Below are 41729 nucleotides of genomic sequence, written 5' to 3'. Positions count from 1 at the left end.
GATGTTTACCTTTGCAAGTGTGGTCGTTGTTGTTGTAGTGCTTGTTGTTGTCGTCGTGGTCTTGCTTGTGGTTGTCGTTGTTGACGTTGATGTTGTTGTGGTAGTTGTAGTTGTGGTGGTTGTAGTTGTAGTAGTGGTTGTTGTTGTAGTTGTAGTAGATGTTGTAGATGTAGTAGTTGTTGTTGTGCTTGTTGTAGTTGTAGTAGTTGTGGTTGTAGTTGTTGTAGTAGTCGTGGTCGATGTTGTTGTGGTTGTTGTTGATTCAGCATCACATACACGAATCTTACCATTAGCCTTATCAACTACATAATAACCCTTATCAGATGAAGAATCTACATCTTCCTTGAGATCTTCACCGTTTGCATCAACGATCTTGCTGTTGCTGATCGTAAAGTTGAGCTCGGAAGTGATAATATCATATACCTTTCCGCCGGTCTCAAATTTCTTGCCTGTCTCTCTGAGTGTATATTCACCATTTTTGAGAGCCTTTACTATCTTAGCAGTCTCGCCTGATGTCCACTGGATACCAATAACGTTTCCTTCACCGTCTGTTACCTCGGAGAAGTCACTGTCAGCCTTATTTGCTTCAAAAATTGATGTCCAGTCAATGCCTGCATTTGTTATTGCAAGCAGAGCACCGCTTATTTCATTTTCACCTGTAATATCATTCTTACTGATAGTGAATTCGTTCGGCGCATCTTCGATGATGATACGTGTTCCGTCTTCAGACACAGAGGTCTTACCGGTTGTAACAGCCCCTACAGTCTTGACCTTTCCGTTTTCAAGTACAAATGTGAACTTGGAAACTACATCGTATCCGTCAGGTGAAACCTTTTCGATAAGCGAATATTTACCATTCTTCAGATATTCAAAGTTTGCTGAATTTCCGTCGAACTCTGTTTCGCTTACGCTGCCGAGAGCCTCGCCGCCGTTGATCTTTACGCCTTCGAGAGTAGCGCCTTCATCTTCACATACAAGGGTAAACTTAGCTTTTCCTGCTTCCTCAGGGAGTTCCTCTCCGCCGAGTGCCTTCTTGTCAATAGTTATAGTTGACTTTGTATCGAATACTTCAAGAACTGTTCCGTCATCTGAAACCTTTGCGTCGCCGTCTGTTTTTACTGTAACGTTCTTCACGATACCGTTCTCGATATCAAATGTGAACTTTGTTACTGTTGTAAATCCGTCAGGTGCTGCTGTTTCTTCGAGACTGTACTTACCGTCCTTCAAGCCCTCGAACTTGGTGCCGTTTCCTTCAAACTCTACAGACTTTACATCGCCGAGTGCTTCACCGTCGTTAATTTTAACGCCTTCAAGTGTCTTGCCCTCGTCCTCTGCTGTGAGTACGAACTTTGCACCGCCTGCCTCAGCTGGGATCTCTTCTCCGCCGAGTGCCTTCTTATTAACATAGAGTATCGGAGCATCCTCAACTGTGAGCGTCTTACCATCTGCTGAAACTGATGTCTTACCATTTGTAACATTCTGAACGTTCTTTACAAGACCGTCCTCAACTTCAAACTCAAACTCAGTCACTACAGAATAGCCCAAAGGAGCTGTATCCTCCACCAGTGAGTACTTACCATTCTTCAGACCTGTGATCTTTGCGCTGTTGCCATCGAACTTGACTGATGTCTCGCCGTCTTCGACCTTGATAGCATCTTCGCCCTCACCAATAACTACACCTGAGAGATCAAGTCCCTCAGTCTTTGCGTTGAGTGTGAACTCAGCCTTGCCTGCTTCCTCGGGGATAGGCTTAGCGCCGAGTGCCTTTTTGTCGATAGTGATGATAGGAGCGTCCTCGATAACGAGTGTCTTTCCATCATCTTCTGTGTAAGTCTTGCCGTTTGTAACAGCGTCAACTCTTGTAACAGCACTATTCTCGATAGTAAATGTGAATTCGCTTACCACATCGTATCCGATAGGAGCTGTATCCTCGATAAGTTTGTATTCACCATTTTTCAGTCCGATCAATGTTGCCGTATTGCCGTCAAATGTTACGCTGTCTGTATTTTCCTCTACAACCTTGCCGTTTATGACAATGCCATTGAGATCAGCTCCCTCGTCGAGTGCAACGAGAGTGAACTTAGCTTTACCCGCTTCCTCCGGGATCTCCTTTGCACCGAGAGCCTTCTTGTCGATAACGACTGTGCCCTTCTTTACATTAAGGAGATGAGTGTAAGGTCTTGTGCCGATCATTTTGTCGCCGTTCATCAGGACAATAACACCGTCCTTGATTATCACGGTTCTCGGCTCAGCCTTTTCGTAGATGCTTGGTGCCTTTACTTCTTCAAAGAGGTACTCACCGTCCATGAGGCCCTTGAGTGTCTTAGGATTCTCGTCGTTGGAGTTCCATGTTACGGACTCGCCAACTTTAAGTGTATCTGCACCTTCGATAACAGTTGCCGTCTTGTCAGAAGCCTTCTTGAATGTCAGCTTCATCTCAGCTCCTTCAGTTGTGTCTTTAGGAGTTGTATCTTCTTCAGCATCAAAGAACTTGTAGAAGTCCAGCTCAGAAACATCGTCCTTAATGACGATCTCATTGCCGTTCTTCACTACAGCGCCTGTTGTGTCAGCACTGGTTAATGTTACCTTGCCGTTCTCAACTACAAATACAAATTCGGATTCGACCTTTGTATAGCCGTTAGGAGAAGCGGTCTCCCTGAGAATGTATTCACCGTCAGCAAGGCTTGAGATATCAGCAATGCCGCCTGTAAAGGTAATGTATCTCTTATCTGATGAAAGAATAGCTGTGTTGTCTTTGAGATCCTTCTTATCGTCGGAGCTCTTTGGCTTTACTGCAACGTCGATCTGTGTGATCTCAGCGCTGCCTTTGTCGCAGCGGATAGTATATTCGGTACCGTCATCAAGAGTGATAACGTAGATACCCTCAAACATACCGCTTACAACAAGCTTGTCAGCAGCAGTACCATTATAAGTGTAAACGTTCTGCTCAACAAAATTGTTTACACTCTTGCCGTTTACTGTAATGTTGTTCATTGTTCTGCCGCGTAATGTAAACGACTGTTCACCGTTAAGTGTTATCTCTACTGCCTTATCGTTGTTGTCCTCCATATCAAAGCCTTCATCTACGAAAGCCTTGATCCTGCTCTTTGCCTTGTCCTTTTCAGCAACGACAGAAACATTGTCGAGTTTCTTTCCGTCCGCTCTTGAAAGCTCAAACTCAGCGCCCTCAACGATATTTCCGCCTATATCAGCCTTGCTGATCTTTACCTTCTGAACGTCATCATAAAGTGTTACTACATTGTCTGTAGTACCTTCATCTCCGCCGGATTCAAGGAAGAGTTTTCCGTTCTCGCCATAGCCGACTGTGAATGTCTTAGGCTCTGCAGGAAGCATTCCGAATGGTGTCGAAACTTCTTCGAGAGTATATATACCCCAGGGAAGTCCTGCGAATACTACTGTGCCGCCTGTGGTATAGAACTCAAATGCAGCTTTTTTATTATCGGAAATATTTTCAATATTGTTGATATTAAGTTTGTATGGTGCAAGAGAAGCTTTCATCTTGCCCGGCTGAATGCCGCTTCCGTTCTCTTTGTAGTACAATTCGTTCTTTGCACGTACAAGAGACATATCAACAGGCATTCCGTCGCTTATACCTGTAAGTCTGAGCTTAGCACCAACAACAGGTACCTCAACTGAATCTGCTATCTTAGTAGCCTTGCGTATAGATACTGCAAAGAGCTCATCAATAGCTGTTACAACAGCACCTTCCGATTCCGACTTATCAGCAGTAACAACATAATTCGGATTATCCGAAGTGATCTTACCGTCCTTGATAATGAGCTCTGTAGTGCTTATGGGCTGATGTCCCTCAGGTGAGTATACCTCAACGAGTTCATACTTACCGTTCGGAAGTCCTGAGAGTACGAGATCTTCATCAATTGTTTTCCAGCTGATCTCTTTCTTACTTATATCAGGACAGCCTTTGTTATAATCTCTGTCATCGAGATTTGATGTAACGCCTGAAAGGTCTGCGCCTTCTGTCTCGGGTTCAACGAGTTTGAGTTCAAGATTTGCACCGATCGCTCTTTCATCAGCGCTCTCAGTATCATAATACTCGCCGGTTGTTCCCTCGATCATTGCTGTAGTGTCATTGATCTTTCTGAATGTAACATCGTTCTTTACTTCAACGACTTCGTTCTTGAAGCTGAGAACATTTGCGCCGCTTGAGCTGTCAAGTGTGATAGCCTTGTAATCTTCGGGATCTGTCTCGCCCTCGATCTCAAGCTTTACGCTGTCAACGGTCATCTCTCCGTCATACTTTGCAAAGAGAAGATTATTGATATTGACAGGCTTTGTAAAAGTTACTGTCATTATCTTAGTAGTGCTGTCATAGATAGCGCTGCATATTTCATCAATGTAAGCGCCGCCGCTTACAGCACCGCCGACCGCGGCTGCATCGTTCACTTTGTACTCAAAGTTTGTGGGAGCGCCTGACATTGACAATATTATCTTTGTGACCTTCTCGTAGCCGACAGTACCGTCGAATGCGCCATAAGAAGTAAGATAATTTCCGTTTTCGTCCTCGATGGTGAATCTCTGATTGCTGCCGTCAAGGTCAATAGCATTTGCTTCTTTAAAAGCAGGTCTGCCCAGTGAAGGAACAAGCTCGTCGCTTACAGTGAAGTACTGCTTAACGGCTTCCATGTCCTTGCTGCAATTTGCTGGTGCAGATTTTTCTACTATATAATAAGTACCGGGAGCAAAAGATTTGCTCAGTGCAACCGAACCTGTCTTGTCAGGTTTGATGTTGTCAATGTAAGGAGTTGTATCTCCGTCCTTGAATATCTGGAGTACAGCACCGTTTATAAAGTTGCTGTTCTGATCTACCTTTGCAACACGGAGCTTGCACTCGTTCTTTCTGTTTACGATGTTGAATGTTCTTCCTGCAACACTGTCAACATCTATCTTTGTCCATGAGCCTGTATCTTCCTTCTCGTTTCCGAGACGATAGCCGCCCATTGCAGAGATTATCTCAAACGGGATATCTTTAATAGCTTCGCCATGACCTACTGTCTGCTCATAGAATACAGTCTTTCCGAGAGAGAAGCCCTTGATGATAACGATATCGCTTGCGGAGATATCATAATCGGAAGGAGCTTTTGTCTCGATGATCCTGTAGACCTTTATGCTGTCTGAGGAAGTTATTGCATTTGGAAGAGCTGCGTCGATATCGTTTGCACTGAAACTTGTCTTAACTGTTTCAGCAGCACTCCACTTCCATGAAGGGATACTGTCAGCAGTTTCGCCGTCCTTCGGCATAGAGCCTTTAAGATCAAGCTTGCCGCCGTTGTATGTGTAGCTTTCCTCTACAAGTCCAACAGAAGCGCCTCTGAGAGGATTGCCCTCAGCGTCTACCTTGCTGACTGTGAAAGCCTTTTCGTCGATGAACTCGAACTCAGCTTTAAGACTTCTGCTGATATCGAGTACAGTGCTTGCTGCTTCGCCTTTGTACTTGACGATGTAGTTTGCGAGAGTTGACTTTACTGCGCTGACAATGCTTGTATCAGCAGGCTCGTCAACGTATTCTACGGAAGAAACCTTTCTTGTAAAGTTATCGTTCAACTTTACTTCGATGTTCTTTCCTTCGTATACGAAAGTGCCGTCGGCATTTCTTTGAAGCGGAGGATTGAAAATTGACCATGCGCCGTAATAAAGATTTGAACCGACGAACGAGAACTGACTCGGATCGAGCTTTTCGCCGAGCTTTGTAACGCTCTTTATCGTACCGTCGCTCTCATCAATGACGATGTCATATCTGCTGCCGTCGATAGTATAATAACCGCCGACAGGTCTTACAGGCTTTCCGTTATACATTATAGTATATACTTTTTCGCCTGAATCAATTTTGATGAATTCAAAATCATTTGCAAAAGACTCATCAGAAACAGCCGAACCGTTCTTGTAAGCCTTTATAACATTTCCTTCGAGGTCAACATCGAAAGTAAACTGATCGCTGCCTACACTATAAGTGTTATCAGCTACAGCAAGTGAAGATATCTTCTTGCTTTCAACTACCTCTGAGAAAGAGCTGTCCTTATACAGATTTACGACTGCATTCTCACAGTATTCAATATTCTTGCTGTTGTCAACAGGGTCTGTATAAGTCTTTTTCCCGCCCTCTTTGATCTCGATAAAATACTCTTTATCAGAGAGTGCATATCCATTAGGAGTTGTTATCTCTTTTAATATGTATTTTCCGGATCTGATATTCATTGTATCAGCACCGAGACCGCTTGACTTCACCTCGAATTCGGGAGTTGTACCAACAACGCCGTCAGTCACGGGATAAAGTCCGAATCTTGCACCTGCGAGGAATGCGCCCTCGTCATCGTGCTTGATAAGGTCGAGTACATAGTCCGTATCTGCTTTAAGGAGCGATCTGAACGCATAGAAATGTGCCTCAGCCTTGCCGCCGTCAGCACTTTTTGCGATAACGTTGCCCTCTGCGTTATGACCTATCTGCTTGTAAGATGCCTTTGGAGCAACAACGTGTCCTGCAAGATAATTGCAGATAACGCTCTCTGCATCAGGGCAGTTCCAGAGAAGGTCGATACCGCCGCTGACATTCTGCTGAACGTCGTCGATCATTTTATCGGTGCCTTCACGGGGAATGTGCTGAAGAGCAGTCGTGCTGAAGTCACCGCCATTGAATCTCATGAGCTTTACAGGTATCTCAGGAGATGAAGGATCACCCTCGTCCTCCTTAGGCATACCGCCGCCGAATCCGAGCTTTACATCGGAGACTTCCGAAAAAGTCACGGTAATTCCGCTTGTAGCCAGATCGAGGTAATCGGGCTTGCCGTCAGGAAGCGTCTTTCCGACAAAATTGATACAGGTTATCTTGTCGTAAATATTCTTCGGAATGATGATATTGGTGTTCAGCGATGGATCAAGCAGATTGATATTCAGTGTAGGTCCCCATTTGTTTGAATTATCAAGGTCAGACTCCTGCACCGTCCAAGCGCCTGTGATATTTTTTTGTGAAACCGACCAGTCACCGATCTTGCTGAAAGCATCATCAAAGTCGATATAATCGCCCTGGATCTTCACCCACGGATCGGAAGGATCGAGTCCATCCGCAGCGCTGTTGTAGTAAATATCTCCGTCGTCCTTGATCTTTTCATACAGCTCGCTGCCTTCATAATATTGAGCGTAGCCGTAGCTTGTGGTATTCATCAGTTCCTTGAAGTAGCTGTGAGTAACCGCACCCTGACCGAATCCTGCACCCGGCAAAGATGCTTTTCCGCCGATTGCAAGAGCGCCGACTGTATGGTTCGCAACAGTAAAATCATCTTTTATGAAGTACTGAAAATCCGACAGTATATTCTCGACAGTGTAAGCTTTGCCGTATTTCGGACTTGGCAGCTCATCTGCGGCAGCCGCTTCGAGACTATTGCCGAGTTGAAGCCCGTTCGGAAGTGCGCACGTAACAGTCAGCAGTCCTGAGGTAACGCTGCTTAGCAAGCGTTTCCCCAAAGATTTTTTCATGGTCATCCGTCCTTTCTATAATATATATTTTTACAATTCCCATAATGCCTAATCTTCTGCCTGTACGCAGCATGATATAATTACAGAATTTTGCACCTTAATTATAACATGCCTATATACAAATTGCAATATTTTATTGTTACATAAATAACGAAATATTTCGTTCATATTTGTGCAGTTTGTAGTTGATTCAACAGCAATATACACTGCTGGTAGCAAGTTAGACAAAACTTTCGCATATAGGGTCAACTGATAAAACTAAATAAGTTGACTCTATTAACACTTCACGAATTTACTGCATTGAAGTTATACTACCAGTATATTTAACTGTGCGTACAAAATGATATAAAAAGTATATTTTGTAAATTGTGTACTATTTAATAACTCGCTGTTAATATTTTTCTGTAAATTGAGCACTTTACAAATTTTACAAAAAGTGATATTATAATTATATTGTATTATATCCTTTTTAGGAGTAGTAACAAGGAGGAATAAAATGAAAGCGAAATTCAACGTTCGTTCTATCGTACTGCTCGGTCTTCTGACCGCAGTAGTGGCACTTTTTTCACTCACTCCCATCGGCTCTTTCCCGATAGGTCCGCTTTCCATAACCCTGAATATCATTCCGATAGCCATAGCCGCCATAGCGCTCGGACCATTAGGCGGACTTATCCTCGGACTTGTATTCGGTCTCTTCAGTTTCATGCAGTGCTTCGGCATCGGAGTGCTCAGCGGCATGGGAGCTGCCACCCTTGAGATCAGCCCTTCGCTCACTTTCATTCAGCGTGTCGTTCCAAGAGCGCTCGACGGACTGCTGGTAGGACTTATCTTCTCGGGATTGTCAAGGATAGGCTCCAAAAAGGTCGTATCTATCGCAACAAGCATAGTTTCGGGCATAGTGCTCATCGGACTTTTCCTTTCGGCAATGCTTCTTATCTGCTATGATAAAGAAGGCAAATACAGTATGTCGGCAGGAATGTATAAATTCATAACATCGGGTCTCCCCATTACTCTGACCCTTCTGGGTGTTTTCGCAGCAGGCTTCGTTCTGATGTACATCTTCGTAACGAAGAAAGACTTCTCGCCTACACAGCTCTCATGCGGCGTAGCAGGCTTCTTTGCAGCGATACTCAACACCATATTCTTCATGGGAGCACTTGTGATCCTCTTCAACCACACTTCATTCGGTCTCGACAGCAAATATACCTTCAGGATCGACAGCGGCATCATCGCTAATATATCCGAGGACAAGACCCATGAGGTAACTGTAACAAGCGATCACAAGGGCGTTATAATCGACAACGCGCTCATCTTTACAGTAGATGATACAGCGGAAGCTCCTTCCGCAATGGCAACTGCCGACACTGTAAAGTACAAGCTTTCAGCAGCAGGCAAAACAAAGCTGAACGGCGCAACATTGAACGGCGAAGCTATCAAAGGCGGAAGCTGCAAATTTGAAACAGCAAATGCTGACATAAGAGGGCTAAGCGACGGAAAATACACAGTCAAGATCTACAAAAAATTCAATTATATCAATAAACTCAGGAACGGAAAGAGCATCCTTTTGTTCATAATTACCGCAGTAGGAATCAATGCACTTTTTGAAATGGTGATCTCAACTTTTTTCTCAGCTGCCATCGGCACCGCTTTGTTCAAGTCAAAACTTATAAAACAATCCGAGAAAAAAGATTCATGATCTCAAAAAGCCTTTTCCCCACGGAGAAGGCTTTGTCACTTGTTTTAAAAATAGCACTTTTGCGCTAATTTTTTATTAAGACAGCAATCGCTTCAACTTGCGAAAGCGACCGCAAAAAATGGTCAATCTTATGCTCTGTTAACATATTACCATAGTAAAGCACATGGGTGCAAAATATTACTATATTCACGTTGTGTGTCACTCATTCTTCTACATTTTTTATCAATGCATTTGTTTATATCTATGTAATACAGAAAATGATATTTTATCTATCACACAGCTCGGACATATCATTTTTAGGGTCAAGAAAACGCAGATATATCATTATTTGACTGCATCGATGAAATACCTTAAAACTTCTAATGTACACTGTTAAATTTATTACGACCTGTATAATTGGACTAATTTATAAAAAATCATATGCCGAATGTGAAAAAAATATCATTTTGCTCAAATTTACTTTAAATGGCAGTTTTCCTATTGACACTGTGCAAAATAGGTGCTAAGATATAGTGTATAATATATAAGGAGCACAATAAATGTATAACAGAGCATTCCTGTTCAACGGCATCGGCTCAAAGCCCGAAAAACTTCTCGTGAATCTGCCGCCTGAACTGAAGGAAAAATACGATGATTACCTCGACGCTGCATTCGGCAGATTAAAACTCAACAAGGATTTCGATAAAAATACAGGCTATGATAAAAAAGTTGCTGAATGGCTTATATCCCTCATCTGCGACAGAGTCATTTTTGAACATTACATCGACAAAGGCATCATTCCCGATATAGGCGCGGGATATAGCTCAGGCATCGTTAGTATAAGCGGTTGCTTCGGTTCGGTGCCTCATGAATTCGCTCATGATATCATCATGATGAACCGCGCAACTATGCGCTGCCTCGACGAACACGGAGAAAAGCTTGATATGGGCGTTGTTATCGGCTTTTCATACGATGACATCAGCGAGCTCTTCGCAGGTCGGTTCTCCCCCGATGAACTCATCATCGGAAGCGGAAATTCAAAGTTTCATGTAATGATAAGCGGCAAGGCTGACGCAGTTCAGAAAGCTCTTGACTTTGCCCTGAGCGAAGGCGCTATCAAAGCATTCGGCTTCGGCACAGGTGTGGCTTATCACCATCCACTAATGAAAAAATATTCACAGGAATACGTTGATTTTTGTGCCTCAACAAGGTACAGTGCTCCCGTATATCCTATCCTGTCTATCTTCGACAGGGAAATAATGACAACGGGTGAGCAGGTGCTCAGAGAGAATCAGCTCAATGTGTACACACCTATACGCTGGGATCTTGCGATCAAAAAGCTTGAAGAGCTTGGTGTGACTGAGTTCTTCGACGTAAGTGCAAACGGAGCTGTCAGCAAGTTCTCGCGCGTCAGCAGAAAATGTAAAATTTACACTCTCGAAGATGTGTGAATTTTCATATAAACAAAGACCCGATCAAGGGAAAGAAAGAATTTGGAGGTTTAATTAAAATGCGGGAAATTACAAATGAAATAAGACAGGAGATCACAGACATGATCTTCGATTACTACGCAGAAGAATGTGAAGTTGAAAGAGACGAGATCACTATGGATACAAATCCACAGGAAGACCTCGGCAGCGATTCTCTTATGTTCGTTGAGCTTATCGAGATGACTGCTGATAAGTATGACCTGGACATCAAGCTCCAGAGCATCGGCAAATATATGCTCAAGGCTCCTATGGACACTATGAGCGATGTTATCGAAATGTTCTGCAAGATCTACCAGTACGGAAACGATATAGTTAATCAGTGAGTGATATAAAATGATAAGAACAAATTTATCTGAGCTTAGTGTCGAGGATAATATAGCTGTACTTACCATTGATAACGGTTCTAAGAATCTGCTTACAGAGCCTGAATTCGCGGATCGTGAGAAGCTCCTTGACTGGCTGGACGCAAATCCGCAGATAGGAGCTCTTATTATTACAGGTAAGGGCAGACATTTCTCCCATGGTGCAGATGTCTCTCGCTTCAATGACGCTGACATGGAAGAACTCTCAAGAAAGCTCGAAAACGCAAGAGCACTTCTTCGTACTATCGAAAAGCTCCCGATAATCACTGCTGCCGCTATAAACGGCGGCTGCTTCGGCGGCGGACTCGAAATAGCACTCAGCTGTCAGTTCAGGATAGCTTCACCGTCATCATTCCTCGGTCTCCCAGAGATCATGCACGGTGTAGTTCCCGGTATGGGCGGCATGGAACGCCTCTACAGACTGCTCGGCAAGGAGAAAGCTCTTAAAATGATACTTTGCGGCGAGATGATCGGCGCAAAAGCTGCCCTTGATATGGGACTTATCACAAAGATCAGCTCAAGCAGGAACTCCTTCGACGAAACAAAGGATTTCGTAAAGGAACTCCTCAGCGGCAAGACTCTTACACAGATACACGCCATAGTTGATACGATAAATCTCGCTTCCGAAGGTGTACTCGATCCTTCAAAGGGCAAATTTGAAGCAGTACTCGAGGAGGCTTCATCAAATGATAAAAAGCTCATACGAACTTACAGTGAGAGGATACGAGCTTGACTCATTCGGCCACGTAAACAATTCCGTCTATCTGCAATACGCAGAAGCGGCTTTGTGGCACTTTTTCAAGGTCAGCGGTATGCTCAGCGTGATACAGAAAGAGGGACTTTTCCCCGTTATCATGGAGAGCTCGCAAAGGTATATGCATGAACTGAAACTGCTGGACGAGGTAAGGATAGATTCGGAACTTACCTGTTCCAGCGGTATAGTAAGCTACAAACATAAAATAATCAACAAGACATCAGGTCTCGTTTCATGCAAAGTAAAGGGCAAGCTCGCATACGTGAACAAGGATCACATAATATGTGATATACCGGAGGCTATGCGCTCTTGCATCGAAGGGAAAAATAATGACAATAAAGAATAACGGTATTGTGACAGAGGTCTGCGGTATAAGTTCGCTGTATCAGCTCACAGAAATAAAAGAACAGCTCGTCGAACCATGCCTGCTGATGATATATACAGACATCAGCACCGTCCTCGGCGATGATGACGCACAGAAGGCTGCTGTAAGGGATCTCCTTGCAAATGCTCCTTTTATGTCAGCAGTCGCTTCAGATGATGAGATAAACAGCGAGATATCTTCCGCTGCCGACCTTGTGCTCAAAGCTTCAGAAGCCGCAGAGTACACCGAAAAGCTCTTCAAGGACAAGACAAAAAAACAGGTCTCCGAGATCACAGCCTGCTTCACAGCAGCAAGAAAAGCATCTGCGGAAGAAGTCCTCACGATCGAATCAAGAGCCTTCTACCGCCTTATGGCAGACAAGAACGGAGGTAACTCCAATGAGTGAAAATAACGGAATGATGCTCGAAGAACAGGACGGTATCCTCGTTCTTTCAATGAATATGGCTGGCAACAACCTCATGACTGCTGACTTTTTCAGAGAGTATGAGGCTGTAATGGCTGACATTGAAAAAAAAGCTGCTGCTGATACATATAAAGGACTTATTATCAAAGGCGCAGGAAGACATTTCAGCGTCGGCGCTGACGTTTCCGCACTTGCAGAGCGTTCGGCAAATGAATCCTACGACGACACAACAGGAAGTCTTCCCGAAGGTCATATAAAACAAAAACATTTCTTTACGTTCCTTCGTGAACTCCCGTTCCCTGTCGTAAGCGTGGTAACAGGCTTCTGCATAGGCTCGGGCAGCGAGATCGCTGTAAACAGCCACTACAGGATAATCGAGAAGAACGCAAGAGTCGGTCAGCCTGAATCTACATTCGGCATACTTCCCGCTCTCGGCGGAGTTGCAAGAACTATCGAGATATGCGGCATTCAGAATGCCTATACTCTCGTAATGTCGGGCGAGCTCATACCCGCTGAGGAAGCTTATTCCCTCGGCTGGGCTGATATATTCACCGACAAGAAGCAGGGACTTCCCGAAGCAAAGGCACTCATCGGATTTATCGCCGATAATTGCGGCAAATTCGAGCCTTCACGCTATAGGGAATACATCGCTTCCTACCTGAAAAGCAAGGAGGCATGACATTGAAGATCGGCATTATAGGCTACGGTAAAATGGGAAAGGATATCTTTTCTCTTTTCTTCGACAAGCTGCCTGACGCGCAGTTCGTGGTAATAGACCTTTTCGGCGCTCAGGAAAATACCGAAGCCGTCCTCAAAACTCTCGGAAAAAGTTTAAAACGCAAAAAGATCTCCGAGGAACAGTACGAATACAAAAAAGAGTCCTTCCTGTTCACAGACGATATGTCTGCGCTCAGTGGCTGTGACATCGTGATAGAAGCTATATTTGAAAATATGGCTGTAAAGAAAGAGACCTTCGCAAAAGCAGCTCAGATTGTCTCTGACAGCTGTCTGCTCCTTACAAATACTTCTTCGCTGGATATCGCCTCAGTATTTGAAGATATCCCCAACAAGGAGCGTTGCTTCGGTCTTCACTTCTTCTATCCGGTCAAGCTCACAGGCTTCGTGGAGCTCAATATACTCCCCGAAACAGCCGAAAGCTGTCAGGATACCGCTGCTCAGCTTGTAAAAGCAGCAGGCAAGACTCCGATAGTTTTCACCGGCGATTACCACATCTATCTCAATCAGATACTCGCCTGCATGGTCTCTCACGCGATATACCTCTGTGAGAAGTTCGGCACTTCTGTGTCTGAACTCAACAAGGCAGTATCAGGGTTATTTACCGTTGCTGCGCCATTCGATATCCTTGACAGTGTTGGTCTCGGACTTATGGCAGGCAGCCCGGAAAACTTCAGAATAAAACGAAATAAAGAACTACTCAGCTATGGTTTTGAAAAAATGAACAACTGGCTGGAAATAGGCTGTCCCAAAGAAACACTGACTTTCCTCGATTTCATGGCAGAACATGAAAAGGAAAACGGCAATCCGTGCGACAATGCCGAACTTTATATGGCGGCATTGATACTCAACGAGATCGTCAACTCATCTTGCGAATACAAGGACGACAAGACTGTATTTATCGAAGCTGTACAGGATACCCTCGGACTTTCCGAATCTCCTGCTTATTACTACAGTAAATTCGGAGCCGATGCTGTTTTTGCAGCCCTTGACGAACTCTATGACAAAACGCATTTTTGCTCATACAAACATCTTGATAAAGATTCATGGGACAGTTCATTCGCTTAAAAATCACTTATTAGGAGTATGAGGAATATTTATGAAAAAGGTTGTTATAACAGGTGTCGGTGCAGTTACATCGATTGGATATAATGTAAATGATTTCTGGAACGGACTTGTTACAGGGAAATGCGGAATGCAGTGCTATACCAGGATTCCCACCGAAGGTCACGATACTACTGTCGCTGCTCAGGTCGGTGATGATTTTGAAAAGGTAGCGGCACAGTACTGGAAAAAACGTCAGCTCAATGCTACGACCGCAGCTACACGCATGGGACTTGCTTCTGCCTGCGAAGCTATCGAGGACAGCGGACTGGATATATCGTCCTACGATGTCAGCAGAGTGGGCGTTGTCTACGGTATCATCGACAATTCATACGAGGATTACGAAGTCGAGAAAAAGCTCAATATCACACTGAAAAAAATGACAAATGAACTTCCCGCACTTGTCTCGATAAAATACGGCTTCAAAGGTCCCGCATTCAACCTGAGCACTGCCTGCGCATCATCAGCTTACGCTCTTGCGATAGGCAAGCAGTTCATCGAATCAGGTCTGTGCGATATGGTCGTTACAGGCGGTGTATCAAATACAGTTACTAACCTCGTTATCAGCGGCTTCAATCAGCTGCTGGCAATGTCGGTCAACCCCGACCCGAACACCGCAGCTCGTCCGTTCACAAAGAACCGCGACGGCTTCATCATGGGCGAAGGCGGCGGCTCTGTCGTTATCGAGTCAGAGGAAAGCGCAAAGGCAAGAGGCGCAAGGATCTACTGTGAGCTTGCAGGCTCGTCAATGTACAGCGAAGCTTTCAACCTTACAGCTCCGCAGACAGACGGCATCGGTATGGCAAATACCATAAGAATGGCACTCGAAAATGCAGGCATCGCACCTGACAGCGTTGACTATATAAATGCACACGGTACTTCAACATCACTTAACGACCTGTACGAAACAATGGCTATAAAGGAAGTCTTCGGCAAGAAGGCTTACGATATCCCTGTATCATCAATAAAGGCTGCCATAGGACATACTCTCGGTGCAAGCGGTGCTCTCGAAGCTATCGCCTGCGTAAAAGCTATAGAAACAGGTATTATACCGCCTACGATACATTACGATGATCCGGATCCCGAACTCGATCTTAATTACGTCCCCAATGAAGCACTAAAGCACAATGTAAATGTTGCTGTTTCAAATTCTTTCGGCTTCGGTGGACACAATGCTACACTGGTATTCAAAAAATACGATAAATGATATATGATCCGCACTCGGCGGACATTGATAAACAGCCATATCATTGGGATATAGGCTTATTGAAAGGATAAATAAAGTTATGCCGATAGCACAGATGAAAACCAACTTCAAATTCAGCTCAACTACTACACGCACCAATTTTCTCAACGAAGCAGCAAACGAATTAGCAGATATACTTAAGAAACCTCTGCCAGCAATAATGATTATGCTCGACGATTGTGCAATGTATATGAACAATTCCGAGGATACAGTGTTCTTTGCGGAATTTCGCTACATACTCCCTCAGGAGTATGCAGACAATAAGTCGGATTTCCTGAAGGAACTCGCAGACAGAATGTTAAGTCTGATACAGAAGCATACTCATGTCGACCCGTATCGCATATATATGCAGTTCACGGAAATGACCCGTGAAGGCGCTTGGCGATATACAGGCTGACATATAATGAAAGGAACATATTATTATGAAATGGGCAATTAGAGACCTTTTAAACCCTGTCGTTACAAGATCAATGCTTTATGGCAGTGATCCGTTCGATATAGAGTTTATATTAAAACAAGTTGACGCCATAGATTCCATGAGCGGCAAAAAGATACAGGAGGTATGGCTCGGTGAGTGGGGCAAAAAAATAGCTCACTACACAGAGCTCCGCGATAAGGCAGAAGCAAGCGGCAGCAGGATATCAGCAAGAGCATACGCTAAGATGATAACAGAGTGCCATTACGCTTGCTTTATGATAAATATTCAGGACCTTGAGCACAAGACAATGATCTATAACGGTCTTGTTGAAAGCTACAAGCACTACATATCACTCTGCGACAATAAGATCGAGTACATCGAGATCGACACAGAATTCGGCAAGCTCCCTGCTTATATCCACTATCCTGATGACGGAAGCAAGGAGAGCTATCCTGTTGCTATCACCTATTCAGGTATCGGAAGCTGCAAGGAAGAGCTGGAAATGCTCGCTGATCCTCTCAACCAGAGAGGCGTAGCAGTTATAACTCCCGATATGCCCGGCGCAGGTGCTGCTATCATCTATAATAACGTTAAGTGCGGCGGACCTCAGCTTGAAGCTGCTTTTGAAGCTATCTACAAGTTCATCGACAGCAGAAGTGAACTCGACAGCAGCCGTATCGCTAACTTCGGACTCTGTATGGGCGGCGGCTATGCTTTCCGCGCAACAGCAAAGAATCCCGACGTTAAGTGCTGCGTAAGCCTCTTCCCGCTCTTCATGAACTACGCAGATCAGGGCTCTATCCCTGTATGGATGAAGAAGGGCAAGTGGAGCTCCTACCAGACTGCTGATAACTATATGGAAGGTATGAAACTTATCGAGGAAGGCACTATCAGCTCTGATTTCCTCATGGTACACAGCGACGACGACAACTGGATGAGCCCCGAAGCTTCCGCAAAGCTTTACGAGAAGGCTACAGGCTACAAGGAAAAGCTCCAGGTAGTAGAAAAGCCTGCTTATGTTTCCGAGGAGTCTATCATGCACGCTATGCCTGTTGGTGAGCAGTATCACTGGGTAAAGCACTTGGCAGCCGACTTCATCGCTCAGAGACTTAACGGGGGAAATAAATAATGTCAGAAAAGTTCTTTGATTACTATGCCAAGTACGCTCAGGAAACACCTGACAAGGTTCTCCTGAGAATAGACGATAACGAGCTCACATATGCACAGTTCATGGAAAAGACAGCTGTACTGGGCTCGGCTATGAAGAAGATCGGTATCGGCGAGGACGACAAGGTCGGCATATGTATGCCGAACAGCATCGAGTGGTTCGTTGTGTACTGGTCAGCAGTAAGAATAGGCGCACAGCCGGTTCCTATGGATCCTCAGAGCGGCTCCCTGGAACTCTCAAAGCTTATCCCCGCTACAACATCAAAGGTAATGTTCATTACCGAAAAATACAGAAACAACAATATCATCGCAGCTATAAGCGCTCTCGTGCCTTCACAGATAACACTCGAAAGAGTAGTATGCTTTGCGGACAACGATCTTATCCCAAATGATGATTGCTACATCTCAGCAGAGGATTTCATGGCACAGTACGGCAGCAGCGAATGTGATATATACGAACCTGAGTACCTCCATACACTGTCACTTGCCTGCACATCAGGCAGCACAGGTATACCAAAGCTGCTCTCAGTTCCTTCGGGCGGATTTCTCTCCACACAGAAGGATATGGGCGATTACCTCGAATTCAGATCCGACGACGTAATGATGCTGGGCATGACCCTCTATCATCAGGGCGGCTTCGGAATGGGTCAGCAGATGGTGCTCAAGGGCGGTACAGTTATGTATCAGCCGCAGTTCAACCCCGTAACATTCCTTGAAACTATTCAGAAGTACAAGGTCAGCATCATTCAGCTCACAGCTACACTGGCAAAGGTGCTTCTCTCAACTCCCGATTTTGACAAGTACGACCTTTCAAGCGTTCGTATAAGCTACTGGGCAGGAGAAGTCCTCCCCAAAGAGATCGCTGATATCTTCGTTGAGAAGCTGGGTATCCGTGTAGTAAACGTTATCGGTTCTTCCGAGACCTGCACAATGGTTGTATGGGACTCGGCTATCGACAACGGCACTGACCCAAGCGACTTCAAGAAGCTCAGCTTCACCGATATTCGCGTTATCGACGAGAACAAGAACGATGTTGCAGAAGGCGAAACAGGTGAACTCCTCGTATACACAGACGGTGTTATCACTGAATATTTCGGTAATCCCGAGCTCTCAGCAGAGAAGATACTCACTGACGATCAGGGCAGACGCTGGTTCTGCACAGGCGACCTTGTAAACAAGCTCCCCGGCGGTATTGTCCGTTTCGCAGGCAGAAGCAAGCGTATCATCAAGCGCGGCGGAAACCTCGTTCACGCTGAGGAAGTTGAGGCTTGCCTCCTTACTCACCCGAAGATCGCTGCCGCAGCCGTTACCGACGAGCCGCACCCTGTTATCGGTCAGCAGATAGTTGCATATATCCAGCCAAAGGGCGAGGAAAAAGTGACCCGCGGCGAGCTTGCACGTTATTTCGACGGAAAGCTCTCGGCATACAAGGTACCCGATAAGGTAGTCCTCGTTGAGGAGATACCAAAGGATATCGGCAAGATACAGTTCAAATACCTGAGAAAAAAGGAGTATAAATAATAATGAATAACCTTAAATTTGAAGATTTTACACAGGTCATCTCAGATTATGTCGGAGTTGACGCTTCAGAGATAACAAGAGATACTGACGTATATGACGACCTTTTCCTCGATTCTCTCGGACTTTTCGGTCTTGGCTCTGAGATAACAGAAACCTTCAAGCTCAACGTACCGCTCTCACTGGTTGCTTCTATCAGCAAGGTCGGCGAGATATTCGACCTCCTCAACGAAAAAGGCACACCTTTCGAGAAGTAATATGGTATTATTGTTCTTTTCACACGCAGGAGGCTCCGCAAAGAGCTACGTTTCGTTCAAACGCTTTCTGCCAAAGGAGCTCACTGTCGTGCCGATGGAGCTTTCAGGACGTTTCTCACGTATGGCAGAACCACTCATCGACAACGTTCCCGACTGCGTAGCTGAGTTGATAGAACAGCACAAGGATATTCTCAGCGGTGATTATGCACTTTTCGGACACAGTATGGGCACAGTCCTTGTGACTGAATTCGTGCGTCAGGCAAAAGAAAAGGGGCTTCCACAGCCTTGTCACGTATTCCTCTCGGGCAAAAATCCTCCCGACGAAGATATGCACTGCTTTGAAACTATCCTCACTGCTTCCGACGAGGAAATAGTAGAGTACTTCACAAAGAATTCTTTGTCGATGGCATCGCCTGTTCCGCAGGATAACGCACTGGTAAAGATACTCAACCGCATATTATGCACAGATGTGCGCATGGCTGAACGCTATAAGGCAACTCCCGAGGACGTTACCTTCGACTGCGATGTAACCGTATTTTTCGGCGAATCCGATCCCCTGCTCATGGATCTTGATATGAGCACATGGAGCAGATTCACAAACGGCAAGTGCGAAGTGTACTCGTTCCCAGGTGACCATTTCTACTATCAGCAGAATAAAGAAGCAGTCTGCGATATTATCAAAGAAAAGATCTGCAATCAATAAGATTTATAGGGCGGTTTTCCCGCCCTTTCTTAATATCAAAAACTACCAAGGAGGAGAAAAATGAGCAATGAAGTCGTAAACTACTACGAAAACTACCGTGAAGAGGATAGAATAACGACAAATAACGCCAGAAGAATAGAATTTCTTACAACTGTAAGCAGATTCGATGCACTTTTCAAGAGCAAACTCGACATTCTTGACTGTGCCGCAGGAACAGGTGCATACGCTTTCTATCTTGCCGATCAGGGTCACAGACTGACCGCGACCGACATAACTCCACGACACATTTCTTACATAGATAAGGAACTTAAAAGCAAGCTCTATTCTATGGACACTCGCGTACTTGACGCAACAGATATGACCTGTTTTGCCGATGATTCCTTTGATGTAGTTCTTAATATGGGTCCTTTTTATCATCTTACAAGCGCAGAGGATCGCAAACGCTGCTTTGAAGAATCGCTCAGAGTCCTCAGAAAAGGCGGCTATCTGGCAACAGCATATATTCCGCGTCTATATCTAAATCAAATGATAGCAATGGCTGATGATAAGTACCTTGATGCCCAGCTTCTCGGACAGATACGAGATACAGGCGTACTGAAGCACGATGATCCTAAATGCTTCTGGACAGACACCTATTACTCGTCCGCTGATGAAATGCGTGAACTGTACAAAAAATACGGTCTGACAATAGCCGATCATTTCGCACAGAACGGACTGTCGCCGCTTTTCCATAATAAGGTGGATGAATGGAACGACGAGCAGTTCCACACATGGTTTGGCTATCATATGTCGGTATGTTCTGAAAGCTCGATATTAGACATGAGCAATCATGTTCTCATCATCGGACGCAAATAACGTATAAAACAATGGCGCACATTTTACAATGTGCGCCATTATTGCTTTATAAGTCACTGATGAACTGCTATCTTCTTCACGGAAGTTCCTATTGCAGCACTGCTGTACTTTACCTTGCGGACAAGAACAGAAAGAACTATCATAGCCACTGCAAATAAGGTCTGTATCGCATAGCACTGCAATACACCGCTCAGACTGTAAGGCTCTGTTTCCGCTATCATGTTATTAGCCTTTACATACCAGTATGCAGGCATAAATCTCGCAACTGCAAGAACTCCTTCGCCGAGCACACTGATAGGTACGAATACTCCGCAAATGAAGCACATACCAAGTCCAAGCACCTGAGTAATAAGATTCAATACATTTTCCTTTGGTTCAAAGCTTGCAACAAATACTGCAATAGTCGCAGTAACCGCAGCAAATATCAAGCTGTTCAGCACCGCATACCATGCTCTGCCTGCATACATCTCCTTATTGAGGATAATTCCGAATATCATCAGTACCAGCCACATTGCCAGTACAAAAAGGCAGCTTCCAAAGAATAGCTGAAAGGTGTATTTCGATTCCTTAATGCATGAGCAGTTTGTGCGGAAGCGTATATCCTTCCTGTTCATAGTAACAAGTACCTGACATACAACTATCATTACTGCTGAAATCAGGATATATACCATAAACTCGAAATACTGAGCAAAATCCACGCTGTAATGTGAATCTCCGCCCTTGTCCAATCTCAGCATACTTACTTCTGTGTGCTGTGAAAGCGCTTCTTCTGCGGAGCTTATAGCCTCATCAATGGTCTTGCCCATAGTGATATAAGCCTTTACAGACGTCGTGTACTCATCGAGTAACTGCCCCATATATACTACAGAGTAGTTTTCGTCCATGTGATAACTGCCGAAAAGGTCATCTGTCTCCCCTGCCGACAGCTTTTTGGCATATCCTTTATTTATGATAAGTGCATAGTCAACTCTGCCGTAATACAGCGAGTCGATTATAACGTCCCTGTCGTTTTCTATAGTTTTCAGGTTATTGCTTTTGCCTATAAAATCGATGAGAGCATGGCTTTCGGGGGTATCGTCCTCATCAAACACACATATTTTCAGTCTGTTTGCCTCGAATTTGTTATCCTTTGTTGCGGAACGAGCGTGTACAAATGATATGAAAAGGAAAACGAGCATATAAGCCAGAACAGAAGGCAGCCGCTTTTTTGTTACTTTGAACATTGCCTTAAATACTTGCATATTTCTTCCTCCTTGATGTGATAAATCCGAGAGCTATGAATATAACAGATATTACTATCATATTTATCAGCTTTGTTATAAAGCGGTCATAGTCCTCATAGATATTGAGACAGTAGAAGCAGTCTGAGATGACCGCAGCAGGATTGATATTATTGAACCACGGTATTTTGTCAGCGATGATGACTTTCATATCAGCCACCATAAGTCCGCTGCAAAAGCACATCAGCATAGACACAGACATAAGCACAGCCGCTTTTGTCTTTTCGCCAAGAGAGCTTAAAGAACCTATTAAGAAGCCGAAGCAAATGCCCAATATACCGCCGAGGATCGCTGTTGGGTATACAAGGTACAACCTGTCGCCGAAGTCTATCTTCAGCACGAATGCAAGGAACGATACACAGACTATCATACATACAGCCTGCATAATACAGCTTCCTGTAATACAAGCGAGAATATTAAGCGACTTTGGTACGGGCGAGCAGTTGTTTCTTGCTCCGAGAGCGGAGAGGTTCGCCTGATTCTGCATAGTAATATGCATACCTGTCACGCAGCCGAACATAGCGACCATTGCGATAAGGTTATAGAAATACTGGATATACGGATCAGGATTTCCCTGAGTGAGCGGTATCTCTCTGCAAGAAGCAGCAGTCTCCTCAGTAAGCACGGATATTACATCCTGTACCTTTTCGGGAGCATTCTTCATTGCGTCCTTTGCAATGCTCTCACGGACAACATACTGGTCGATGAAGGATTTGAGCATAGTCTCCTGCAAGCCTTTTTCCTTAACAATAAGACGCAGCTTATCCTCTGTGAAGATTATCCCCTCAACATCGCCGTTGTCAAGGAGCTTTTCAGCCTTTTCTCTGGTGACAAAGCTTGCTTTCAGGAAAGGCACATCAGCACTTTCTATGCCCTCTACTACCTGTCTGAAAGCAGGATTTTCATTCACTTCCACTATTGCAACAGGGATAGCTGAAAACTTTTCGTTCTTCTCGTAGACGCTTCCGAAAGCTATTTTGAAAAATGTACCCAGAACTATAGGAAAGAGTATGAGCCATATTATTAGGTCTTTGTTGCGCAGACCATTTTTCAGCTCATATTTAAGAATATGCAGGAACATGGTCAATCCTCCTTATCTCTGAGTGCCTTACCCGTGATTTCAAGGAAAACATCATTGAGTGTAGGCTGCTCTGTGTAAACTCTGCCGAAGCTTAACTCATTCTTCTGAAGCACATCAAGTACTCTCATAAAGTTGTGCTTGCCGCCCGAACAGTATACCGTAAGCTTTCCGTCGGTAAGATCAGTCTTGTAAACGTGTTTAAGTCCTGATATCTCTCCCATGACCTTATCAGGGATATCAAGTATCTCGATAGTGATAGTCTCGGTATTCTTTATCATGCGCTTCAGCTCGTCCTTAGTGCCCTCAGCAGCCTTCTTGCCCTTGTCCATGATAGCGATGCGTGTACATATCTGCTCGACCTCCTCCATGTAGTGAGAGGTGTATATTATAGTCGCACCTTTCCTGTTGAGATCCTGTATGCCTTCAAGGATACGGTTTCGGCTCTGAGGGTCAACAGCTACTGTCGGCTCGTCAAGGATAATGAGCTTAGGCTTGTGAGCGATACCGCAGGCAATATTGAGTCTGCGGAGAAGTCCGCCTGAGAGCTTCTTGGGATAGAATTTCTTGAATTCCTCAAGTCCTACGAACTTTATTGCTTCTTCAACACACTTTTTGCGCTCTGCCTTATCCTTTATATAAAGACCGCAGAAATAATCGATGTTCTCGTATACGGTAAGCTCGTCAAATACCGCTACATTCTGCATTATAACGCCTATCTCCTTTTTTATGTCATAGCTGACAGGAGTCATTTTCTTGCCGAATATCTCGATATTTCCCTTATCAAACGCAAGAAGCGAGAGCAGGCAGTTTATAGTAGTCGTCTTGCCTGAGCCGTTTGGCCCGAGAAGTCCGAATATCTCTCCCTGCTTTATTTCGAGGTCAAAGTGATCCAGTGCGATAAGATCGCCGTATCTTTTTACAAGATCATTTATTTTTACAACAGTATCAGTCATAGCTGAAGCCTCCTTATGTTTTTCACTGTCATTATTATACCCCATACAAAAATGTTTTTGTAGTGTCTCGTGTCAGATTATGATATGACATTTGTCACATTTTTCCATACTTGCAAAAGGCTGCGAGCTGTGTTATAATAAAGTATATCGTAATTTTACCGAGCTTGGTCTCAGGTCAGAAAAGGGGAATGAAAAATGGACAAGAATGTATTTATTGAAAAATTCACCGGCAAACTTCCTAAAGACATCAAAGCCGCAACTCCACAGCAGCTCCACAGTGCTCTCGGCGAAACAGTCATGGAGCTTTTTGCAGACAAATGGAATGAGAGCAGACAGCAGCACCTCTCCAAACGCCGCGCAGCATATCTCTCGATGGAGTTCCTTGTGGGACGCGCTGTGTACAATAATTTGCTCGTCCTCGGAATATATGACGACGTTGAAAAAGCCTTTTCAGAGCTGGAACTTGACCTTTCTTCCCTTGAGGAGATAGAAGACGCTGCCCTCGGAAACGGCGGTCTCGGCAGACTTGCTGCCTGCTTCCTTGACAGTGCCGCTACACTGGGACTTCCTCTGGACGGCTACGGCATACGCTATAAATACGGACTTTTCAAGCAGTCCATCGTTGACGGCTTCCAGCGCGAGGACATCGACGACTGGACAAGATACGGCGACCCGTGGTCGGTGCGCTGTGACGAGGACACTGTCCTTATCGAGTACAGCGGTCAGACCGTAAAGGCTGTCCCCTATGATATGCCTGTATTCGGCTTCCGCACCGAAAATGTGGGCACTCTCAGGCTATGGCAGGCTGAACCTGTTAAGGAGTTCGACTTCGACCTCTTCAACAAGCAGAACTACCTCGAAGCCTCAAAGGAAAAGATATTCGCTGAGGATATCTCCCGTGTGCTCTACCCTAACGACGATACCGACGACGGCAAGAAGCTCCGCCTGAAGCAGCAGTATTTCTTCAGCTGCGCTTCACTGATGGATATTATAAAGAAGCACAAGGCTCGCTACGGCACTCTTGACAACCTTGCGGACTGCATCTCCGTACAGCTCAACGATACTCACCCCGTTATATCCATTCCCGAGCTTATAAGACAGCTTGTGGACAACGAGGGCTATACCTTTGAAGCTGCTCTCGCTATGGCAAAGAAGATATTCAACTACACCAACCATACCGTAATGCAAGAGGCTCTCGAAAAATGGCGCACAGACCTCGTTGAGGAGCTTCTCCCGAGGATATACGCTATCATTATCCAGATAAACGAAGCCCTTATCGCCGATATGTACGCAGCAGGCGTTGAAAAGGACAAAATAAACCGCATAAAGATCATAAAGAAGGATCTTATCCACATGGCAGACATGGCTTGCTATGCTTCCAGCCATATCAACGGCGTTGCGGAGATACACACCCAGATACTCAAGGACAGCGTTCTCGCCGACTGGTTCAGCCTTTATCCCGAGCGCTTCCGCAACGAGACCAACGGCATCACTCAGCGCCGCTGGATAGCTCTCTGCAATAAGGAGCTCTCCGCGCTTATCACCGAGCTTCTCGGCAATGACGACTGGATAAACGATCTGGACAAGCTGAAAGAGCTTTCAAAATTCGCTGACGATGAGAACGTGCTCCGCCGCTTCATCGACATTAAGCAGGACAAGAAGCAGCAGCTTGCAGACTTTATAAAGACTCACGACGATATCACGGTTTCCCCCGATTCCGTGTTCGATATACAGATAAAAAGGCTTCACGAGTACAAGCGACAGCTCCTCAATGCTTTCTCCATACTCTGGATATACTATGGCATAAAGGACGGCAGCATACAGAACTTCAAGCCCACGGCTTTCATCTTCGGAGCTAAATCTGCTCCCGGATACCGCCGTGCAAAGGCTATAATCAAGTTCATCAACGAGATCGGCAGAGTAGTATCCTCTGACCCTGATACACGCGACCTCATAAAGGTAGTATTCGTTCAGAACTATAATGTTTCCTACGCTGAAAAGCTGGTTGCAGGCACAGATATCTCGGAGCAGATATCCACAGCAGGCACTGAGGCAAGCGGCACGGGCAATATGAAGCTCATGCTCAACGGCGCTGTTACTCTCGGTACCTACGACGGTGCAAATATCGAGATCGTTCAGGAAGCAGGCGAAGAAAACAACTATATCTTCGGTGCTCGCGTTGAGGACCTCGAAAAGATAGTTCCCGATTACGACAGCCGAAAGATATTCGCTGAAGACGCAATGGTGCGCAAGGTGGTATCCTCGCTTATCGACGGAACTGTTTCCGACGGCGGCAGCGGCGATTTCCGCGAGCTGTACATGGCTCTCCTCGACGGTGCGAGCTGGCACGCTCCCGACCACTACTACCTCCTCGGCGACCTGAGAGACTACGTTGAGACAAAGCTGCGCTGCATATACGACTACAGCGGCGACAGAATTTCATTCGCAAAGAAACAGTGGCTGAATATGTGCAATGCAGGAAAATTCAGCTCTGACAGAACTATTGCAGACTACGCTGAAAACATATGGGGTATCTGCCGATAAAGCTCATGCCCTACAGCTGATATGGTAATTATGGGCGAACACTGTGTTCGCCCATTGAGATGTATAAAGCTTTCATCAGTATACGAAAGGCGGCGATATTTTGAACAGGCTGATAGACAAAACTGCCATTTTCCTCATATGCATCATAGGAATTGTCATGTCGGACAGCTTTTACTCCCCTGTACTTGCAGCTGTTATGACTGTAATAATCTCCTCATCGGCACAGCTCCTGACAGGAACTGCGGCAGCCTCTGTACTGATAGCAGTCAGCTCGCTGCTGTGCGGATTTTTCCCGCTGGCATTCTGTTCGGTACCGCTGCTGCTCTACGACGCTTTGTGGGAGAAAAAATGGTGGCTGACGCTTCCTGCGGCAGCTGTCATCCCAAACATTGATGCACTCAAACCCGAACAGCTGATACTCACCACAGTCGGTACAGTGATCGCTGTAATAATCTACCTGAGAGTATCTCACCTCGAAGAGACTGTCAAGACACTTACCCTGCTCCGCGATGAAGCAGCAGGCAAGAATCTCCTGCTCTCGGAACAGAATATCAGCCTTGCAGAGGCTCAGGACAACGAGATACATATCGCTACACTGAAAGAGCGCAACCGCATTGCCCGTGAGATACACGACAATGTTGGACATATGCTCACACGCTCCCTGCTCCAGTCAGGAGCTCTCCTCGTTATCAACAAGGACGAAAATCTCCGCGAACCGCTGGAAAGCCTGCGCAATACTCTCGACAGCGCTATGACCAGTATACGCGAAAGCGTCCACGACCTTCATGACGATTCCATTGATCTTGAAAAGGTGCTTCGTGAAAGCATCGCTTCTGTAGACCACCGCTTCACTGTTGATCTTGACTGCGATATCGGAGAAAATGTCGCGGGAAATATCAAGCTCTGCATCATAGGTATTGTAAAAGAAGGTCTGTCCAACGCTGTAAAACATTCCAGCGGCGATCATATAAGCATAACCGTTCGTGAGCACCCTGCATTTTATCAGCTCATGCTGACAGACAACGGCAGCTGCTCCGAGATAAAAGAAAGCGGCATCGGTCTGAAAAATATGCGCGACCGTGCCGAAGCTCTTAAAGGCGTCATCACTTTTACTCCGTCAGATAACGGCTTCAGAATATTCATGTCAATACCTAAATCATTACCCCATTAAATTTTTTGAATTATATTGAGAGATATGCCTTTCTCATACGTCTAATAAGTGAGAAAGGATATTTCTTTGGAAAGGAGGCGCTCATGGATAACGGTGCAAGTAGCTACCGCCGTTACCTTGACGGTGATGACAACGGATTAGTCGAGCTGATCCGTGATTATAAAGACGGTCTTATCCTTTATCTCAATGGCATAACAGGCAATTTCTGCCTTGCCGAAGAGCTTATGGAAGATACATTCTTTAAGCTTGCTGCTAAAAAACCTAAATTTTCAGGAAAAAGTTCTTTTAAAACATGGCTGTACTCCATAGCCCGCAATGCCGCTATAGACGGTATGCGAAAAAGAACGCATTTATCCGACCGACCTGCAGATGATTTCTATGATATTTCCGATGAGCTCGATATAGAAAAAGATTATTTGCGGGAAGAACAAAAGATCTCACTTCACAGAGCAATGGCTTCCCTCACTTCTGATTACAGGCAGGTGCTTTACCTGACATTTTTTGAAGATCTGAGCAACGCCGAGGCTTCTATTGTAATGCACAAGAGCAAACGACAGGTGGAAAACCTGTTGTACCGAGCCAAGCTTGCGCTGAGATCAAAGCTTGAAAAGGAGGGCTTTGAGTATGAAAGATTATAATGAGATCGCAAACAGAGTTTTTCAGCGCAGAGATGAGTATTTAGAGAAAAAGAAACGCAAAAAGGCAATATTCTTCAAGCGGGCAGCTATCGCTTTCAGCTGCTGTATCATGATGATGGTGGGTCTGAGCATCTGGCAGATGGATCTGCTAAAGGACATCAAACCCGATAAAAATACAGATATCTACATAACGACCGAGGCAACTACTACTTCTGCCAATAATAGTTTAACTGTTACCACTTCCGCAGCAACAACTTCCGAAGTAAGCATAACAACCACTGTAACTTCTTCAGGCACTGAAAATACAAAGACAACTGTCTCATCAACAGCTGTCGGAAACCGCACTACTGTTACTACGAGCAGGAAGTCATCAGGCAGAACTTCCACAGGAAACGTTCGCACAACATCTTCAGGAATGGAAATAACAGCTCCGTCACGTTCATCAACGAGCCGCTTACAGAAAACTACATATCTGACAACAGGAAACTCAAAGACGACTTCGACTTCAATGCGCCGTACAACTTCAACAACAAGGCGTGTAACCACGTCCACAACAAGGCGCATGACCACTACAACAACAAGGCGTGTAATCACGTCCACAACAAGGCGCATGACCACTACAACAACAAGGCGCGTAACCATGTCCACGACAAGGCGCGTAACAACGACTACACGAATCCCACCTGTATTCACAACAACTACAAGACCGTATGCTACCTCAACGTATGCTACCTATACAACGACTCGCCAACCGTCTATGACTACAACACGTTTACCCTCTGCAACAACGAATATCCCATGGCTTACAACAACTAAAACAACAGCAGTTCCGCCATGGCTCACCACAACGAGCGTCGCCTCCACTATGGAGCCGCCTATGACAACGCGCATTACATCGACATCTGCACCGCCTTATATGTCTACTACCAGCGAACTTATACCGTGTACAAGCTTCACATTCAACGACTCGACCTATACTCTTGCAAAAAGCACATATACTCTTGCTATCAGCGATTCCGATGAAGAATTAGGTTCGGGAGATGTGTACTCCGAAACAACACTACGTCTTATGTCCTACACGGTGTACAAGTATAAAAACTTCGATCCGAGATTCATATGCAAGGTGAAATTCGATTTATGCGATACGGTATATCTGGGTATAAACTGTAATTTCCTCTCGCAGGATATCGGTGAGTTCCTTGAAGCAACAGACTTCCGCAACAGTATTCTAACAAATTATGCCTATGACCTTCAACGCTATACCGAAATAGAGCCTTTCAATAAAGCTAAACTTTTAGAGATGCTCGCTCCGCTTGCAGATACCCCCGTAAAAACGCAGGGTGATCCGCAAGATCCCTTATTCTATTTAAATTATATAGTAGAGAATGTAATTACTGTATCTGATGATGATTACGGAGGATGTATAGTGTTTTACAGCAACGGAATAGTAGGCACGGATCTTAACAACGGTAATTTTTACGCTGACATAGGTGAAGAAAATGTTAATAAAATTTACGAACAACTAACAAGTTAGAAACAGCCCGTACCGCCCATTTTTCGGCAGTACGGGCTATTTTGCAAGTTCTTCATTTTGTCCACCAAATATTTGTTTTGTCGGTTGTTATCAATTCACATTTTATTTATAATAAAAATATAGCAATATTTGATTGCTAAGGGATAAAAATTTGGAGTGATATTAATTGAATAAAATAATCTCGGCGTCAGGAATATCTTTCCCTAAGCCTTGTCCGGGATCATCTCCGCCAAGGATCGGTATGATGCGTGACGCCCCAGCCTGTACGAAGCATGACTGCTGTGCAAGCAGCTTGCCTTTCGCAGACCACAGGCATTCTTTCGCTGCCGCGAAGGACTTTTATATTGCTAATGTCCGGCTGTTTCCGTTCAGTACCTACCTCATCAAATCTGAACATAGGAAAACATTCGGTGTTGAATACCTCTCTTTTACGAAAAAGCCCGTTTTCAGCTTTTTCAAAACAACATCAACTCTTGAGGGCAGCAGTGGAAATAGTATGCCAAGCGAACCTGTTATCCCTCCCGATAATACAGACCCTGATGAAAATGGCTATTGTTTCCACAACACCTTTGAGGGTGGTACTTTCAGCTGGGAGGAGCGCGGGGCTGCTAAGGCTATGCCACGCAGCCGCACTCCCGACAGATCTGAATGTCAGAGCTCAGTCAAGATTGATGCTGATCCAAAACGTTTGGTACTCATGCTGTATTACGCAGATTCAGCGTGAGATACTCATAAATTCGTAGACTTTTTTATATCGTCAGGTGTTGACAAAGGTGAGCGGTCCCTCTCCCGCCGCCTTTGTTTCCTGACAACGCAGGCTTGCAGCGGACAGTGCTATAGCCGCTGCTAAGCTGCTCATATCTTCGGCTGCCTCCTACCATCTTTCGCAGCCGAGGTGCATATGAGTAAACACATAAATGTTACAGACACTATTATAAAGTTCCGCAATACGGAACAGCAATAAATTTTCCAAGTGCAATCCACAGTACTAACCACGGCATTCGGTTAGGTACATTATATATTCAGCCGCAGCTAAGCGGCAAAAAGATCGCAGCATTTATTCCGCTCTTTAATTATACCAATATTTCCTGCATATTTTTTAGTCAACAGACCCGCAGGCGGGGAGACTCTGCACTATACTCCCCTGACCTGCATTCGGGTTTGAATACTTGTAAGTTCTGACAGGATAGCTCGGAACTTGCAGGCAAGGACAGTATTACGCAGAGATCGTACCACAAAATTTTACAAAGACTATAGGCGGTCTTTGTGATATATTGTTTTAAATTCCTTTGGCTATCCTTCCTTTTGTAAGAGGGCAAATCAGAACAGTCTTATCTCCTTGGGCGGGAGGTAGGGCTGTTGCTCTTTTTACAGCGATATTTTCATTATATCATCAAGCGGTACGCGAAGTCCGCCGCAGAACACAAGCTGCCGCGATACTTCCTCTATAAAGCGCACATTTCCCGACACTGTAACGTATCTGCCGCCGCTTTTGTGCTTGTCAGGAACAAAATATGTCACCTCGCAGTAAGGCTCTGCGGCGATACGAGCGCCGAGAAGCCTTATTTTTTCGTTCAGTTCCGCCGCGTCGTCCTCGCACAGTTCGGCTTTGATGTCGGTGCGCCGTGCAGTCTCGCATACAGCGTCCTCATAGCCTGTGAGCGCCGCAAACGGTGCGAACTGCGCCGCACGGCTGCGGCGAGGCATCTGTGCCCGTGTCTTCGAGACATGGTGCGGCATATCCATTATATCTTCGTAACTGTCTGACATAGTACTCCTCCCTTCAAGCTTATAGCAGCTGACACCGCAGCCGCTCTGTATTATATTTTACCCCAACATTTATGCTCTGTGTCCGCCTATCTGCCTGTTGCGTGAACGGGCAGTAGCTCCTTCACAGAGATTAGTTCCGCGCAGGACTGCATTCTTGCCGTAGCGCTCTTTCATTCTCAGCATAGCGAGCTGAAGGTTCTTTTCGCGCCTTAGCTCCGCTTTTTCCGCACTGCGGCGGCATTCTTCCTCCTCAAAATCAGTGAAGAAATCAAGCTGACGCAGCTCCTCACGGACAGACTCAGCAGGCACTACCCTGTTCGCACATATGGTTATCCTGCGCACAAGGAGCATACCGTCCGTGATACGGTCGAAAAGCTCCATAGCCGCCTCAGTGATAAGCTTTGACGATGACACCTGTGCCGCAAGATTCACAGTACCGTGAGCGTGTGCGGGAACAGGTCTGCCATAGTGGTCAAGTACCACCTTCCCCGTATAATTCCTTATTATATCCTCTCTGCGGAGATTCTCCACATCATAGCCGATAGTCAGCGTCAGCTGATCTGTCACCAGTCCCTTCCCTACAAGGTCAAGAGACAGCATATCAGCCATTTCCCATGTGATAAGCCGTGCAGTATCATGCTCGGCAGCCTCCTGCAAGACCTGCCCCGAGCTTATACTGTTCACCTCGGGACGATAGCTCTTTATATCCGCTATGGTACAGGGTTCCCAGCCCCATGCGTGGTCTATGAGCAGCTCCGCATTTACCCCAAACATCTTATACAGTGCCTTTTCCCCGAACTCCGATGCGGAAAAACGTGCGATATCTCCCATTGTAAAAATGCCGATGTGTTCAAGTCGGCTCGCATATCCGCGTCCCACACGCCAGAAATCCGTCAGCGGACGATGCTCCCACATAAGTTTTCGGTAAGACATCTCGTCCAGTTCCGCAATACGCACGCCGTCCTTATCGGGCGGCATACGCTTTGCGACAATATCCATAGCTATCTTGCAGAGATAAAGGTTCGTGCCTATCCCCGCAGTGGCAGTAATGCCCGTGGTTTTCAGAACATCACGTATCATCGTCATTGCAAGCTCATGGGCGGTCATTCCGTAAGTATCAAGGTACGCCGTAGCGTCTATAAACACCTCGTCTATGGAGTATATGTGTATATCCTCGGGCGCTATGTATTTCAGGTATACATTGTATATCCTTGTGCTGTATTCTATGTACAGCGCCATTCTCGGAACCGCCGTGATATACGACAGCTCCAGCGACGGGTCGGCTTTAAGCTCGCTGGCGATACAGGACTTATCGCGGAACTTCCTGCGCGGTGCTTTATATCTCCGCACTGCGTTCACGTCTGCCGTCTGCGCCGCGACCTCGAAAAGGCGCGGTCTTCCCGAAACTCCGCAGGCTTTCAGCGACGGCGATACCGCAAGACATATAGTTTTTTCCGTCCTGCTCTTATCGGCTACAACAAGATTTGTATCAAGGGGATCGAGCCCCCGTTCGACACACTCTACCGAAGCATAGAACGACTTCAGGTCTATTGCGATATATTTCTTTTCCATGCTCCTGCCCCTCTCTTTCAGAACATATGTTCTTTATATATTATAATCCTGATATTACAAATTGTCAAGTACTTTCATAAAAATAAAATATATTTACTTTTAGGCGAATTATGACTTCTGCTCGTTAAAACCCGATGTTCCACAAAAATTCCTCAGAGTTCCACAGCAATATACTAATTTTTACTTTCCTGCTTGTATAAAACCTACAAAAAATAACCTCTATTTTTTCTATTAAGTTTTTGGGCGATTAGTTGACACTTTGTACATTTAGTGATATAATTTTGTATGGGACTATGAGGGAAAATACCAAAAAATCACGTTTTAAATACAAAAATAAAAAGATATCAAACAATAATTTACTGAACTGTTCCAATAACTAATTTTGCTTACGAACTGTATATCAGTCCTTATTTTATTCAGGGAGATGTGTATTAAAATGAATCAAGACTCTATTTCATTTGATCTCGGTTGTAATTTTGATTACAAATTATTTGATTTCGTCGATGAGTACGACAAAAAACATTCTATAACAAGTTTTTTTGGTAAACTCAAGCATGACGGACTTCCCGGCGGACGTACCGCTTCGATCGTTCCTGATTTTACGATGGATCAGTTCGCTGACTATATCAAAGAATGTAAAAAGCGCAATATCACCTTCAACTACCTCATAAACCCTCTTTCTATGGACCAGAATGAGGTCGATCCCGTAGTAGGAAAGCAGATACGCGATTTTATACATACGCTGTATGATATGGGCGTAAGAGCTCTGACTCTCAACTCGCCTATCCTTATTAAATACGTCAAGAGAGAATTCAAGGATATGTTCGTTACCCTTGGTCTTTACGCTTACCCAACAACTATCCAGCACATCGAGTACTGGCGCAACTGGGGCGTAGACGAGATAACTCTCGACCACGGCTTCAACAGAAAGTTCGACGTTCTCAGAAACCTTCTCGCTCAGTACAAGGACAGTGATCTCCACCTTCGTGTCATCGCTAACAACCTCTGCCTGAGAGAATGTCCCTTCCGCCTTGCACATGGCTGCTTTGTAGGACATTCAGATCCTGATAAGTTCACAATGGACTACTCTCTCGTAAACTGCGCATACAAGAAGGTAACTCATCCCGCAGCTATCCTTACTGCCGAGTTCATACGTCCCGAAGATGTTCACTACTACAGAGAGCTCGCCGAGGAAACAGGCAATAAGAACTTCTCGATAAAGCTTATCGACAGAACAAGAACTACCGAATTCCTCCATAGAGTTGTAAAGGGATATATGGAAGAATCCTATGACGGAAACCTTCTCGATATCGTAAACTGGCCACAGGCTAAGACTATCGCAACTCTGCCTATGAACGCTAAGGGTGCAGGCGCACCTCCGGCAGGTATGCCGCCTATGGGTGCAGGCGGTCCTCCGGCAGATGTGCCGCCTATGAGATGGGTGGAAAAACTGAAGCCCGAGGCTATGATGGCTTACGGAAGAACTATGCACCTCCCTAAGCTCTTTGTTGACAACAAGAAGCTCGACGGCTTCCTTGAACACTTCGTCAAGAACAACAACTGTGCTAACTCACTCTGCGCAAGCGATATCCTTGAAGATGGTCAGTCAGCTCCCAATGCCTGTGCTTATTGCAGCTCATGGGCTAAGAAGGTCATCTCCTACGACGAAGCTGAGGTCGCTCAGTGGAAGGAACTCTGCGGAAGCGTACTCAAAAATATCGAAGATATCTCGATCTATAAAGGTTGATATTTGCAACTGCGAATACACAGCTGCACTGCTTATCATGCGGTGCAGCTTTTTTGTTTTGCCGCAGATCATATCCGTCCATTCAAAATGACAGCTTGTAATTTTTTTACATATATGCTACAATATAGGAAAAACAACTGAGGTGAAATATGAATACTATCCTTCTTGTCGAGGACGACGAAACTCTCAATAAAAATATCGCTTTTGCCCTTGAGACCGAGGGCTACAGCGTTATAGCAGTCAGCACCGCTGCTGCTGCAATACTGAATGCAGCCGATGCCGACCTTATCATACTCGACGTTATGCTGCCGGACGGCAGCGGCATAGACCTGTGCAGACGCATACGCAAAACTGTACAAACTCCTATTATATTCCTTACCTCATGTGATGACGAGGCTGATATCGTCCGCGGTCTGGACAGCGGCGGCGACGACTATATCACCAAGCCTTTCAGACTGCGCGAACTCTTTTCACGTATCCGCGCAAATCTGCGCAGAGTTCCCGAAGTCCCCGAAATGGAGCTTACCGCCGTTGAGCAGAAGCTCCTCAGCTACCTCATGCTCAACCGCGAACAGTACCTCACCCGCGAACAGATACTCGCATACCTCTGGGACTCAAAGGGGATCTTCGTAAACGACAACACCCTTTCGGTGAATATCAGCCGTCTGCGCGAAAAACTCAGTAAAGCCACAGGCTGCGGCAGGATAGTCACCAAGAGAGGAATGGGCTATAAATGGACAGAACAGACCGATTCATAAACAACCGCGCTCCCAAGAGACTGCTGCTCATATTCATTATACTCATAGCTCTGTCCGCAGGCATATCCTATTATATTTCTGAAGTATGCGCAGAAAAAATAGTCCGCGGACAGATAAGCTCAGAGCTTGCTGTTGCAGGCGGCGGTAAATTCACAGATATCCCACAGGAAGAATACATTGCCAACGGCGAGGAGCTGTTTAAAAAATACAGCATAGACCATGAACTGCCGCCCAAACTCATGAAAAGCTACAGCTCTGTGAGAAATACTGTATTCATACCTATGTTCGGACTTTTGGCACTGCTGTCGGTTGTATGGTTCGCCGTGGCTCTCCGCGAGCTTATGACGATATACAGCGACCTCGAAAAGCTGAGAGATGAATGTATCGAGGCTGCCGACAAAGCCAACAGCGTTATAAACCTTTACGGCGAAGATCTGGGCTCTGTACACAGGATATCCGATGCCGCCGAAAGGCTCGTGAACAGGATCAACGGTCTGAGGATAAAGCTCCTGAATGAGCAGCATTTTCAGCGCACCTTCCTCACAGACCTTTCGCACCAGATAAAAACTTCTCTTGCCGTTATAAGGCTCAATACCGATATGCTCAGCGAGTTTGACGATCTGTCCGCGGAACGCCGCGACAAGCTCTCGGACGAGGTGCAGCTCAATCTTGACTGCATGGAACGGCTCGTTATAGAAGCAATAAAGCTCGCCAAGCTCAACGCCGACGCGATCGAATACCGCATGGAGCCGTGCAGCCTTGCCGAAGTATGCGAGATCGCCGTAAAGCGTATGTCTCCCCTGCTGAGAAACAAGAAAATATCCGTCGCTCCCGACCTTGACAGAAGTATCCGCATGGACTGCGATAAGGGCTGGCTGTGTGAAGCTGTCGAGAATATCATCAAAAATTCAGCCGATCACGCTGACTGCTCAGAGCTGAAAGTGAAGCTGTACGAAGATGCTGTGCTGACTACTATCGCCATATCAGACAACGGCAAGGGCATACCTCAGGAGGATATACCAAAGCTGTTCGAGCGCTTTTCTGTAAAGTCCAACGACAAGACCATGTACAGCTCGGGGCTGGGAATGTCCATATCCCAGAAGATCGTCCGCGCTCACGGCGGCGAGATACTCGTATATTCAGAACTCGGCAAGGGTACACGGTTCGAGTTCGTATTCATAAAGTCATGATAAATACATATCAAAACGGCTGAAAAAATTTTTTCAGCCGTTTTTGTTTTTGTAACGTTACTGTAAGATTGTAATGTTAAACTATAGTTACAATAAGGATATACTCTGAACAGGGAGGTAATTATATGGAAAAAAACATAATAATCAAAACGGAAAAACTCGTCAAGCAGTACGGCGAAGGCGAAAATATGATATACGCCCTCAACAACGTGGAACTTGAAGTCTGTGCAGGCGAATTTCTCGCAGTTACAGGCGAAAGCGGCAGCGGCAAAACTACTCTACTCAACTGTCTCGGCTCTCTTGACCGCCCTACAAGCGGCAGTATCTTCGTAAACGGCAAGGACATCACTCAGATGAACGACAACGCTCTCTCGGCTTACCGCCGCAAGAACATCGGCTTTATATTCCAGTCCTTCAACCTCATTCCCGTACTGAACGTGGAGGAAAATATTGTGCTTCCGCTCAATCTGGACAACACTTCTCCTGATATGGAATACCTCGAGGAGCTGCTAAAGCTCACGGGACTTGACAAGAAGCGCACCAACTATCCTCACGAACTCTCAGGCGGTCAGCAGCAGCGCGTTGCCTTTGCCCGTGCCCTCATACACAAACCCCAGATAATCCTCGCTGACGAGCCTACAGGCAACCTTGACAGCAAAAACAGCCGCGAGATAATCTCTATACTCAAAAGCTCCATAAAGAAGTATGACCAGACACTCATACTTATTACCCATGACGGCAGTATCGCTTCTCAGGCTGACCGTATCTGCCGTATCACGGACGGTGTTCTTTCAGAATAAGGAGGCGGTGACATGAAACATCTCATTGCACTTTCCATGAAATACATACGCCGACAAAAAATGCGTACCTTTCTCACATTCATGTGCATTACCCTGTCGGCTTTCATACTTGCGACGGTATGCTCATATTGCAACAGTATCTTCCAGACCCTCATGAATGAGGAAATAGTTGAAGAAGGTTTGTGGGAAGTAGATATATCCTCCTGGATAGAAAAATCAAGGGATCGTGACAAGGCTTTTGAAGCCGTAAAGAATCACGCGGTAGTAGACGATTACTACGGCTCAAAGGCAGATAGTGCTTCTCTTGAAGCTGATTCCGGTATCGCATACTTCGAGATATCCGTAAACGGTAAAACCATAAGAACCAAAAAACTGAACAGCTATAAGGGCTTTGGCAATAAAAAGCTTATAGACGGAACATACAGTGAAGCACCTGATTCTATTAAATATGATACTGACGCAGATGGTGTATATCTTCCCGCTTTTTTCAGCGAAATGGGCTACTCAAAGGGCGATACAGTTACTTTTTCCATATGTCCTGTAAGTGCTTCATTCGATGAAGATTCAGACATCATAAAGGAAGCTCGTTCTGAACTGAAAGAGAGATACGGTACTGAATATACCCAGAAAGATGCTGAATTTGCTGATCTTCCGACCAATTTGCAGAACAGCGCTTATAAGCTTTCTTTGGACACATACCTCGGCGACCGAAATAAGATTGGGCTGGACGATATCCCTGTAGCTGATGAGGTATACGGTGAGCCTGTTGAATACACCGTGAAGATAGCTGGCTTCACCAATTACAATGCAAAGATAGTAACGCATTTTTTCCAGATAGTCAATACTGATAATACAGACGTCAACTTCACGGAACTTGGTGAGAAGAACCCAGATATATTTGTGGAGAAGACCCCCTCAATGAAGATACGTCTTATCGACAACTGTGACTACGACGAAGCCCTGAAAATGCTTTTCACAGACCTCGGCTACGACTATGGCACACAGTTCTTCGATTCATACAAATTTCCTCATATTGAAAATGATACTCTCCTCGCTCTCGAATGGAAGAGCCCTTACGCTATATACAAGATACTTGCTATAATCGTTATTCCTATGCTGATAGTGCTCCTTATAGCATGGTTCATATCGCGTTTCGTTATCGACAATGCCTTCGAGATGGCTGTACAGGAACGAAGCACACACTTTGCAGCGCTCCGAGTAATGGGAGCATCAAAGACACAGATAGCATTTCTGGTATTTGCTGAGGCTCTGTTCTACTGCTTCACAGCAGTTCCACTCGGTACGATCATAGCTTTGCTTCTGTGCCATGCATCTTTCAACTCTATAAATAACATAGGTCTGTCGTTCTTCGAGTACAAGGCTTCTGCGCCAATAATGGCTATAGGCGTGGTTCTCTGTCTTGTAGCGATACTCATATCAGCATATACCTCGGCAATGTGGGCGGCAAGAAAGCTTTCACCTGCTGAAGCGCTCAATTTCGGTAAGCCAAAGAGTAAGAAGCGTAAATTCAGAAAGTACAAGTCAAAGCTTGACCTCAGCGCTAACAAGTTCCTGAGAAGATATACACGAAAGAACATAAAGACAGCAAAGAGCCGCTTTGTGGTTTCGACTGTGACAATGACACTCGGTGTGCTTATGTTCACCATAACTATACTTATGGGCACATATATCCGCAGTACCGTGGAGAAATCACGCGATCCGAAATACTATGATCTTGAGATCGTTTCCTACTATAGCAGCGATCCGAAAAATCCGACAGAAATGCCTGATAAATACTTCAGCGACAAAGAAGTATTCTCATATTACGGCATACAGGCTATCGAGCCAGTTACATCTCTTGAAGAAAAGGAGCGGGAGCTGATAGACAACAAGCTCAAAGATCCGAGTAGAATCGGCGGCTATGAACTGATAGCCTTAATAAATGAAGGAGAATACCGCATGAACGAGCTTGACAAGATAACAGGCATGAGCTATGCAGAGTTCAGGGACAGCGGCGGTATTTTATATAATAACTGCAACCTTACACGCGATCACGAACTCGAAATAAATGTTGAGGAGTTCCCAACCAGCTATAAAAAACTCGACGATAAGCCGGAAGTAACTCTCGATGGTAAAAAATACAATATTATAGGAATTTCAGCAAGTTCAGAAGGACAAGGATTTATCCTGCCTATTGAATACGCTCCTTCATTCAATCATTCATATCACATTTACCTCAGAGTAAGCGATCACAAGCACTATAAAGAAGCAGAAAGACTCTTTAACGAATTTACTTCCAAATCAAGCTATGAATTCACTGAGAATATGTATCAGGTAGGTACAGGAGCTAATGAATTCATAAATTCTATCATAAAGGTACTCATAGGCTTCCTTGTATCAATATGGCTCGTAGGAATCCTCTCAATGATAAACTCGGTAAACACCAGCGTACTCAACAGAAGCCGCGAGCTTATGATGCTCAGAAGCGTGGGGATGTCAAGGAAACAGCTCCGCAAGAGCGTTATGCTGGAAACTATCATGTTCTCCGCAACAGCTGCCGTAACGGGTACAGCCGTTGGTGTAACAGGTTTCATCTTATTCGTATACAAGATCATGCAGGACAAGTCCCCTGCAATATGGGGCATGGTAGCACTGACGATTGCCATTTCCATTACTGTAAATATCATTATATCCCTCGTAGCAGCTATACCTGCCATCAAGAACCTCGGCAAGGTGGAAGCTATCGCACAGGCTGCAAACGGATAATAAAATACCGCTTATAAAAGACAAAAGAGCAGTTCAAAATGAACTGCTCTTTTGCTTTGGAAGCATACACGCGGCATTGGAATGCTTCCAAAAGTGCAATAAATAGACTGACAAGGAATACAGTCTAATCACAGAAAGGACGGTGGACAAAACTATAACAAGGGGATATTGATTAGGATGTTACTGTTTGATCTTTTAGAGCTTTAGAGAAATTATAGCGTCCCCCATCCAACACGCTGCTCATCACAAGCAACTAAATATATAATAATACATCAGCCGCAAAAAAGCAATAAAAATGCACGAAATGCAATTTTTTAGCGTGAAATGCATAATTTTGTTCATATGCTATTCATACACGGGCAGCTGCACCTGTATCAGATGCCTGTTTACCAGTACGCTATGGCAGCGTATAAGCTGTTCCTACACGTTCAAAACGTACATTACCTCACGGACATCGCGTCCACCTATATTGTCGTCGATGAACTCGTCTGTGAGAACAAATCCGTACCTCTCATAGAAAGCTCTTGCGCGTGTATTTTCTTCAAGCACCCATAAAAGTACCTTATCATAGCCGAGCCCTTTCAGCGCTGATATACAGTGCTCCATAAGCGCATAGCCAATGCCCTGACCAATATATTCAGGCAAAAGATAAATGGTAACGACCTCACCGAAGTCCTTGAACTTATCCCACCGCGATTGACAGTAACAGGCAGTTCCAACTATTTTCCCGTCGATAAACGCCCCTGTTTCGACCCTGCCGTTTTTGAGGATATTTCCGCCCCACTTTTCCTTTGGGCGGCTGTCAAGCCATTCCTTCGGGATTATATCCCTGTAAGCAGATTTCCAGCTTCGTTCGTATATTTCGCGTATAGCAACAAAATTATCGTTTTCTGTTATATTTCGTATTATCATGTTATCACCTGAATTGTAAAGAATAAAACTGATTATACCACATAAGCCTATATAAGTCAACTGATATAAGGAAAAATCTATTACAAAATATAGTTAGCGTTAATACATTTAGTATTTAATGTTTAATTTCTAAACTTTTCATTATATTCCCATAAAATAATCACGCTGTTTTCACGCGAAATATTATAAAAAATATAGCGGTCGACTGCTCAAAATTTTAATTATAGAAGGATATTAAAAATGAAAAAAACATTCAAAAAAGTTTTAGCAACAATCTCTGCAGCAACTATAGTAACCGCTCAATAACATACCACCTGTAAATGAAAGATTCCCGAGCTGCGGCTCGGGGATTACTATTGCTCATAATGCTTTACAAATTTTCTGTACAGATCTATTCCACGGCAGGAGCTCTTCAAGTATATCTGGATTTGT

The 41729-nt window shown here is 45.0% G+C and carries 32 protein-coding genes; 25 read left to right on the top strand and 7 right to left on the bottom strand.

The genetic code is table 11. The annotated features are described in order from the left end of the window. Nucleotides 1-7509 (bottom strand): SpaA isopeptide-forming pilin-related protein (locus K6G33_RS08375; RefSeq protein WP_296778269.1); only part of this gene is annotated, 7509 nt, incomplete at its 3' end. A gap of 496 nt (nucleotides 7510-8005) precedes the next feature. Here K6G33_RS08375 and K6G33_RS08370 point away from each other — a divergent pair. The 15 genes from K6G33_RS08370 (at nucleotide 8006) to K6G33_RS08300 (ending at nucleotide 20581) form a co-directional block, all read left to right on the top strand. Further along, the gene (locus K6G33_RS08370; protein WP_296778266.1) at nucleotides 8006-9205 is read left to right on the top strand and encodes an ECF transporter S component; all 1200 of its coding nucleotides are present in this window, start codon (nucleotides 8006-8008) and stop codon (nucleotides 9203-9205) included. 539 nt (nucleotides 9206-9744) lie between these two features. Continuing rightward, nucleotides 9745-10635: an ACP S-malonyltransferase gene (locus K6G33_RS08365; RefSeq protein WP_296778263.1), complete on the top strand. Its 891-nt coding sequence runs from the start codon at nucleotides 9745-9747 to the stop codon at nucleotides 10633-10635. Between the two features lie 59 nt (nucleotides 10636-10694). Then, nucleotides 10695-10997 (top strand): acyl carrier protein, encoded by a 303-nt coding sequence (locus tag K6G33_RS08360; protein ID WP_296778260.1) that lies wholly within the window; start codon nucleotides 10695-10697, stop codon nucleotides 10995-10997. Nucleotides 10998-11007: 10 nt separating this feature from the next. Further along, nucleotides 11008-11769 (top strand): enoyl-CoA hydratase/isomerase family protein, encoded by a 762-nt coding sequence (locus tag K6G33_RS08355; RefSeq protein WP_296778257.1) that lies wholly within the window; start codon nucleotides 11008-11010, stop codon nucleotides 11767-11769. Continuing rightward, the gene (locus K6G33_RS08350) at nucleotides 11723-12136 is read left to right on the top strand and encodes a thioesterase family protein (RefSeq protein ID WP_296778255.1); all 414 of its coding nucleotides are present in this window, start codon (nucleotides 11723-11725) and stop codon (nucleotides 12134-12136) included. The genes K6G33_RS08355 and K6G33_RS08350 overlap by 47 nt, the downstream gene beginning before the upstream one ends. After that, nucleotides 12120-12560: a hypothetical protein gene (locus K6G33_RS08345; protein WP_296778253.1), complete on the top strand. Its 441-nt coding sequence runs from the start codon at nucleotides 12120-12122 to the stop codon at nucleotides 12558-12560. Before K6G33_RS08350 ends, K6G33_RS08345 begins: the two co-directional genes overlap by 17 nt. Then, entirely contained in the window at nucleotides 12553-13257 is a 705-nt protein-coding gene (locus tag K6G33_RS08340) for an enoyl-CoA hydratase/isomerase family protein (RefSeq protein ID WP_296778250.1), read from the top strand. Before K6G33_RS08345 ends, K6G33_RS08340 begins: the two co-directional genes overlap by 8 nt. Before the next feature lie 2 nt (nucleotides 13258-13259). Next, nucleotides 13260-14381 carry a 3-hydroxyacyl-CoA dehydrogenase family protein gene (locus tag K6G33_RS08335; RefSeq protein ID WP_296778247.1) on the top strand — a complete coding sequence of 374 codons (1122 nt, stop codon included), beginning with the start codon at nucleotides 13260-13262 and terminating at the stop codon, nucleotides 14379-14381. 31 nt (nucleotides 14382-14412) lie between these two features. Next, entirely contained in the window at nucleotides 14413-15624 is a 1212-nt protein-coding gene (locus tag K6G33_RS08330; protein ID WP_296778245.1) for a beta-ketoacyl synthase, read from the top strand. A 79-nt stretch (nucleotides 15625-15703) separates the two neighbouring features. Next, complete coding sequence (locus K6G33_RS08325) at nucleotides 15704-16060, top strand: phenylpyruvate tautomerase MIF-related protein (protein ID WP_296778241.1); 357 nt, start codon at nucleotides 15704-15706, stop codon at nucleotides 16058-16060. A 25-nt stretch (nucleotides 16061-16085) separates the two neighbouring features. After that, complete coding sequence (locus K6G33_RS08320) at nucleotides 16086-17210, top strand: alpha/beta fold hydrolase (protein WP_296778239.1); 1125 nt, start codon at nucleotides 16086-16088, stop codon at nucleotides 17208-17210. Next, on the top strand, nucleotides 17210-18769 hold the full coding sequence (locus K6G33_RS08315) for a class I adenylate-forming enzyme family protein (RefSeq protein ID WP_296778237.1): 1560 nt from the start codon (nucleotides 17210-17212) through the stop codon (nucleotides 18767-18769). Before K6G33_RS08320 ends, K6G33_RS08315 begins: the two co-directional genes overlap by 1 nt. Before the next feature lie 2 nt (nucleotides 18770-18771). Continuing rightward, nucleotides 18772-19023, top strand: coding sequence for an acyl carrier protein (locus K6G33_RS08310; protein ID WP_173449926.1), 252 nt, complete (start codon nucleotides 18772-18774; stop codon nucleotides 19021-19023). A gap of 1 nt (nucleotide 19024) precedes the next feature. Beyond that, the gene (locus K6G33_RS08305; protein WP_296778232.1) at nucleotides 19025-19726 is read left to right on the top strand and encodes a thioesterase II family protein; all 702 of its coding nucleotides are present in this window, start codon (nucleotides 19025-19027) and stop codon (nucleotides 19724-19726) included. 60 nt (nucleotides 19727-19786) lie between these two features. Further along, nucleotides 19787-20581 carry a class I SAM-dependent methyltransferase gene (locus K6G33_RS08300; protein ID WP_296778229.1) on the top strand — a complete coding sequence of 265 codons (795 nt, stop codon included), beginning with the start codon at nucleotides 19787-19789 and terminating at the stop codon, nucleotides 20579-20581. A 53-nt stretch (nucleotides 20582-20634) separates the two neighbouring features. Here the strand turns inward: K6G33_RS08300 and K6G33_RS08295 are convergent, their stop codons facing one another. The 3 genes from K6G33_RS08295 to K6G33_RS08285 are packed head-to-tail and all read right to left on the bottom strand — an operon-like array spanning nucleotide 20635 to nucleotide 23895. Beyond that, nucleotides 20635-21822 (bottom strand): ABC transporter permease, encoded by a 1188-nt coding sequence (locus tag K6G33_RS08295; RefSeq protein ID WP_296778227.1) that lies wholly within the window; start codon nucleotides 21820-21822, stop codon nucleotides 20635-20637. After that, the gene (locus K6G33_RS08290) at nucleotides 21809-22942 is read right to left on the bottom strand and encodes an ABC transporter permease (protein ID WP_296778224.1); all 1134 of its coding nucleotides are present in this window, start codon (nucleotides 22940-22942) and stop codon (nucleotides 21809-21811) included. Before K6G33_RS08290 ends, K6G33_RS08295 begins: the two co-directional genes overlap by 14 nt. 2 nt (nucleotides 22943-22944) lie before the next feature. Beyond that, complete coding sequence (locus K6G33_RS08285; protein ID WP_296778221.1) at nucleotides 22945-23895, bottom strand: ABC transporter ATP-binding protein; 951 nt, start codon at nucleotides 23893-23895, stop codon at nucleotides 22945-22947. Nucleotides 23896-24090: 195 nt separating this feature from the next. Between K6G33_RS08285 and K6G33_RS08280 the strand changes: the two genes are divergently transcribed. The 5 genes from K6G33_RS08280 to K6G33_RS08260 all read left to right on the top strand — a co-directional run bounded on the left by K6G33_RS08280 (nucleotide 24091) and on the right by K6G33_RS08260 (nucleotide 30506). Then, nucleotides 24091-26439 carry a glycogen/starch/alpha-glucan phosphorylase gene (locus K6G33_RS08280; protein WP_296778219.1) on the top strand — a complete coding sequence of 783 codons (2349 nt, stop codon included), beginning with the start codon at nucleotides 24091-24093 and terminating at the stop codon, nucleotides 26437-26439. A gap of 100 nt (nucleotides 26440-26539) precedes the next feature. Beyond that, complete coding sequence (locus K6G33_RS08275; protein WP_296778217.1) at nucleotides 26540-27610, top strand: histidine kinase; 1071 nt, start codon at nucleotides 26540-26542, stop codon at nucleotides 27608-27610. Between the two features lie 83 nt (nucleotides 27611-27693). Beyond that, the gene (locus tag K6G33_RS08270) at nucleotides 27694-28248 is read left to right on the top strand and encodes an RNA polymerase sigma factor (RefSeq protein WP_296778215.1); all 555 of its coding nucleotides are present in this window, start codon (nucleotides 27694-27696) and stop codon (nucleotides 28246-28248) included. Beyond that, on the top strand, nucleotides 28235-29782 hold the full coding sequence (locus tag K6G33_RS08265) for a hypothetical protein (protein ID WP_296778212.1): 1548 nt from the start codon (nucleotides 28235-28237) through the stop codon (nucleotides 29780-29782). The genes K6G33_RS08270 and K6G33_RS08265 overlap by 14 nt, the downstream gene beginning before the upstream one ends. A gap of 166 nt (nucleotides 29783-29948) precedes the next feature. Continuing rightward, nucleotides 29949-30506: a hypothetical protein gene (locus K6G33_RS08260; protein ID WP_296778210.1), complete on the top strand. Its 558-nt coding sequence runs from the start codon at nucleotides 29949-29951 to the stop codon at nucleotides 30504-30506. Between the two features lie 644 nt (nucleotides 30507-31150). On the opposite strand, the gene K6G33_RS08255 is transcribed toward K6G33_RS08260, so the two are convergent. Both K6G33_RS08255 and K6G33_RS08250 read right to left on the bottom strand, forming a co-directional pair. Further along, complete coding sequence (locus tag K6G33_RS08255; protein ID WP_296778207.1) at nucleotides 31151-31552, bottom strand: hypothetical protein; 402 nt, start codon at nucleotides 31550-31552, stop codon at nucleotides 31151-31153. A gap of 69 nt (nucleotides 31553-31621) precedes the next feature. Continuing rightward, nucleotides 31622-33124 (bottom strand): DNA methylase, encoded by a 1503-nt coding sequence (locus tag K6G33_RS08250; protein ID WP_296778206.1) that lies wholly within the window; start codon nucleotides 33122-33124, stop codon nucleotides 31622-31624. 436 nt (nucleotides 33125-33560) lie between these two features. Here K6G33_RS08250 and K6G33_RS08245 point away from each other — a divergent pair, with 436 nt between their 5' ends. The 5 genes from K6G33_RS08245 (at nucleotide 33561) to K6G33_RS08225 (ending at nucleotide 40385) form a co-directional block, all read left to right on the top strand. Next, on the top strand, nucleotides 33561-34871 hold the full coding sequence (locus tag K6G33_RS08245) for a hypothetical protein (RefSeq protein WP_296778203.1): 1311 nt from the start codon (nucleotides 33561-33563) through the stop codon (nucleotides 34869-34871). 149 nt (nucleotides 34872-35020) lie between these two features. Further along, a complete protein-coding gene (locus K6G33_RS08240; RefSeq protein ID WP_296778201.1) occupies nucleotides 35021-35629 on the top strand; it encodes a response regulator transcription factor in 609 nt (202 codons plus the stop codon). Further along, complete coding sequence (locus K6G33_RS08235) at nucleotides 35605-36819, top strand: sensor histidine kinase KdpD (protein WP_296778199.1); 1215 nt, start codon at nucleotides 35605-35607, stop codon at nucleotides 36817-36819. The genes K6G33_RS08240 and K6G33_RS08235 overlap by 25 nt, the downstream gene beginning before the upstream one ends. A gap of 125 nt (nucleotides 36820-36944) precedes the next feature. Then, on the top strand, nucleotides 36945-37619 hold the full coding sequence (locus K6G33_RS08230) for an ABC transporter ATP-binding protein (RefSeq protein WP_296778198.1): 675 nt from the start codon (nucleotides 36945-36947) through the stop codon (nucleotides 37617-37619). Nucleotides 37620-37631: 12 nt separating this feature from the next. Beyond that, a complete protein-coding gene (locus K6G33_RS08225) occupies nucleotides 37632-40385 on the top strand; it encodes an ABC transporter permease (protein ID WP_296778196.1) in 2754 nt (917 codons plus the stop codon). Nucleotides 40386-40805: 420 nt separating this feature from the next. Here the strand turns inward: K6G33_RS08225 and K6G33_RS08220 are convergent, their stop codons facing one another. Continuing rightward, a complete protein-coding gene (locus tag K6G33_RS08220) occupies nucleotides 40806-41297 on the bottom strand; it encodes a GNAT family N-acetyltransferase (RefSeq protein ID WP_296778193.1) in 492 nt (163 codons plus the stop codon). Nucleotides 41298-41729: the final 432 nt, after the last annotated feature.

Origin of the sequence: Ruminococcus sp. (assembly GCF_024691275.1) — a bacterium.
Taxonomy (GTDB): Bacteria; Bacillota; Clostridia; order Oscillospirales; family Ruminococcaceae; genus Ruminococcus.
This window is presented reverse-complemented; position numbering and strand designations above follow the sequence as displayed.

Bases quoted from the DNA above. Each gene is read 5' to 3' on its own strand.
- K6G33_RS08325 (WP_296778241.1), top strand. From the start codon at position 15,704: ATGCCGATAGCACAGATGAAAACCAACTTCAAATTCAGCTCAACTACT.
- K6G33_RS08355 (WP_296778257.1), top strand. From the start codon at position 11,008: ATGATAAGAACAAATTTATCTGAGCTTAGTGTCGAGGATAATATAGCT.
- K6G33_RS08290 (WP_296778224.1), bottom strand. From the start codon at position 22,942: ATGTTCCTGCATATTCTTAAATATGAGCTGAAAAATGGTCTGCGCAAC.
- K6G33_RS08225 (WP_296778196.1), top strand. From the start codon at position 37,632: ATGAAACATCTCATTGCACTTTCCATGAAATACATACGCCGACAAAAA.
- K6G33_RS08270 (WP_296778215.1), top strand. From the start codon at position 27,694: ATGGATAACGGTGCAAGTAGCTACCGCCGTTACCTTGACGGTGATGAC.
- K6G33_RS08360 (WP_296778260.1), top strand. From the start codon at position 10,695: ATGCGGGAAATTACAAATGAAATAAGACAGGAGATCACAGACATGATC.
- K6G33_RS08265 (WP_296778212.1), top strand. From the start codon at position 28,235: ATGAAAGATTATAATGAGATCGCAAACAGAGTTTTTCAGCGCAGAGAT.
- K6G33_RS08240 (WP_296778201.1), top strand. From the start codon at position 35,021: ATGAATACTATCCTTCTTGTCGAGGACGACGAAACTCTCAATAAAAAT.
- K6G33_RS08345 (WP_296778253.1), top strand. From the start codon at position 12,120: ATGACAATAAAGAATAACGGTATTGTGACAGAGGTCTGCGGTATAAGT.
- K6G33_RS08370 (WP_296778266.1), top strand. From the start codon at position 8,006: ATGAAAGCGAAATTCAACGTTCGTTCTATCGTACTGCTCGGTCTTCTG.
- K6G33_RS08295 (WP_296778227.1), bottom strand. From the start codon at position 21,822: ATGCAAGTATTTAAGGCAATGTTCAAAGTAACAAAAAAGCGGCTGCCT.
- K6G33_RS08285 (WP_296778221.1), bottom strand. From the start codon at position 23,895: ATGACTGATACTGTTGTAAAAATAAATGATCTTGTAAAAAGATACGGC.
- K6G33_RS08300 (WP_296778229.1), top strand. From the start codon at position 19,787: ATGAGCAATGAAGTCGTAAACTACTACGAAAACTACCGTGAAGAGGAT.
- K6G33_RS08255 (WP_296778207.1), bottom strand. From the start codon at position 31,552: ATGTCAGACAGTTACGAAGATATAATGGATATGCCGCACCATGTCTCG.
- K6G33_RS08365 (WP_296778263.1), top strand. From the start codon at position 9,745: ATGTATAACAGAGCATTCCTGTTCAACGGCATCGGCTCAAAGCCCGAA.
- K6G33_RS08340 (WP_296778250.1), top strand. From the start codon at position 12,553: ATGAGTGAAAATAACGGAATGATGCTCGAAGAACAGGACGGTATCCTC.
- K6G33_RS08315 (WP_296778237.1), top strand. From the start codon at position 17,210: ATGTCAGAAAAGTTCTTTGATTACTATGCCAAGTACGCTCAGGAAACA.
- K6G33_RS08280 (WP_296778219.1), top strand. From the start codon at position 24,091: ATGGACAAGAATGTATTTATTGAAAAATTCACCGGCAAACTTCCTAAA.
- K6G33_RS08245 (WP_296778203.1), top strand. From the start codon at position 33,561: ATGAATCAAGACTCTATTTCATTTGATCTCGGTTGTAATTTTGATTAC.
- K6G33_RS08350 (WP_296778255.1), top strand. From the start codon at position 11,723: ATGATAAAAAGCTCATACGAACTTACAGTGAGAGGATACGAGCTTGAC.
- K6G33_RS08230 (WP_296778198.1), top strand. From the start codon at position 36,945: ATGGAAAAAAACATAATAATCAAAACGGAAAAACTCGTCAAGCAGTAC.
- K6G33_RS08320 (WP_296778239.1), top strand. From the start codon at position 16,086: ATGAAATGGGCAATTAGAGACCTTTTAAACCCTGTCGTTACAAGATCA.
- K6G33_RS08235 (WP_296778199.1), top strand. From the start codon at position 35,605: ATGGACAGAACAGACCGATTCATAAACAACCGCGCTCCCAAGAGACTG.
- K6G33_RS08305 (WP_296778232.1), top strand. From the start codon at position 19,025: ATGGTATTATTGTTCTTTTCACACGCAGGAGGCTCCGCAAAGAGCTAC.
- K6G33_RS08250 (WP_296778206.1), bottom strand. From the start codon at position 33,124: ATGGAAAAGAAATATATCGCAATAGACCTGAAGTCGTTCTATGCTTCG.
- K6G33_RS08310 (WP_173449926.1), top strand. From the start codon at position 18,772: ATGAATAACCTTAAATTTGAAGATTTTACACAGGTCATCTCAGATTAT.
- K6G33_RS08330 (WP_296778245.1), top strand. From the start codon at position 14,413: ATGAAAAAGGTTGTTATAACAGGTGTCGGTGCAGTTACATCGATTGGA.
- K6G33_RS08220 (WP_296778193.1), bottom strand. From the start codon at position 41,297: ATGATAATACGAAATATAACAGAAAACGATAATTTTGTTGCTATACGC.